50 protein-coding genes and 5 tRNA genes (2 of these 55 only partly in view) are annotated in these 57,671 nt (G+C 48.5%); 44 read left to right on the top strand and 11 right to left on the bottom strand.

Annotated elements, in window-relative coordinates; genetic code table 11:
- From fumA to HGT70_RS11820, 7 genes are all read left to right on the top strand, one after another.
- Positions 1–1,094, top strand: partial view of a class I fumarate hydratase FumA gene (fumA, locus tag HGT70_RS11850; RefSeq protein WP_214195959.1) — the 3' portion only. The gene continues 559 nt to the left of window position 1, outside the view; the window shows 1,094 of its 1,653 coding nt (coding positions 560–1,653); the start codon falls outside the window, past its left edge; its stop codon occupies positions 1,092–1,094.
- Positions 1,095–1,143: 49 nt separating this feature from the next.
- On the top strand, positions 1,144–1,524 hold the full coding sequence (locus HGT70_RS11845) for a VOC family protein (protein WP_214195958.1): 381 nt from the start codon (positions 1,144–1,146) through the stop codon (positions 1,522–1,524).
- Positions 1,525–1,651: 127 nt separating this feature from the next.
- Positions 1,652–2,563, top strand: coding sequence for a glycine--tRNA ligase subunit alpha (gene glyQ, locus HGT70_RS11840; protein ID WP_071432626.1), 912 nt, complete (start codon positions 1,652–1,654; stop codon positions 2,561–2,563).
- A gap of 9 nt (positions 2,564–2,572) precedes the next feature.
- Entirely contained in the window at positions 2,573–4,642 is a 2,070-nt protein-coding gene (glyS, locus tag HGT70_RS11835; protein ID WP_214195957.1) for a glycine--tRNA ligase subunit beta, read from the top strand.
- 63 nt (positions 4,643–4,705) lie between these two features.
- The gene (gene fdhD, locus HGT70_RS11830; RefSeq protein ID WP_214195954.1) at positions 4,706–5,509 is read left to right on the top strand and encodes a formate dehydrogenase accessory sulfurtransferase FdhD; all 804 of its coding nucleotides are present in this window, start codon (positions 4,706–4,708) and stop codon (positions 5,507–5,509) included.
- 231 nt (positions 5,510–5,740) lie between these two features.
- Complete coding sequence (gene sodA, locus HGT70_RS11825) at positions 5,741–6,358, top strand: superoxide dismutase [Mn] (RefSeq protein ID WP_214195953.1); 618 nt, start codon at positions 5,741–5,743, stop codon at positions 6,356–6,358.
- Between the two features lie 148 nt (positions 6,359–6,506).
- Complete coding sequence (locus HGT70_RS11820) at positions 6,507–7,448, top strand: VirK/YbjX family protein (protein WP_214195952.1); 942 nt, start codon at positions 6,507–6,509, stop codon at positions 7,446–7,448.
- Between the two features lie 45 nt (positions 7,449–7,493).
- Here HGT70_RS11820 and HGT70_RS11815 read toward each other — a convergent pair whose 3' ends face one another.
- Together HGT70_RS11815 and HGT70_RS11810 are read right to left on the bottom strand one after the other, a co-directional pair.
- Positions 7,494–7,856, bottom strand: a complete 363-nt coding sequence (locus HGT70_RS11815; RefSeq protein WP_071432616.1) for a YibL family ribosome-associated protein — start codon at positions 7,854–7,856, stop codon at positions 7,494–7,496.
- Positions 7,857–7,945: 89 nt separating this feature from the next.
- On the bottom strand, positions 7,946–8,653 hold the full coding sequence (locus HGT70_RS11810; protein WP_071432614.1) for a DUF3053 domain-containing protein: 708 nt from the start codon (positions 8,651–8,653) through the stop codon (positions 7,946–7,948).
- Between the two features lie 329 nt (positions 8,654–8,982).
- Here HGT70_RS11810 and eptB point away from each other — a divergent pair, with 329 nt between their 5' ends.
- The 9 genes from eptB (at position 8,983) to HGT70_RS11765 (ending at position 20,756) form a co-directional block, all read left to right on the top strand.
- Entirely contained in the window at positions 8,983–10,692 is a 1,710-nt protein-coding gene (gene eptB, locus HGT70_RS11805; RefSeq protein WP_214195949.1) for a kdo(2)-lipid A phosphoethanolamine 7''-transferase, read from the top strand.
- Positions 10,693–10,779: 87 nt separating this feature from the next.
- A tRNA-Pro gene (locus HGT70_RS11800) sits at positions 10,780–10,856 on the top strand.
- Positions 10,857–11,354: 498 nt separating this feature from the next.
- Entirely contained in the window at positions 11,355–12,905 is a 1,551-nt protein-coding gene (gene dppA / locus HGT70_RS11795) for a dipeptide ABC transporter periplasmic-binding protein DppA (protein WP_241569690.1), read from the top strand.
- Between the two features lie 111 nt (positions 12,906–13,016).
- Positions 13,017–14,036 carry a dipeptide ABC transporter permease DppB gene (dppB, locus tag HGT70_RS11790; RefSeq protein WP_071432608.1) on the top strand — a complete coding sequence of 340 codons (1,020 nt, stop codon included), beginning with the start codon at positions 13,017–13,019 and terminating at the stop codon, positions 14,034–14,036.
- Between the two features lie 9 nt (positions 14,037–14,045).
- The gene (gene dppC, locus HGT70_RS11785) at positions 14,046–14,948 is read left to right on the top strand and encodes a dipeptide ABC transporter permease DppC (protein ID WP_214195947.1); all 903 of its coding nucleotides are present in this window, start codon (positions 14,046–14,048) and stop codon (positions 14,946–14,948) included.
- 11 nt (positions 14,949–14,959) lie between these two features.
- The gene (gene dppD / locus HGT70_RS11780) at positions 14,960–15,946 is read left to right on the top strand and encodes a dipeptide ABC transporter ATP-binding protein (RefSeq protein ID WP_214195946.1); all 987 of its coding nucleotides are present in this window, start codon (positions 14,960–14,962) and stop codon (positions 15,944–15,946) included.
- Positions 15,936–16,916, top strand: a complete 981-nt coding sequence (locus HGT70_RS11775; protein WP_214195945.1) for a peptide ABC transporter ATP-binding protein — start codon at positions 15,936–15,938, stop codon at positions 16,914–16,916. Before dppD ends, HGT70_RS11775 begins: the two co-directional genes overlap by 11 nt.
- Positions 16,917–17,090: 174 nt before the next feature.
- Positions 17,091–19,067 carry an EAL domain-containing protein gene (locus HGT70_RS11770; protein WP_214195944.1) on the top strand — a complete coding sequence of 659 codons (1,977 nt, stop codon included), beginning with the start codon at positions 17,091–17,093 and terminating at the stop codon, positions 19,065–19,067.
- Between the two features lie 216 nt (positions 19,068–19,283).
- Positions 19,284–20,756: a M16 family metallopeptidase gene (locus HGT70_RS11765; RefSeq protein ID WP_214195942.1), complete on the top strand. Its 1,473-nt coding sequence runs from the start codon at positions 19,284–19,286 to the stop codon at positions 20,754–20,756.
- Here HGT70_RS11765 and ppiC read toward each other — a convergent pair.
- On the bottom strand, positions 20,753–21,034 hold the full coding sequence (gene ppiC / locus HGT70_RS11760) for a peptidylprolyl isomerase PpiC (RefSeq protein ID WP_214195940.1): 282 nt from the start codon (positions 21,032–21,034) through the stop codon (positions 20,753–20,755). The two genes, HGT70_RS11765 and ppiC, sit on opposite strands and share 4 nt — an antisense overlap.
- Positions 21,035–21,115: 81 nt before the next feature.
- Between ppiC and rep the strand changes: the two genes are divergently transcribed.
- Positions 21,116–23,137, top strand: a complete 2,022-nt coding sequence (rep, locus tag HGT70_RS11755; RefSeq protein WP_214195938.1) for a DNA helicase Rep — start codon at positions 21,116–21,118, stop codon at positions 23,135–23,137.
- On the opposite strand, the gene gppA is transcribed toward rep, so the two are convergent.
- Both gppA and rhlB read right to left on the bottom strand, forming a co-directional pair.
- Positions 23,134–24,621, bottom strand: coding sequence for a guanosine-5'-triphosphate,3'-diphosphate diphosphatase (gene gppA, locus HGT70_RS11750; protein WP_214195937.1), 1,488 nt, complete (start codon positions 24,619–24,621; stop codon positions 23,134–23,136). The genes rep and gppA overlap by 4 nt on opposite strands.
- Positions 24,622–24,626: 5 nt before the next feature.
- Entirely contained in the window at positions 24,627–25,922 is a 1,296-nt protein-coding gene (gene rhlB / locus HGT70_RS11745) for an ATP-dependent RNA helicase RhlB (protein WP_071432591.1), read from the bottom strand.
- Between the two features lie 116 nt (positions 25,923–26,038).
- On the opposite strand from rhlB, the gene trxA reads away from it, so the two are divergent.
- The 16 genes from trxA to HGT70_RS11665 all read left to right on the top strand — a co-directional run bounded on the left by trxA (position 26,039) and on the right by HGT70_RS11665 (position 39,388).
- Entirely contained in the window at positions 26,039–26,371 is a 333-nt protein-coding gene (gene trxA, locus HGT70_RS11740; protein WP_071432589.1) for a thioredoxin TrxA, read from the top strand.
- A 323-nt stretch (positions 26,372–26,694) separates the two neighbouring features.
- Positions 26,695–27,954, top strand: a complete 1,260-nt coding sequence (gene rho, locus HGT70_RS11735; protein WP_071432587.1) for a transcription termination factor Rho — start codon at positions 26,695–26,697, stop codon at positions 27,952–27,954.
- A gap of 164 nt (positions 27,955–28,118) precedes the next feature.
- Entirely contained in the window at positions 28,119–29,210 is a 1,092-nt protein-coding gene (gene wecA / locus HGT70_RS11730; protein ID WP_214195936.1) for a UDP-N-acetylglucosamine--undecaprenyl-phosphate N-acetylglucosaminephosphotransferase, read from the top strand.
- A 3-nt stretch (positions 29,211–29,213) separates the two neighbouring features.
- Positions 29,214–30,170: a Wzz/FepE/Etk N-terminal domain-containing protein gene (locus tag HGT70_RS11725; RefSeq protein WP_214195935.1), complete on the top strand. Its 957-nt coding sequence runs from the start codon at positions 29,214–29,216 to the stop codon at positions 30,168–30,170.
- 6 nt (positions 30,171–30,176) lie between these two features.
- Entirely contained in the window at positions 30,177–31,313 is a 1,137-nt protein-coding gene (wecB, locus tag HGT70_RS11720; protein WP_071432583.1) for a non-hydrolyzing UDP-N-acetylglucosamine 2-epimerase, read from the top strand.
- Positions 31,303–32,577 carry a UDP-N-acetyl-D-mannosamine dehydrogenase gene (wecC, locus tag HGT70_RS11715; RefSeq protein WP_214195934.1) on the top strand — a complete coding sequence of 425 codons (1,275 nt, stop codon included), beginning with the start codon at positions 31,303–31,305 and terminating at the stop codon, positions 32,575–32,577. The genes wecB and wecC overlap by 11 nt, the downstream gene beginning before the upstream one ends.
- Positions 32,567–33,262 (top strand): dTDP-4-amino-4,6-dideoxy-D-galactose acyltransferase, encoded by a 696-nt coding sequence (gene rffC, locus HGT70_RS11710; protein ID WP_241569670.1) that lies wholly within the window; start codon positions 32,567–32,569, stop codon positions 33,260–33,262. Before wecC ends, rffC begins: the two co-directional genes overlap by 11 nt.
- A complete protein-coding gene (gene rffA, locus HGT70_RS11705; RefSeq protein WP_071432576.1) occupies positions 33,249–34,379 on the top strand; it encodes a dTDP-4-amino-4,6-dideoxygalactose transaminase in 1,131 nt (376 codons plus the stop codon). The genes rffC and rffA overlap by 14 nt, the downstream gene beginning before the upstream one ends.
- Positions 34,379–35,626 carry a lipid III flippase WzxE gene (gene wzxE, locus HGT70_RS11700; protein WP_071432575.1) on the top strand — a complete coding sequence of 416 codons (1,248 nt, stop codon included), beginning with the start codon at positions 34,379–34,381 and terminating at the stop codon, positions 35,624–35,626. The genes rffA and wzxE overlap by 1 nt, the downstream gene beginning before the upstream one ends.
- Positions 35,626–36,699: a TDP-N-acetylfucosamine:lipid II N-acetylfucosaminyltransferase gene (wecF, locus tag HGT70_RS11695; RefSeq protein WP_214195932.1), complete on the top strand. Its 1,074-nt coding sequence runs from the start codon at positions 35,626–35,628 to the stop codon at positions 36,697–36,699. Before wzxE ends, wecF begins: the two co-directional genes overlap by 1 nt.
- Positions 36,696–38,075, top strand: a complete 1,380-nt coding sequence (wzyE, locus tag HGT70_RS11690) for an ECA oligosaccharide polymerase (protein ID WP_214195930.1) — start codon at positions 36,696–36,698, stop codon at positions 38,073–38,075. Before wecF ends, wzyE begins: the two co-directional genes overlap by 4 nt.
- A complete protein-coding gene (gene wecG / locus HGT70_RS11685; RefSeq protein WP_321207504.1) occupies positions 38,068–38,811 on the top strand; it encodes a lipopolysaccharide N-acetylmannosaminouronosyltransferase in 744 nt (247 codons plus the stop codon). Before wzyE ends, wecG begins: the two co-directional genes overlap by 8 nt.
- A 131-nt stretch (positions 38,812–38,942) precedes the next feature.
- Positions 38,943–39,019: transfer RNA gene (locus HGT70_RS11680), tRNA-Arg, on the top strand.
- Between the two features lie 83 nt (positions 39,020–39,102).
- A tRNA-His gene (locus HGT70_RS11675) sits at positions 39,103–39,178 on the top strand.
- 15 nt (positions 39,179–39,193) lie between these two features.
- Positions 39,194–39,280: transfer RNA gene (locus tag HGT70_RS11670), tRNA-Leu, on the top strand.
- A 31-nt stretch (positions 39,281–39,311) separates the two neighbouring features.
- Positions 39,312–39,388 (top strand) — tRNA-Pro (locus tag HGT70_RS11665).
- 74 nt (positions 39,389–39,462) lie between these two features.
- Here the strand turns inward: HGT70_RS11665 and HGT70_RS11660 are convergent.
- The 5 genes from HGT70_RS11660 to hemC form a co-directional block, all read right to left on the bottom strand.
- A complete protein-coding gene (locus tag HGT70_RS11660; protein WP_214195929.1) occupies positions 39,463–40,281 on the bottom strand; it encodes a PhzF family phenazine biosynthesis protein in 819 nt (272 codons plus the stop codon).
- 113 nt (positions 40,282–40,394) lie between these two features.
- Complete coding sequence (hemY, locus tag HGT70_RS11655) at positions 40,395–41,591, bottom strand: protoheme IX biogenesis protein HemY (RefSeq protein WP_071432567.1); 1,197 nt, start codon at positions 41,589–41,591, stop codon at positions 40,395–40,397.
- 1 nt (position 41,592) lies between these two features.
- Positions 41,593–42,747 carry a uroporphyrinogen-III C-methyltransferase gene (gene hemX, locus HGT70_RS11650; RefSeq protein ID WP_214195927.1) on the bottom strand — a complete coding sequence of 385 codons (1,155 nt, stop codon included), beginning with the start codon at positions 42,745–42,747 and terminating at the stop codon, positions 41,593–41,595.
- Between the two features lie 25 nt (positions 42,748–42,772).
- A complete protein-coding gene (gene hemD / locus HGT70_RS11645) occupies positions 42,773–43,510 on the bottom strand; it encodes a uroporphyrinogen-III synthase (protein WP_214195926.1) in 738 nt (245 codons plus the stop codon).
- 4 nt (positions 43,511–43,514) lie between these two features.
- Positions 43,515–44,447 (bottom strand): hydroxymethylbilane synthase, encoded by a 933-nt coding sequence (gene hemC, locus HGT70_RS11640; RefSeq protein WP_214195925.1) that lies wholly within the window; start codon positions 44,445–44,447, stop codon positions 43,515–43,517.
- A gap of 261 nt (positions 44,448–44,708) precedes the next feature.
- Between hemC and HGT70_RS11635 the strand changes: the two genes are divergently transcribed.
- On the top strand, positions 44,709–47,267 hold the full coding sequence (locus HGT70_RS11635) for a class I adenylate cyclase (protein ID WP_157725396.1): 2,559 nt from the start codon (positions 44,709–44,711) through the stop codon (positions 47,265–47,267).
- A gap of 2 nt (positions 47,268–47,269) precedes the next feature.
- Here HGT70_RS11635 and cyaY read toward each other — a convergent pair whose 3' ends face one another.
- A complete protein-coding gene (cyaY, locus tag HGT70_RS11630) occupies positions 47,270–47,587 on the bottom strand; it encodes an iron donor protein CyaY (protein WP_071432559.1) in 318 nt (105 codons plus the stop codon).
- Between the two features lie 160 nt (positions 47,588–47,747).
- Here cyaY and lptM point away from each other — a divergent pair, with 160 nt between their 5' ends.
- The 10 genes from lptM to recQ form a co-directional block, all read left to right on the top strand.
- The gene (lptM, locus tag HGT70_RS11625; protein WP_157725395.1) at positions 47,748–47,924 is read left to right on the top strand and encodes an LPS translocon maturation chaperone LptM; all 177 of its coding nucleotides are present in this window, start codon (positions 47,748–47,750) and stop codon (positions 47,922–47,924) included.
- Positions 47,925–47,951: 27 nt separating this feature from the next.
- Positions 47,952–48,776: a diaminopimelate epimerase gene (gene dapF, locus HGT70_RS11620; RefSeq protein WP_214195924.1), complete on the top strand. Its 825-nt coding sequence runs from the start codon at positions 47,952–47,954 to the stop codon at positions 48,774–48,776.
- Positions 48,773–49,483 carry a DUF484 domain-containing protein gene (locus tag HGT70_RS11615; protein ID WP_071432555.1) on the top strand — a complete coding sequence of 237 codons (711 nt, stop codon included), beginning with the start codon at positions 48,773–48,775 and terminating at the stop codon, positions 49,481–49,483. Before dapF ends, HGT70_RS11615 begins: the two co-directional genes overlap by 4 nt.
- Positions 49,480–50,391 (top strand): tyrosine recombinase XerC, encoded by a 912-nt coding sequence (gene xerC, locus HGT70_RS11610; RefSeq protein WP_214195922.1) that lies wholly within the window; start codon positions 49,480–49,482, stop codon positions 50,389–50,391. Before HGT70_RS11615 ends, xerC begins: the two co-directional genes overlap by 4 nt.
- Complete coding sequence (gene yigB, locus HGT70_RS11605) at positions 50,391–51,107, top strand: 5-amino-6-(5-phospho-D-ribitylamino)uracil phosphatase YigB (RefSeq protein WP_214195921.1); 717 nt, start codon at positions 50,391–50,393, stop codon at positions 51,105–51,107. The genes xerC and yigB overlap by 1 nt, the downstream gene beginning before the upstream one ends.
- 49 nt (positions 51,108–51,156) lie before the next feature.
- Positions 51,157–53,319 carry a DNA helicase II gene (gene uvrD / locus HGT70_RS11600; protein WP_214195920.1) on the top strand — a complete coding sequence of 721 codons (2,163 nt, stop codon included), beginning with the start codon at positions 51,157–51,159 and terminating at the stop codon, positions 53,317–53,319.
- Positions 53,320–53,636: 317 nt separating this feature from the next.
- Complete coding sequence (gene corA / locus HGT70_RS11595; RefSeq protein WP_071432547.1) at positions 53,637–54,590, top strand: magnesium/cobalt transporter CorA; 954 nt, start codon at positions 53,637–53,639, stop codon at positions 54,588–54,590.
- A 311-nt stretch (positions 54,591–54,901) separates the two neighbouring features.
- Complete coding sequence (locus HGT70_RS11590) at positions 54,902–55,138, top strand: DUF1471 domain-containing protein (RefSeq protein ID WP_071432545.1); 237 nt, start codon at positions 54,902–54,904, stop codon at positions 55,136–55,138.
- Between the two features lie 243 nt (positions 55,139–55,381).
- Positions 55,382–56,263 carry a phospholipase A gene (pldA, locus tag HGT70_RS11585; RefSeq protein ID WP_214195919.1) on the top strand — a complete coding sequence of 294 codons (882 nt, stop codon included), beginning with the start codon at positions 55,382–55,384 and terminating at the stop codon, positions 56,261–56,263.
- Between the two features lie 16 nt (positions 56,264–56,279).
- A protein-coding gene (recQ, locus tag HGT70_RS11580; protein ID WP_214195917.1) for an ATP-dependent DNA helicase RecQ crosses the window boundary here: on the top strand, positions 56,280–57,671 show its 5' portion. Its footprint extends 432 nt past the window's final position; the window shows 1,392 of its 1,824 coding nt (coding positions 1–1,392); the start codon lies at positions 56,280–56,282; the stop codon falls past the right edge of the window.

The raw sequence follows: 57,671 nt of genomic DNA, 5'->3' as shown, positions 1-57,671 counted from the left end.
GCGGTTCCGCGAATAAAACTTACTTATTCCAAGAAACCAAGGCGTTGTTGTCGCCAGGTAAACTCAAGGACTATTTGGTAGAGAAGATGCGTAGTCTAGGCACCTCTGCCTGCCCTCCGTACCATATCGCGTTTGTGATTGGTGGAACCTCTGCGGAAGCCACGCTAAAAACCGTTAAACTCGCCTCGGCTCATTATTACGATAACTTACCGGCGACAGGTAACGAGCATGGGCAAGCATTTCGTGACCATCAACTCGAACAAGAATTATTAGAGGCGGCCCAGAACCTAGGGATAGGCGCGCAATTTGGCGGTAAATATTTTGCCCATGATATCCGTGTTATTCGCCTACCACGACATGGTGCCTCCTGCCCTATCGGAATGGGCGTTTCATGCTCTGCTGACCGTAATATCAAGGCAAAGATTAACCGCAAAGGAATTTGGATCGAAAAACTGGAAGCTAACCCCGGACGATTCATCCCAGAAGCACTGCGTCGACAAGGCGAAGGCGATGTGGTGAGTATCGACCTGAATCGCCCGATGAGCGAGATCTTGGCACAGCTTGCGCAGTACCCGGTCTCTACGCGGCTCTCGCTTTCAGGCACAATTATTGTTGCGCGTGATATCGCACATGCGAAATTAAAAGAGTTACTCGACAGCGGGGAACCCCTCCCGCAATACGTGAAAGATCATCCCATTTACTACGCAGGGCCGGCAAAGACTCCTGAAGGCTATGCTTCCGGATCCTTGGGACCAACTACCGCAGGACGGATGGATTCCTATGTCGATCAGCTACAAGCGAACGGCGGCAGCATGATCATGCTGGCGAAAGGCAATCGTAGCCAGCAAGTCACCGATGCGTGTCATAAACATGGTGGCTTCTATTTAGGGAGTATCGGGGGACCTGCTGCGGTGCTCGCTCAACAAAGTATTACCAAATTAGACTGCGTAGCCTATCCTGAACTGGGTATGGAAGCTATTTGGAAAATCGAGGTCACTGATTTCCCGGCGTTCATTTTGGTCGATGATAAAGGCAACGATTTCTTCCAAAATATTCAGAACAACAAATGCCAGGGCTGTGCGATTAAAGGCTAAAACCACCAGGCGTGCTTTGCGCGCCTTATTGCTCACGAGAGAGGTCACCATGTTTAGTCACGTTATGGTCGGTTCCGACGATATTGCAGTATCAAAAAAGTTCTACGATGCATTGTTTACGGTTATTGGTGCAGATGCACAGGGTGAGGATGACAAGGGTCGTCTGTACTACATCAAAGGGCAACAAATGTTTCTCGTCACGCCACCGATAAACGGCGAAGCGGCTACCGGTGCTAATGGCGGAACTATCGGCTGGGCGTTACCGAGTGAAGATGCGGTAAATCAATGGCATAGCGTTGGTTCTCATGCAGGGGGAAGCGCGATAGAATCGCCTCCAGGATTACGCACCGTGGGACAGCGAGAACTGTATCTTGCCTACTTACGCGATCCCTTCGGCAATAAGCTCTGTGGATTGTATAGCCCAGCTTAAAACTCGCTGTAGGTTACTGGATTGTTGAGTTTCGACCGCATTTGCTAAGGATTTACGGCTGCATATCTTACAGCCAGAGGGTATACTAGCCTCCACTTTTTTTAGCGTATCGCGTGCGGAACTCACAATGCAAAAGTTTGATACCAAAACCTTTCAAGGACTGATCCTGACACTACAGGATTACTGGGCGAATCAGGGCTGTACTATTATCCAGCCTTTGGATATGGAAGTTGGCGCTGGCACCTCTCATCCAATGACTTGTCTGCGCGCGTTAGGGCCAGAACCTATGGCGTCGGCCTATGTCCAGCCCTCCCGTCGTCCGACCGATGGCCGCTACGGCGAAAACCCTAACCGACTACAGCACTATTACCAGTTCCAAGTGGTGATCAAACCCTCGCCCGATAATATCCAAGAACTCTACCTTGGCTCATTAAAAGCGTTAGGCCTCGACCCTACTATCCATGATATCCGCTTCGTAGAAGATAACTGGGAAAACCCAACGCTTGGCGCTTGGGGTCTAGGTTGGGAAATCTGGCTAAATGGTATGGAAGTCACGCAGTTTACCTACTTCCAACAAGTGGGTGGCCTAGAGTGTAAGCCGGTGACAGGCGAAATTACCTACGGATTAGAACGCTTGGCGATGTATATCCAAGGGGTCGATAGCGTTTATGATCTCGTGTGGAGCGATGGCCCGCTGGGTAAAACGACTTACGGCGACGTTTTCCATCAAAACGAGGTGGAGCAATCGACCTATAACTTCGAACATGCGGATGTTGATTTCCTCTTTAGCTGTTTTGAACAGCATGAAAAAGAGGCGCAACACCTGCTGGCTCTCGATACACCGTTGCCGCTTCCTGCCTATGAGCGGATCCTCAAAGCGGCACATTGCTTTAACCTGTTAGATGCTCGTAAGGCGATTTCGGTAACCGAACGCCAACGCTATATCCTGCGTATCCGGACCCTAACGAAAGCAGTGGCCGAAGCGTACTACGCTTCACGTGAAGCCCTTGGCTTCCCAATGTGTAATAAAAATAAATAAGGGGTAGGGATGAGCGACAATACTTTTCTGGTAGAAATCGGTACTGAAGAACTACCACCTAAAGCCCTGCGCCAACTGGCTCAGGCATTTGCCGATCAGCTCACGCAAGAAATCGATACGGCTGGGCTTTCTCACCAACAGGTTGAATGGTATGCGACCCCGCGTCGCCTTGCGGTTAAGGTACTGAACCTTGGCGCCAAGCAAGCGGATCGTGTCGTCGAAAAACGCGGCCCTGCCTTAAGTGCGGCGTTTGATAGCGAAGGGAATGTGACGAAAGCGGCGCAAGGCTGGGCGCGCGGTAATGGGATTACGGTTGAGCAAGCTGACCGTTTAGTCACAGATAAAGGCGAGTGGCTGGTATACCGGGCGCAAGTCGCAGGCGAATCAGCGGCTGCGTTGTTACCAGAAATGGTCGCAAAAGTCTTAGCTAAGCTACCGGTTCCTAAGCTCATGCGGTGGGGGGCCAGCAGTGAACAGTTCGTTCGCCCAGTGCATACCGTAACCTTACTGTTAGGTGCCGACGTGTTACCTGCCACTATTTTGGGGATCGCCTCAGGACGGACTCTGCGTGGACATCGTTTCATGGGGGAAAGTACCTTCGAGATTGCGCACGCCGACCAGTATCCTACTATCCTCGCCGAGCGTGGTAAGGTGATAGCCGATTACGCTACGCGTAAAGCGCTGATCGAATCAGGTGCTAAGGCTGCCGCCTTACAAGTAGGGGGCATTGCGGATCTGAGTGATAGCCTACTCGAAGAGGTCACCTCACTGGTGGAGTGGCCAATCGTCCTTACCGCGCAGTTCGAACAGAAGTTCTTAGCCGTGCCGAAAGAGGCGTTAGTCCACACAATGAAAGGCGACCAGAAATATTTTCCGGTCTATTCTGCACAGGGCGAACTCCTGTCACACTTTATCTTTGTGACGAATATCGAGTCGAGCGATCCGTATCAAATCATTTCTGGTAATGAAAAGGTCGTACGCCCGCGTTTAGCCGATGCCGAGTTTTTCTTTAATGCCGACCGTAAAGTCCGCCTAGACGACCAACTGCCTCGTTTAGAAACGGTCCTCTTTCAAAAGCAATTAGGAACGTTACGCGATAAGACTGATCGTATTCAAGCGCTCGCGGGCTGGATTGCCGGTCAAATCGGGGCCGATGTCACGCATGCCACGCGCGCGGGGTTACTATCAAAATGCGATTTAATGACCAACATGGTGTGCGAGTTCACGGATACACAAGGCATCATGGGGATGCACTATGCGCGCCACGACGGTGAAGCGGAAGATGTCGCGGTAGCATTGAATGAACAGTACCAGCCTCGCTTTGCGGGTGACGCACTACCGTCAAGTCTAGTCGCTTGTGCATTGGCGATTGCCGATAAAATGGATACGTTGGCAGGCATATTCGGTATTGGTCAGCACCCGAAAGGCGATAAAGACCCCTTCGCATTGCGCCGCGCCGCACTGGGCGTGTTACGCATTATCGTCGAGAAGGATTTACCGCTGGATCTTCAGTCTCTGACAGAAGAGACAGTGAAATTATATGGCGATAAACTCACTAATAGCGCGGTGACCGAAGAGGTTATCGACTTTATGTTAGGACGGTTTAGAAGCTGGTACCTCGAAGAGGGGCATAGCGTTGATACCATCCAAGCCGTTTTGGCCCGTCGACCGACTCGCCCCGCAGACTTTGATGCCCGTATGAAAGCGGTTTCCCATTTCCGTACTCTACCTGAGGCGGAAAGTCTTTCGGCTGCTAATAAGCGCGTCTCGAATATCTTAGCGAAATCAGACGTAGCGCTCGATACTGCCGTGCAAGCCTCTCTGCTTAAAGAGAATGCGGAGATTAAATTAGCCACTTATGTAAGCGCACTGAATAGCAAACTACAGCCTTATTTCGAACAAGGACGCTACCAAGAGGCGCTTATCGAACTCGCACAACTACGCGAAGCGATAGATAACTTTTTCGAACAAGTGATGGTTAACGCGGAAGATCAGGCTATACGTGTAAATCGCCTAACGCTACTCGCGAAATTACGGGAACTCTTTCTACAAGTTGCCGATATCTCGCTGCTTCAATAGCGAGTATCGATAGGATGACCGAGCCCGAAGAAATTCTTCGGGCTTTTTTTTGAGGGCTGAAAGATGACAATGAAAACGTTTTCTGTTGCTGAATGGTCACCGACTGGAATTAAGAGGCAGGACGATATTCTCGCTGAAGAGGTTGCGGTCGCCCTGGTTTATAACGGCATTTCTCATGTCGTGATGATGTGTACTCCCGATGCGTTAGAAGCCTTTGCGATAGGGTTTTCATTATCCGAAGGGATCATTGACCGTCCGGAACAAATCTACGGTATCTCTCTCACCGCGCACCGATTGGGTATAGAAGTGCATATAGAGCTGGCCAGTAGCTGCTTTATGGCACTTAAACAGCATCGTAGAACGTTAGCTGGACGTACAGGATGTGGTCTTTGTGGCACCGAGCAGCTCGACATGCTTAGCCAACCGAAACACCATTTACCCTATACACAAACCCTCGCGTTATCATCCCTCGATATCGCCCTCAAACAGCTAAAAGATCTGCAGCCAATTGGCCGACAAACGGCGTGTACACACGTAGCGGGATGGCTAGATACTGCCGGCAAGGTGCAGGCAGGCTATGAAGATATTGGGCGACACGTCGCGCTAGATAAACTACTCGGAGCTAGAGCCACCGCTGACTGGGGATCTGAAGGGGGGGTACTGATCTCTAGCCGAGCGAGTTATGAGATGGTGCAGAAAGCGATTAGTTGCGGTGTTGAAATTCTCTGTGCGGCCTCGGCAGCAACCCAGAGGGCGGTTGATATCGCTCAGGAGTATGGGCTAACCCTGGTAGGCTTTAGCCGGGGAACGCGTGCGATTATCTATACCCATCCTCAGAGGATAGTCAGTGAGGTTAAGTACAAATAAGTCTACCCATAGTCATTATTAATAATAATCAGCGCTAGTCCCTAAATGCAGTGAACATCGGCTATTGTCGTATAACATGAGTGCATACCAATAAAGTAGTATAAACCTTGTAAACTGTAGGGCATTGTTTCTTCTTTTCCAGATCAATTATTTAACTATAATGGATGGACAGTCTGAGCAGTTTCTATCTAATGACACTGTATGATAAACACTTAATTGGAGAGGTTGAACATGAGTTATTCACTGCCATCCCTGCCGTATGCTTATGATGCGTTAGAACCACATTTCGATAAAGAAACGATGGAAATTCATCATACTAAACATCACCAGACTTATGTAAATAATGCTAACGCTGCCCTCGAAGGCACGCCGTTTGCCGATCTGCCGGTAGAAGAGCTGATCACGCAATTAGATAAAGTCCCTGCTGATAAGAAAGTCGTATTACGTAACAACGCAGGCGGCCACGCAAACCATAGCTTCTTCTGGAAAGGCCTGAAAACCGGCACGACTCTGCAAGGTGACTTAAAAGCGGTAATCGAAAAAGATTTCGGTAGCGTGGAGAAGTTCCAAGAAGAGTTCGAAAAAGCGGCGGCAACGCGCTTCGGCTCAGGCTGGGCGTGGCTGGTTAAAAAGGGCGATAAGCTTGCCGTCGTTTCAACGGCTAACCAAGATAGTCCATTAATGGGTGAAGCAATCTCTGGCGCATCAGGGACTCCTATCGTGGGCCTCGATGTCTGGGAACACGCTTACTACCTGAAATATCAAAACAAACGTCCTGATTACATCAAGGCGTTCTGGAACGTTGTAAACTGGGACGAAGCTGCTGCGCGTTTTGCTAACGTAAAATAAGCCACGTATCTCGTTCAACCTCATAGCCTCCTAGCGTAGGCTATGAGGTTTTTTATTTTTTAGTCTTTATCGCATTTTATTTAGTACAAGTTTAGTCAATTAGACATAAAATCGACTCAACACTCATTATTTAGCCTTAGAGAGACCTATGTCTACTTCGATCTCTTCGAACAAGCCCCTTACTCACAAGCAACTTATGGTCGATTTGCTTCTGCGTAAATACAAGCCACATCGGGCTTGGAAGCGTGGACGCTTTTATAATAAATTTATTTTTCGCAGCGTCTGTTCGCCGTTAGTGAGTTACCGCTATCTGACCTCGTTGACACGATTAACTGACTTTCCTCGAGTCATCGAAACCCATGGCATTATTCCTGCCAAGATCCATCGACCTTATCTAATCGGTGGCTTGAGTGCCTCACAACGCGCCGAAAAAATCATTTCTCATTACCAGCGTATTGAACAGCTCGGACAGAGCGAACTTACGGCTTTTTTAGCGGGACAACGTCGCGATAAACCACTCTTAAGCTGGTTGGGAAAGAACGATGAACCTATTGAGATTTATTGCGTACCCGCGATTTTTGACCGCGAGGGTGAATTGACCTTACTCTTTCGCTTTCGTACTGAGGATATTACGAGTCTTAGTTTCTCTTTGGCCGATTACCAGCATCAGCCTAGTGTTATCATCGCAGGGCTACAAGGCCCAGGCCGTCACCTCGACCAAAATATCATTCGTGATGCAACGAAAGCTTGTGAGGGACTCTTTCCTAAGCGGCTGTTACTCGAAGCGATTATGTTGATTGCCAGAGCCTGTCATCTCACACAAATTTGCGCAGTCGGCGATAACTCTCATATCTTCGTCAAAGAGCTTCGTTATCGCTTTAGTAAGCGCGAGCAGATTCATGCACGTTATAATGAATTTTGGACGACGTTGGGTGGGGAAGAGCAGTCGAATAAGCTGTTTTTGCTACCGTTGAATCAGCCTCGAAAAAGTATCGAAGACATCGCCAGTAAGAAACGCGCGGAATATCGCAGACGCTATCAGTTATTAGACGACTTACAACAACAAATTGATGTGAAAGCCGCAGAGTAACCGAGTAGGAGAAGCCGAGAACGGGTTCTCCTATCAGCACAAAAATTAGAACTGCTCGCGGGCAAAGCCTGTTACCGTCTCTAGGCCCATTTCACGGCCTAGCGCAGTCATTGGGTGAACGACAATAATACCGCGAACACGTTTCTTCAATGCTCCCATATCAGCCTGCTCTTTTTTCGTAATTGCGCGCTGAAAACCAAGCTTCTGCAGTTTTTGTGCTTCTTTGCTCAGACCGGCAGTGTGCTCTTCACGCAAACGCTGAAGTTCTTCCTCGATAGTCTGTTTTTCTTTCATCATCTCGCCAAGTTTTTCCACATTACCGCTTTCTAATACGGGTTGCGATTTATGGTTGATACTGTCGAGTTGATCGCTGAGACGTTTAATTTCAGCCTTGATAGGGTCTTTCATGATGGGCTCCTTTCTACTTTGAGACAGGATACACGAAAAAAGTGCTGGGGACAGCGTAGGTGGAGTAGATTCCACCTACGACAGGGCGATTATTGCTGAATTAATCCTTTAGCTTGGGTCAGAGCATTCACGTGGCTACTGATATTACCCACTAACGTGTTGTATTGATTGACTTGGTCTTGAGTTGGGAACTGGACCGCATTGTTATTGAAGCTTAGGCGTGAATCTTGAGCCTGTAAGAAGTCTGCTGTATCTAACACGGCTTGCGTTAATGCCTGTAATTCAGGTAAAAGCGGCTGCAGGTTATCAGCAGGTGTCGTTACAGTCTTCTTGTAAGCGTCTTCATAGACTTTTTGTAGATCTTCTGGGAGCTTCAACGAGGTTTTGCTGCTGTCCGCTAAATTACGTGCATTTTGCACTTGCTGAGACACGACGTTTAGAGCACCGCCCGCTTGGCGCAGTCCATCGCGTTGCGTTAAATAATCTTGCGGAGTATGAATAGCGGACAGCTGGTCAGTAACAGGACGGATACCATCATTTAAAGCTCGAGTAAGCTGCTGTGAAAAGCCATACAGAATTGCATAGTCGCCGACGTAGTTTCCGAACAATTTTTTCTGGTTCTCACTAAGAGCAGGCAGCTGAGTGCCGCTACGCATCACGGTGTTTTGTAGGAAATCGCCAAACGCTTTACGTTGATCCGCATCTTTATCGCCACAGGCAGTGAGTTGGCACATCACCATCAGTAACGCAATTAACCCACCTGCTTTTTTTATCATCTGTGAAAGTCCTGATGTCATTGATTACAACTCCTGTATTAAATCGGTTTGCAGCCTCTGAGGTATCTCAAGTGCATGGTGAGTAGAATAGAGCAAACAGTCGTCAACGCCAACGGGGCAATACGAAAATTACATGAAAAATTAGTCATCGTGCACCCTATCGGTTCATACTCTCCTCACGTTAGGCGAAGTAAAGCGAGTCACTGAATATACATTTATTCATTTAGCCTGAGGGTTTTGAGTTTTTTTCTTATTTTTTTGTGCTTTTTTATTTTTTTTCGAACTGATCTTTATTCTTGGACTCTCAGTTTGCGTCTTATCAGTGATAGTTTTTTTACAAGTTGGGTGTAATGATTAAAGTTCGTAGTTTGAGCCAAACGCAAGTCTCCGTCCTTCTCGCTGCTTATGTGGGATGGTTTTTAAATAGTGCTATCTTTTATCGCCACATCAAACTCGTGGTTCAACAACCGACGCTACTCGCAGGCTGTTCTATCGCCGCGGAAATACTCGCCACCTTCTTTGCAACGTTTTTCGTCCTGCGTTTAACGTCTTTAGGCGGAAAATGGTGTGCTAAAATCTTCTCCTCTGTACTCGTGTTGGTCTCAGTCGCTAGCGCTTACTACATGTTCATGTACAACATCATCATTGGTTACGGGATTATCGCCTCGGTACTCACAACCACTGATACAGACCTAACCAGTGAGGTGGTGGGAATATGGTTTTATCTCTGGCTCCTATTGCTTGGGTTACCTCCGCTTATCATAATCTGGTTGAACGATGGCAACGCAGGGCTCTTGATACAATCTCGACGGGTCAAATCCGCATTACGCGGCTGGGGGGGCGTTCTCTTGGCGGTGGTACTGGCGTGGTTGCCAATCCGTACGCTGGATAAAGCTTATAAAGCCCAAGAGCATCAAACCAATCGCGACATGCCAAGCTATGGCGGCGTGGTTGCTCATAGTTACTTACCGTCTAATTGGGTCTCATCACTCGGTATTTTTGCCTGGTCACGCTTAAATGAAGACGTTTTTTCAGAAGAGTTGCTCGATCCTGCAGAACGTTTCCACTATACGGCACCGGAAAGCCTAGATGACACGTACGTCGTATTCGTGATTGGTGAAACGACCCGTTGGGACCATATGGGCATCTTCGGTTATCGTCGAGACACGACGCCTAACCTGGCGAAAGAGAGTAATCTTGCAGCCTTCAGGGGCGAGTCGTGCGATACGGCGACGAAGTTGTCACTACGTTGCATGTTTGTTCGTGAAGGCGGGGCGGCTAATGATCCTGGGCGTACGCTGAAAGAAGAAAACGTTTTTTCCGTATTGCGTGAGCTAGGCTTTACGTCGGAACTCTATGCCATGCAGGGAGAGGTATGGTTTTACAGTAAGACCGATGCGAACAATATTGAGTTTCGTGAACAGATCGGTTCTGAGCCGGAGAATAGGGGTAAGACCGTCGACGATATGCTGCTGGTACCGAAAGTGGCACAATCGGTCAGCCAGTTTCCGAAAGGAAAGCACCTCATCATTCTACATACCAAAGGCTCACACTATCTTTACTCCCAACGCTATCCAAGGAGTTTTGCCTACTATACGCCAGAGTGTATTGGCGGCAACGACTTCTGTTCTAAGGAACAATTGATCAACGCTTATGATAACTCTGTCCGCTATGTTGATCATACCTTAGACGCTATCTATGACCAGCTGCGCGATAAGAAAGCGATTGTGTTTTATGTCGCCGATCATGGCGAATCGATTAGCGATAATATGCATTTTCATGGCACGCCGAGAGAAATGGCTCCGCCAGAACAGTTTAGAGTGCCGATGATTGTATGGGCGTCTAACCCGTTCTTAGCCGATAGCGAAAATCGACAGCGCTTTACTCTGCTGCAACAGCAGGCAAAAGCAGGCGTACAACATAAGCATACTGAAATATTCGATTCGCTCATGGGATGCTTAGGCTACCGTTCGCAAGATGGTGGGATCAATGCTAAGAATAATTGGTGCGATCGGACGACTGCCGAGGCGGCGATTAAGGCTGCAACGTCGCAGCACTGATCATTGCTCTGTTTTTAGGCATTCACACAGGTAGCGAGTAAATATCGGTTGACGCTAGGCGGGGAGCGCAGTAATATGCGCCCCCATCGGCGAGTAGCGCAGCTTGGTAGCGCAACTGGTTTGGGACCAGTGGGTCGGAGGTTCGAATCCTCTCTCGCCGACCAAATTTAAGAAACCTGAACATTTGTTCAGGTTTTTTTTTGCCTGTTGTTTTCCCTCATAGCGCATGCCGGGTATCTGATAAAAACCTTTCGTGCCAGATTCTCCACTTTTTATAGAGCCTTTTTTTATAAAAGCTTTCAACTAAACCTCCGCGCTTTTGTAGTGCAATCATCTAGTGTTCACCCGATATCTGGTGGACGGACATTCGGTAGGTTGATGGTAAAAGGGCAACATCCCATCACAATTCTGTTACCGCCCTCCGTATTCTCGCAAGATTTATTGACTTCCTCCCCACTCTTTGACCACATTGGCATTATCCAGCCGGAGATTAGGCTGTAAGCATCTCTATTTCTGAGCGCACACAATAATAATTCTAACTTACCGCCAGCATCGTCGGCGGATTAATGCACACAACACTCGTCATTTCTGGAGATACAATGGTTAATAACAGGTTCCGGCTACGTCAGTTATCGTCTTTAGCGTTTCTTACCGGTGCTCTAATGCTGAGCGGGGGAGTGAGCGCTAAAACGCTCGTCTATTGCTCCGAAGCCTCTCCCGAAGGCTTTAATCCACAATTATTTACCAGCGGCACGACCTACGATGCCAGCTCAGTACCTATCTACAACCGTCTAGTTGAATTCAAAGTCGGTACGACGGAGCTACAACCTGGCCTTGCAGAACGTTGGGAGGTGAGTCCTGATGGTAAGACGTATACCTTTCATCTCCGTCCAGGGGTTAAGTGGCAAACTACCAAAGATTTTACCCCTAGCCGAACACTCAATGCCGACGATGTCGTGTTCTCCTTTGAGCGCCAGTTAGATAAAAATAATCCTTACCATAACGTGTCGGGAGGTAGCTACGAATACTTTGAAGGTATGGATATGCCTAAGCTGCTTCAAAGTATCGAAAAGGTCGATGATCTCACCGTAAAAATCACACTGACTCGTCCGGAAGCCCCGTTCCTCGCGGATTTGGGCATGGACTTTGCCTCTATTCTCTCGAAAGAGTATGCGGATGCAATGCTTAAAGCGGGTACGCCGCAGAAAGTCGATCTCAGTCCTGTCGGGACAGGCCCCTTTATTTTGCAGCAATACCAAAAAGACTCGCGTATTTTATACAAAGCGAACCCTGATTATTGGGGACCTCACGCTAAAATCGATCGCTTAGTCTTTTCAATCACGCCTGATGCCTCCGTTCGTTATGCAAAATTACAAAAGGGTGAATGCCAAGTGATGGCCTTCCCTAACCCTGCAGATCTTGCGGGAATGCGGCAAAACAAAGCCATTACGCTATTACAGCAACCCGGTCTTAATGTTGGTTACCTATCATTTAATACCGAGAAAAAGCCGCTAGATAATGTTCAAGTCCGACAGGCGCTTAATTACGCTGTAAATAAAGAGGCAATTATCAAAGCGGTCTACCAAGGGGCGGGGCAGGCAGCTAAGAATTTAATTCCACCCACGATGTGGGGCTACGACTCAGCAATTAAAGATTATGGCTATGATCCTGACAAAGCGAAGTCTCTTCTTAAAGCTGCCGGGCTAGCAAATGGCTTCACCATCGATTTATGGGCCATGCCTGTACAGCGCCCCTATAACCCCAATGCAAGACGTATGGCTGAAATGATTCAAGCCGACTGGGCCAAAATTGGCGTTAAAGCTAACATCGTCACTTACGAATGGGGTGAATATCTTAAACGTGCTAAAGCGGGTGAGCATCAAACCGTCATGATGGGCTGGACCGGTGATAATGGGGACCCAGATAATTTCTTTGCAACGTTGTTTAGCTGTACGGCGGCGAAGGATGGTTCGAACTACTCCCGTTGGTGCTACAAGCCTTTTGAAGATCAAATTCAGCCAGCCCGCGCAGAAAGTGATCATCAAAAACGTATCGCTTACTATCAGCAGGCTCAAGTGATTATGCATGAGCAAGCACCAGCCCTCATCATTGCCCACTCTACGGTGTACGAACCGATAAGTAACAAGGTTATTGGTTACCTTGTCGACCCACTGGGTAAACATCATTTCGAAAATGTTGACATAAAAGACTAGTCCCTGCGCACCTGGCTATTGACTGCCAGGTGCCAGCTATTAGCGGCTTTTCGCCGTTAGCATGATGAGCGATGACCCAGCGTTACGACTGGGAAAATAATGAGATTTTTTATGCTGCAATTTATACTTCGACGCTTAGGGTTGGTGATCCCCACCTTTATCGGTATTACGCTGTTAACCTTTGCTTTCGTTCATCTTATCCCCGGTGACCCCATCATGATTATGGCGGGTGAGCGGGGGATCTCGCCGGAACGCCATGCGGCGCTAATGCATCAATTTGGTTTAGACCAACCTATCTGGGAACAGTACTTCACCTATATCCAAGGGGTTCTACACGGCGATTTAGGTATCTCACTAAGTAGTCGTACGCCTGTCTGGAATGAGTTTATTCCGCGTTTTCAAGCAACACTAGAGCTGGGTATTTGTGCAATGGTGTTCGCGGTCATTGTCGGTATTCCTGTTGGGGTATTGGCCGCGGTTAAACGAGGGTCAGTCTTCGACCATACTGCCGTGAGTATCTCCTTAGCCGGTTATTCCATGCCGATTTTCTGGTGGGGAATAATGTTAATTATGTTCGTTTCCGTAAAGCTCAATCTTTTACCCGTTGCTGGGCGGATCAGTGATGTTGTCTTTTTAGATGAGAGTAAACCGCTAACCGGGTTTATGTTAATTGACACCTTATTATGGGGTGAACCAGGGGATTTTAAGGATGCAGTCCAGCATATTATCTTACCCGCCATCGTCTTAGGGACCATCCCTCTCGCGGTCATCGTACGCATGACCCGTAGTGCCATGCTGGAAGTCTTAGGTGAGGACTACATCCGTACCGCTCGAGCCAAAGGGTTGACGCCAGTACGGGTCATTCTCGTGCATGCCTTACGAAATGCCATGTTGCCCGTGGTGACTATTATCGGCCTGCAAGTGGGCTCCCTATTGGCCGGAGCAATCCTTACCGAGACGATATTTTCGTGGCCGGGATTGGGGCGTTGGCTTATCGAAGCGTTACAACGCCGTGATTATCCTGTCGTACAAGGCGGTGTCTTACTCATCGCGATTTTAATTATCATGGTGAATTTCATCGTTGATATTTTATACGGGGTGATCAACCCACGTATTAGACATCAGAAATAGGAGGCAGGTATGTCTATTCCAGATACGCATAGTGAGACAATCGCCATGAAGCCTGTAACGCCGTTTCAAGAGTTTATCGTCTATTTCTGTCAAAATAGAGGGGCTTTAGTCGGGGCGATTTTCATTTTCGTCATGTTACTTGTGGCTATTTTTGCCAATATTCTTGCCCCTCATGGCTCCGCCGAACAGTTTCGAGACGCGCTGTTACATCCACCGGTATGGCAAGAGGGGGGAAGTTGGCGGTTTATTTTAGGCACCGATGATGTAGGGCGCGATATTCTTAGTCGACTGATGTACGGTGCGCGTCTTTCCTTATTAGTGGGCTGCCTAGTCGTTTTACTGTCGCTAATCTTTGGTGTGGTTTTTGGGCTGGTAGCGGGCTACTTCGGCGGAATAATTGATGCGGCGATTATGCGTATCGTCGATATCATGTTAGCGCTGCCTAGCCTATTACTGGCTTTAGTACTGGTAGCGATCTTTGGCCCCTCTATTTGGAATGCTTCTATAGCGTTAACCTTTGTCGCGCTACCACACTACATAAGACTAACGCGTGCAGCGGTCCTCGTGGAGACGCAGCGAGATTACGTGATTGCTTCGAATGTTGCTGGAGCCAGCGCCTATCGTCAGATGTTCATTAATATCCTCCCCAACTGTTTAGCGCCATTGATTGTTCAAGCGTCGTTAGGCTTCTCTAATGCCATTCTGGATATGGCCGCGCTGGGGTTTCTTGGTATGGGAGCACAACCGCCGACCCCTGAGTGGGGGACGATGCTATCGGATGTCTTACAGTATGCCGCGAGTGCATGGTGGGTAGTCACTTTCCCGGGCGTGGTGATCCTGCTGACTGTTCTTGCTTTCAACCTAGTCGGCGATGGCTTACGTGATGCGCTCGATCCTAAACTCAAACAATAGAAGGCATCGAAATGACATTATTAAACGTAAATAATCTTTCGGTGCAGTTTGGGGATCCCGCCGCACCGTTTAAAGCCGTGGATCGCATCAGTTACCGTGTCGATGCTGGACAGGTGATTGGTATCGTTGGCGAGTCAGGTTCTGGTAAGTCAGTGAGCTCTCTGGCCATCATGGGGTTGATTGACTTCCCTGGCAGAGTCCTCGCAGAGGGTCTCCATTTTGGGGCCAAGGATCTACAGCAAATATCAGCAAAGCAGCGACGTAAAATCGTTGGTGCAGATATTGCCATGATTTTTCAGGACCCAATGACGAGCCTAAACCCTTGCTTCACCATAGGTTTTCAGATTATGGAAGCGATTAAGGTACATCAAGGAGGGAGTCGACGAGGCAGACGACAACAGGCGATTTCTCTATTGGAACGAGTCGGTATTCCTGATCCGCAATCGCGACTCAATGTCTACCCACATCAGCTCTCTGGTGGAATGAGCCAACGTATCATGATTGCAATGGCGATCGCCTGTAAACCGAAACTATTAATAGCGGATGAACCTACTACTGCTTTAGATGTAACGATACAAGCGCAGATTATCGAGTTACTCCTCGAGTTACAGCAGCAAGAAGACATGGCGCTGATCCTCATTACTCATGATTTAGCGTTAGTGGCACAATCGGCTCAGCAAATTATCGTCATGTACGCGGGGCAAGTCGTCGAAATTGGTAGGGCGGAAGACATCTTCACGACTCCCCGGCACCCCTATACCCAGGCGCTACTCAATGCACTACCCGAATTTTCTACTGATAAAGCGAAACTAGACTCTTTACCCGGAGTGGTCCCAGGTAAGTACGACCGCCCCCTGGGCTGTTTACTCAGCCCGCGCTGCCCTTATGTATCGGATATTTGTCGTCGACAAGAGCCAGAAATTCGTGAATACGAAGGTCGCCAAGTGAAATGTCATTATCCATTGAATACATCGGGGAGGCCGAGTTATGACGCATAACGGCGAACAACCATGGCTTATTGAGGCAAAAGCATTAACAAAATATTATCCGGTTAAAACAGGCCTCTGGGGAAAATCGGCTTTAGTGAAAGCCTTGGACGGAATCTCATTCACGCTGGCGAGAGGAAAAACGCTGGCAGTAGTGGGGGAGTCTGGTTGTGGTAAGTCGACGCTGGGTCGATTACTAACAATGATTGAAGTGCCTACCGCGGGTGAGCTGTATTGGAATGGCCGCGATCTACTACAAGCTGACCGTCAGGCACAAATATTACGCCGGAAAAAAATCCAGATCATTTTCCAAAACCCTTATGCATCGCTGAATCCAAGAAAAAAGATCAGCCAGATTCTCGAAGAACCACTGATCATTAATACTGATTTGTCTAAGGCGGAACGACGTGAAAAAGTATTAGCGATAATGAGTAAAGTCGGCCTTAAAACCGAACATTATGAACGATATCCACATATGTTTTCAGGAGGACAGCGGCAGAGAATAGCGATAGCACGCGGCTTAATGTTAAATCCGGAGGTCTTGATTGCAGATGAACCGGTTTCTGCTTTAGACGTGTCAGTGAGAGCGCAGGTGCTCAACCTTATGATGGAACTCCAGCAAGAGTTAGGGCTATCGTATATTTTTATCTCTCACGATCTTTCCGTGGTGGAACATATCGCGGACGAAGTTATGGTGATGTATCTTGGACGGTGTGTAGAAAAAGGTCCGAAGAAATCGATATTTAAGCAACCTTTGCACCCTTATACGCAGGCTTTACTCTCGGCCACTCCTCGATTAAACAGCCAGGACAAGCAAGTGCGGATAAAATTAACGGGGGAGTTGCCGAGCCCCCTAAATCCCCCTACGGGTTGTGCCTTTGCCGCTCGCTGTCGCTTCAAAATGGCGAAATGTGAACAGCAACAGCCATTATTAAAAGATTATGATAATCAAAGTGTTGCCTGTTTTTATGTCGAGGGATAATAAGGGTATCGTTAAGGATTGATCCGTAAGCAAGGAAGCTATCTGCCATTTTCAAAATTTAAAATAATTAATCAAAAATACTAGATTAATGGATAATTCCTGACACTTAGGGTAAAAGGCTGGGATATACTTAATTTTGAACAATTTCTGTAATTCGAGAAGGATGGCTATCCATTGCGCGTGCACCGCTCACTGACAATTAAACAAATGGCAACAGTTTCCTCTGTGGTCATCGTGGTTGTCTGTATCTTTACTGTTATTCAGCTCTTTCATTTTGTTGGCCAACGTCGCATTGAATACGCGCAACAAATGGAAAATATTGCACATACAATTCGTCAGCCTCTGTCCGATGCGGTATTACGTGGAAACATTGAAGACGCTCAGCGCTTATTGAATTCGCTAAAGCCTGCCGGGGTTTTAGGTAAAGCGGAAATCACTCTTCCTGATGGTTTTCAAGCATTGCAGGTCGATTTTACTGATTATGATACGGTTCCTGCGCTGATCGCCCACCTCTTTAACTTACCAGTAATCATTTCGTTGCCCCTCTACTCACCGGAACATGTCGGCATGCCCAAGCCGCTCGCAACCTTGATGTTGGAAGCCGATTCGACACGCGTCTATCAGTTTATTCGTTCAACGATAGGGACTATGGTTGTCACCTATTTGTTACTGGCCCTAGTACTTTCGATATCGATCAGTTGGTTCATCAACCGGCTTGTTGTATATCCATTACGCCATGTCGCGCGTTCGCTTCAAAGCCTACCGTATTGCGGGTCCGAAGTAGAAGTACCTTTACCTGCAGGGCATAGAGGCGATGAAATCGGCGTGTTAGTGCGCGGAATTAATCATCGACAGCGTATGAGTGGTACCCTCTATGAGCAGCTTGAGCAAGCGACAACGCGTGACCCCCTGACAAAATTGCCGACTCAAGCACTGGTGCTGGAAATTATCGAGCAGCATATGGCGATACAACCTAGCGAAGTTGCAGTAATGGTGGTGAAAGTCGCCCCGCTCGATAGCCTTCTTGGGTCAGAGACTCAGCGTGAAGTGAAACAGCTATTTGCTAAGAAAATAGGTGAATTGGTCAGTGAGGATATTCTTGTTGGACAGTTAGCCGATAACCAATTCGTTTTAATTTTCAAGTATTCACCGGCACCTCTCTCTTTAATGAGGCTGGCGGAAACCTATATAGCCGCCTTAACGGCTCCTTTCACTGTTGATAACCTGTATTTACAGGCACAGGCGCATATCGGCATCGCCTATGCGACACCGGATAAGATGAGTGCGGCGTCGCTCCTTGAGTTTGGGGTAGCTGCGATGCAGAGTGCAGTGGCGAAGGGGATTAACCAAGCTCTGTTTTTCGATCAAGAAATGACGGAAAAATCGCATCGGCGACTCCGACAAATAAAAGAGATCTTAAAAGGTATTCAAGAGAAGCAATACGCACTTTTTCTGCAACCTCAGGTCGATATGAAGACTGGACACATTACGGGAGCGGAGGCACTGCTGCGCGTTTGTCGCGATGATGGGCGTTACTCTTTACCCGAAGACTTTATTACGACCGCCGAAGAAATTGGTGTCATGCCAGAAATCGGCCGCTGGGTATTTCAAGAGGCTTGTCGTATTCTCGCGAGTTGGCAAGCGAAAGGCATCAAGCTGCCATTAAGCGTCAATCTCTCAGCTGCCCAATTACGCGATAGCTCGACGGTAGAGTTCCTTAAGCAACTCCTGATAGACTACAACATTCAACCGGGAACCTTAGTACTCGAAATTACAGAAACCGCGCAAATTACCAATACCGCCTGGGTGATGAAAGTGCTACGCCCCATCGAACAAGCGGGTGTCTCCATGGTTCTAGATGATTTTGGGATGGGATACTCAAACTTACATTACCTGCATCAGTTCCGTTCTCTCCCTGTACGAAGAATCAAACTCGACCGGAGTTTTGTTTCTGACCTGCCTGTGGATGATAAGATGGTACGCGTAATCGCCGCTATTTCAGATATCATTCATCTCGACGTTGTAGCCGAAGGCGTAGAAACAGAAGTACAGCGTGATTGGTTGCTTGAGCGCGGCATACGTATAGCACAAGGATACCTCTATTCTCCGGCACTACCCGAAGCAGAATTTACTCAGCGGTGGTTATCTTAGTAGGACGAGGGGCGAATAGATGCTTTTTTCTCCGCTTTTACTCTTTTTTCGTTAAAAGATGTTTATAGCGAAGCGAGAGGCTTGCCCTTGTGGCTGAGAGTTGGATAATGGCGATAGGCTAAGACTGCTCTTTTTACTCGCCGGTGAATATTTGGCGTTTCCTGCGGTCTAAGTAGCTACACAGTCCTATTCTCACTATTAATCCTAGAGGTCCTCATGCCGGGCATTAAATCGCTGCTCTGGGTTGGCGGAGTGCTATTTTCAGCGTTTAGCTTCTCCGTTAACGCAGAACCTTTACATCCTGATCCGGCTTGGCAACAAGGTCAGTTGAGTAACGGTTTTAGTTGGCAAGTGCTGACTACTCCCCAGCGTCCTTCAGACCGTGTTGAATTACGGTTGGTCGTTAATTCAGGCTCTTTAAGTGAAACGCCTTCACAGCGTGGATTCAGTCATCTCATTGCTCGCTTAGCGATGGTGCACAACGCCGCGTTAACGCCTGATCAGCAACGTACGCTTTGGCATGCCGATATGTCAAAATCAGGTGTATTACCGCCGGTTATTACGTCGTACAATTATACGCAGTACAACTTAAGCTTACCTATCAACCGGCCGGACTTAATCAAGTCGGCACTAGAGTGGCTAGCGGCGACCGCTGGTGATATGCAAGTTACGTCCACTACGGTCTCGACAGCACTCAAGGCTTCTGACCCGACGGCGACCTGGCCTGATAATACGCAAGATTCTTTATGGCGTTACCGTCTACAAAATTCTGCATTACTTAACCATGATCCCAGTGAACAGCCAAGTGCGTTAACTAATACACAGCCACTGCTCCAGTACTACCACCAATGGTATACGCCGGATGCGATGACCCTCTATATCGTTGGCAATGTCGAAAATAGGGCGATCATTGAACAGATTTCTAAAACCTTTGGTGTACTAAAAGGAAAAAGAAAGGTACCAACGCCGGTTCCTGTGCTTTCCCCTCTCTCTTCTCAACCCATCAGTGTCGTGGACAATGGCCTACGAACCCCGCGCTTGGTGATGAATTGGGATGCTATGTGGTTGCCTGTTCAAGACTCACAAAGCCTAGAGCATTACTGGCTTTCTGACCTCACCCGTGAAGCGCTATATTGGCACTTACAAAGTGGTATCGAGCTAAAGCAGGCAGAGATTGAACCGGTCGATTTACAATGTCAGATCCTCTTTGCGCGTGCGCAATGTGGGCTAAAAATCGATGCACAAGGGGATAACTTATCGAAGCAATTAGCAGCGGTAGGGCATGAAATGGTTAAGCTACGTGATCAGGGCCTGACACAAGCTGAATTCGACCAATTACTCGCGAAGAAAACCACCGAACTTAATGGGCTCTTTGCGACCTATGCCCGCACGCCGACTGATATGTTGATGATGCAACGCTTACGGTCTCAGCAAAACTCGATGGTTGATATCGCCCCTGAGCAATATCAGAAGTTACGCCAAGAATTTCTCGCTAGCTTGACGCTTGAAGCGGTAAACCATGAATTGCATCAGCAACTCTCTCAACCCGCTAGCCTAGTTTTGTTACATCCAGAGACTGCTCAGGGGCCTACCGTTGAGCAGTTACAAGCGGAATATAACGATGTGATCGCCGATGGCGAGGAAAGTCCAAGTGAGGCGACGGGCACGTCTTTGGCTCAAGGGCATTAATTACGCCATAACACCTTGATGATATGGTAACCAAAAGCGGTTTTTATCGGTCCGTATGGCGTTAATAACGGGCAGGTAAAAGCTGCTTTATCAAAAGCAGGCACCATCTGTCCCCGTCGAAACTCGCCAAGATCGCCACCCTGTTTAGCGGAGGGGCAGGTTGAATGTTTCTTTGCGAGTGTCTGAAAGTGCGCACCTTGCTGTAACGCCGTCAGTAACGTTTCCGCTTGTGCCTTCTGTTTAACTAATATATGTAACGCGGCTGCAGTTTTAGCCATGATATTTTTTCCTAACCATCGTAAGTGTATACTTACCGCCCTATATACCACTTTCTTCACAGTTCATTGAGCGATTTTTTTATGCGTCTTAATCCCAGCCAGCAGCACGCGGTTGAAGCCGTGACCGGTCCTTGCTTAGTTTTAGCTGGTGCGGGTTCAGGTAAAACACGTGTTATTACTAACAAAATCGCTTGGTTAATTAGGCAGAGCGGCTATCAAGCACGGCATATTGCCGCGGTGACTTTTACCAACAAAGCGGCACGAGAAATGAAAGAGCGTGTCGCACAAACCCTTGGGCGCAAAGAAGCGCGCGGGTTACAAATATCTACGTTCCATACCCTAGGTCTGGAAATTATTAAACGTGAAGTTAAAGCACTAGGTATGAAAGCTAACTTTTCGTTATTCGATGATCAAGACCAACTCGCGTTATTGAAAGATCTCACTCAACCTTGGTTACAAGAAGATAAAGATCTCCTTCAGCAACTGACGTCAACGATTTCCAATTGGAAAAACGACTTAATCGATCCAATGCAGGCCGCAGCCATCGCTCGTTCGGAGCGTGACCAACTTTTTGCGAAGTGCTACCACTTATACGATCAGCATTTGCGCGCGTGTAATGTGCTGGATTTCGATGATCTCATTCTTAAGCCCACCTTATTGTTACGTGACAATGAGGAGGTACGTGATCGCTGGCAACAACGGATTCGTTACCTCTTAGTCGATGAATATCAAGATACCAATACCAGCCAGTATCAATTAGTGAAGTTGCTCGTTGGCGCCCGGGCACGCTTTACCGTAGTGGGCGATGATGATCAGTCTATTTATTCTTGGCGCGGTGCGCGGCCGCAGAACCTCGTGCTACTTAAAGAGGATTTTCCCCAGCTCGAAGTGATTAAACTTGAGCAAAATTATCGCTCCTCTCAGCGGATCTTACGGGCTGCAAATATTTTAATTGCCAATAATCCGCATGTCTTTGAGAAGAAGTTGTTTTCTCAGCTTGGTGAGGGTGAGACCTTAAAAGTGATCCATACCAATAATGAGGATCATGAGGCTGAACGCGTGGCCGGAGAGCTGATTGCGCACCATTTTATCAACAAAACACAGTATGGTGATTACGCCATTCTCTATCGAGGCAATCATCAATCACGGGTGTTCGAAAAGCTACTGATGCAGAACCGTATTCCTTACCGTATTTCCGGGGGGAATTCCTTCTTTTCTCGCCCCGAAATTAAAGATGTGTTGGCCTATCTTCGTGTAATGACTAACGTCGATGACGACAGCGCCTTCTTACGGATTGTGAATACTCCACGCCGTGAAATTGGGTCAGCGACTTTACAGAAGCTAGGAGAGTGGGCCAATCTCCGTAATAAGAGCCTATTTCGGGCGAGTTTCGATCTCGGCTTGGCGGAAACGCTATCAGGTCGCGGGCTAAAGAGCCTACAAGGCTTTACCGAGTGGTTCTCCTCAATCATCCAGCTCAGTGAGCGTGAACCCCTTACCGCAGTCAGGGATCTGATCCGTGGTATCGACTACGAGAGTTGGTTATATGAGAGCTCGGCGAGTACCAAGGCCGCGGAGATGCGGATGAAGAACGTCAATATGCTATTTCAGTGGATGACAGAAATGCTTTCTGGTTCAGAGTTAGACGAGCCAATGACGTTAACACAGGTCGTTACTCGCTTTACCCTACGCGATATGATGGAGCGGGGGGAAAGTGAGGAAGAGCTTGACCAGGTACAGCTAATGACGCTACATGCGTCGAAAGGCCTTGAATTCCCTTATGTCTACTTGGTTGGGATGGAGGAGGGTCTGCTACCGCATCAGAGTAGTATTGACGAAAACAACATCGATGAAGAGCGGCGATTAGCCTATGTTGGGATCACTCGAGCGCAAAAAGAGCTTACATTCACTTTATGTCGGGAACGTCGGCAATATGGCGAGATTAATCGCCCAGAACCGAGCCGTTTTCTACTTGAGTTACCCCAAGACGACCTTCACTACGAAGAGCAGAAAAAAGCGCTAAGCAGTGAAGAAAGAATGATTAAAAGCCAGAGTCGAGTCGCGGGTTTGCGCGATATGCTTAATCGCTCTAAAAACAATTAGAGACTAAGCGTAAAAGCCCAATGAACGTAACTTTGTAAATGCTCTTCCTGCTGTAAGAGTTCTAAGCGATAGGGATGGCTCTGTGCCCATTCCTTGTTGAGATGTAATATTAAATGGTTACCTTCTCCCGACAGGCGAAAGGTATTCACATCGACAGGGGAACGGGTACTGCAAAGTATAATCGCTAAACGGAAGAGCCGACAGAGCTGCTCTGCTTGCTGTAAGGGTAGCGCGCTCTGCTGGCTAAGGCTTGGTAGGTCAATATTACCCTTTTGGTTGGCAATAATCGCGGCGACCAGCTGCTTCTGAGCAGGAGTGAAGCCGGGTAGCTCTAGCTGCCTGATGAGATAGGCGCTATTTTCAGTCCCATGACGATAATTGATGGCTAATCCTAACTCATGTAACGCAGCAGCACTAAATAAAAGCTGCTGGCAGTATTCGCTAAGCGGCCAGTGACCCGTGACTTGTTGCAGTAATATCGAACAGGTTGCTTTGACTCTCTCTGCTTGCTCAACATCTATCGCGAAACGTTGCTGGGTAGTCTCCAGTGTCCGTTTACGGATATCTTTATCGACGGGTAGGGTGATCATCCCATAGATCAAGCCTTCTCGCAGAGCGCCTCCCGCTAAGCTCATCCGTGTGATAGAAAGCTCATGGAAAATAGCCAACAGGATCGACAAACCGCTTGGGAAGACGAGCGCACGTTCGAGAGTTAGGCCGTCTATCTCAAGCTCCTCCAACTTTCCGCATTGGATGGCGCGTTGTTTGAGTTGCTCAAGCTTAGCAAGCGTAATCTGCTCATCCATGCCCTGGGCAACCATGATCTCTTGTAAGGCTTGTACTGTTCCGGATGCTCCGACACAGATCTGCCACCCTTTAGCGATCAATGTTTGTTTGACTTTACTAATTTCCGCTCTCGCCGCCGCCTGCGCACGATCAAAATTTTCTTGCGTGAGGTAGCGGTCGGTAAAGTAGCGTTCCAGCCAAGTTACACAGCCCATGGATAGGCTAAATAGCGCCGTCGATTCAGTGCCGATACCGGTCACTAATTCGGTGCTACCTCCACCAATATCCACGACTAAGCGCTGGTCAGGCCCACTCGTAGTTTGCGCTACACCTTGGTAGATCAGCTGAGCTTCTTTTTCGCCGGAAATAACCTCGATCGGTAAACCCAATATAGCGCGCGCACGGATAAGAAAATCTTCCGCATTGCTGGCAATTCGCAACGTTGCAGTCGCCACCGCGCGAATTTGTGTCAGCGGGACGTGTTCAAGCTGCTCGGCGAATAAGGCTAGGCAATGTAGCCCGCGCTGCATTGCCTCTTCAGAGAGCCGATTGCTCGAATCTAACCCTGCCGCTAAACGGACTTTACGTTTTATCCTGGCCACCGTTTGGAGTGACCCTGAAATCTCGCGCACCACCAACAGGTGAAAACTGTTTGAACCCAAATCAATGGCAGCATGGAGTGATGATGCGCTTCGCATGGTGGTTAGCCTGTACGTTTGTTGCGGTTATTGTTACGTGGCTGGTTACCACGGCGATTACTGTTATTCCCACGACGCTGATTGTTTTGGGAACGCGGACGAGGAAAACGCTTAGGTGCCGGGAGATCGGTCAATAGGGCATCACTGTTGTATTTACTTACAGGGATATTGTGACCAATGTACTCCTCGATACCAGGAAGGTTTAAGGAAAACTCTTCACAGGCCAAGCTGATCGAATTTCCGCTCGCACCCGCGCGCCCCGTACGGCCAATGCGGTGCACATAGTCTTCTCGATCATCAGGGAGATCGTAGTTGAAAACGTGTGTCACTTCCGGGATATGTAAGCCGCGCGCCGCGACGTCAGTTGCCACGAGGATGTCGATATTACCTTGCGTGAAATCTTCAAGGATACGTAGACGTTTTTTCTGTGGAACATCGCCGGTTAATAGCCCGACACGGTGTCCATCGGCGACAAGGTGGCCCCAAATATCTTCGCAGCGATATTTTGTGTTAGCGAATATGACTGCCCGATCTGGCCACTCTTCTTCGATTAGCGTTTGCAATAAGCGCATTTTTTCTTCGTTAGAAGGATAAAATAGCTCTTCTTTAATACGATGGCCGGTTTTTTGTTCAGGCTCGACTTCTACATACTCAGCGTTATGCATATGCTCGAAAGCCAGTTCACGCACACGGTAAGACAGCGTGGCCGAGAACAGCATGCTCAAACGTTGCGTTGCCGGTGGCATTTTACGAATTAGCCAACGAATATCTTTGATAAACCCAAGATCAAACATACGATCGGCTTCATCAAGAACCAATACTTGTAATCCACCTAAATCGACGTGGTTTTGTTTGACGTAATCAATGATGCGGCCTGTCGTCCCGATAAGAATATCGACACCTTGGGCGAGCACTTTTAACTGTTTGTCGTAGCCATCGCCGCCATAGGCAAGGCCGATTTTTATACCAGTTTCCTGCGCTAATGGCTCTGCATCAGCATGAATTTGAACCGCTAATTCACGCGTCGGTGCCATGATCAAGGCGCGGGGTTGGTTGACTTGACGCGCTTCGGTAGCAGGTCGAGTTAAGAGATAATGAAACGTTGACGTTAGGAACGCCATCGTTTTTCCGGTACCGGTTTGCGCCTGACCTGCGATGTCATGCCCAGCAAGAGCATAAGGCAATGTTAACGCTTGGATAGGCGTACATTGCGTAAAGCCTTTGGTATCAAGGGCTTTAATCACCAGAGGGTGCAGGGCGAAGTCGGAAAACTTCTTTTCTGTTAAGTGTGTTTTGCTCATAGTGTGGTAGAATATCAGCTTATTGGCGCTTTACGAAAGCGTATAAATTGAAATAAAGTTAACTATATTGATTTTATAGAAGCCGATTCACCAGGCATAAATTTGTGGAGCCAACTATGAGCAGCGAAAAAATTGTTCACCTAACCGACAGTAGCTTTGATACTGATGTACTTAAAGCTGAAGGCGTTACCCTGGTCGATTTCTGGGCTGAGTGGTGTGGTCCTTGTAAAATGATTGCCCCAATCCTCGATGAAATCGCCGACGAATACGAAGGCAAACTGACTATCGCGAAACTCAATATCGACGATAATCCAGAGACTGCGCCTAAGTATGGTATTCGCGGTATCCCTACTTTACTGCTTTTCAAAGCAGGCGAAGTCATCGCGACCAAAGTAGGTGCATTATCTAAAGGCCAGCTGAAAGAGTTTTTAAACGCTAACCTCGGTTAATACTCTCTGAGATGCCAGTGATGGTTTATTTTTGTGCTATCACTGGACGTCTCTTGAGTGACATGCTAAGTTATTATTACTGCATTACGATCTTACCTGTAGTCAGAATCTAGATTCCTCATCAAACGTGTTGTCCATCATCGAGTTTTAACAGGTTTGGTAACATCAGTGGAATCTCCACTTTAATAAATAATGCAGCCTCATCGCTTTCTGCGAATGACCAAGGCTGATACTAAACGATATTATCGATAACAGGCGTGGGACAGTTCCGACCACTCATGACTAACATTCCAAGAAGTACCCCAAGTCAAGAATCCATCACTATGAATCTTACCGAATTAAAAAATACTCCAGTGTCTGAATTAATTTCACTGGGTGAAAATATGGGGTTAGAAAACCTCGCGCGCATGCGTAAACAAGACATTATTTTCGCCATACTGAAACAGCATGCGAAAAGTGGCGAAGACATCTTTGGTGATGGTGCGCTGGAAATATTGCAGGATGGATTTGGTTTCCTCCGTTCCGCAGACAGTTCCTACCTCGCCGGCCCCGATGATATCTACGTTTCTCCAAGTCAAATTCGACGTTTCAACCTTCGTACAGGCGACACCATCGCCGGCAAAATCCGTCCGCCTAAAGAAGGTGAACGTTATTTCGCGCTACTGAAAGTTAATGAAGTTAATTTCGACAAGCCTGAAAACGCCCGTAATAAAATCCTATTTGAAAACTTAACACCTCTGCACGCGAATAGTCGCTTACGCATGGAGCGGGGGAATGGTTCGACAGAAGACTTAACGGCTCGCGTATTAGATTTAGCGTCGCCGATTGGTCGTGGCCAACGTGGATTGATCGTGGCACCGCCTAAAGCGGGTAAAACGATGTTGCTGCAGAATATTGCGCAAAGTATCGCTTACAACCACCCAGACTGCGTCCTGATGGTTCTACTGATCGACGAACGTCCAGAAGAAGTCACCGAGATGCAACGTTTGGTTAAAGGCGAAGTTATTGCCTCGACTTTCGACGAACCGGCTTCTCGCCACGTCCAAGTCGCCGAGATGGTTATCGAAAAAGCTAAACGCTTGGTTGAGCATAAGAAAGACGTCATCATCCTATTGGACTCAATCACACGTCTGGCTCGTGCTTACAACACCGTTGTCCCTGCCTCAGGTAAAGTATTGACCGGTGGTGTTGATGCAAATGCTCTACACCGTCCGAAGCGCTTCTTCGGTGCTGCACGTAACGTAGAAGAAGGTGGTAGCCTCACTATCATCGCGACTGCTTTGGTCGATACCGGATCTAAGATGGATGAAGTCATCTACGAAGAGTTCAAAGGTACCGGCAACATGGAACTTCACCTCTCACGTAAAATTGCTGAAAAGCGTGTATTCCCTGCTATTGATTACAATCGCTCAGGAACACGTAAAGAAGAGTTACTCACGTCTTCGGAAGAATTACAGAAAATGTGGATTTTACGTAAGATTATTCACCCGATGGGTGAAATCGATGCGATGGAATTCCTTATCAATAAGTTAGCGATGACAAAAACGAACGACGAATTTTTTGATATGATGAAACGTTCGTAATTCTGAGAAGCTAAACAAAGCGTTTAGCGCAGATTTATTGTAAAGTTAAGAAACGTCACGTGTTTACGTGGCGTTTTTTTTTTAATGCATATAGCATTAACGTCCTGAAATGGATTTACTCCGCACGTGTTACGATAGAGAGCTTGAATGTGAATGTGCTCAATATGAGTGTTGAATTAGGACTGACGTTTCTCTTTTCATTGATTTTCCTTTTTTTGGCGCGCAAGGTTGCTAAAAAAGTGGGTCTAGTGGACAAGCCTAATTTCAGAAAGCGGCATCAAGGAGCGGTACCTCTAGTCGGAGGCATCTCCGTCTTTGCTGGCGTGTGCTTTGCGTTTCTTATTACCAATTACTATCAACCTCATGACATGCTATTCCTCGCGTGCGCAGGGGTATTGGTGTTCGTCGGTATGATCGATGATAAATTCGATATCAGCGTTAAAATCAGGGCATCGGTACAAGCGGCCATCGCTATCATCATGATGGTGGTTGCTAATCTCTATCTTCATTCATTAGGTTTCATACTGGGCCCTATTGAACTACGTGTCGGGCCTTTCGGTTATGTCATCACCCTGTTTGCCGTATGGGCGGCGATCAACGCCTTTAATATGGTCGATGGTATCGATGGGCTGCTCGGTGGGCTTTCTTGCGTCACGTTCGGTGCACTCGGACTGATCCTCTATAATCAAGGTCAACCAAGTCTCGCATTTTGGTGTTTTGCCCTGATTGCCGCCATCCTCCCTTACATACTATTAAATCTGGGTATTTTGGGCCGTCGCTATAAAGTGTTTATGGGCGATGCCGGCAGCACAATGATCGGCTTTACCATCATTTGGATACTGCTGGATGCTAGTCAGGGAGAGCAACATCCGCTACGGCCGGTCACCGCATTATGGCTGATCGCTATCCCATTAATGGATATGGTAGCCATCATGTACCGTCGTCTGCGTAAAGGTCAAAGTCCTTTCACTGCAGACCGTCAGCATATCCATCACTTGATTATGCGAGCGGGTTTTACCTCGCGCCAGGCCTTTGTTCTGATCACGTTAGCTGCTGCTCTATTGGCGGCGATTGGTGTGATGGGCGAATTTTTCGATTTCATTCCAGAATGGTTCATGATGCTGCTCTTTCTCGTGGCATTTTTTGTTTACGGGTATTGCTTAAAGCATGCTTGGCGCGTCTCGCGCCGTATTCGGCGTAATAAGCGGGCATGGCAACTACGCTGTAAAGCGCGTGATGGACAAATAAAGGATTAACTCATGCATTCTTCTGCTATCGATAACGAACTTGATGTGAAAAACTGTCTTCAACGCCTCTGGCACGGAAAGCGCTGGTTAGGATTGGGGCTGTTCTTAGGTCTGGTATTAGCGTGGGCGTATACGTTGGTAGCCCCCCAAAAATGGGTGACTGTGGCGCAAGTCACACGGCCGGATTTGACAAAGATAGCCGACTATTACCAAGAGTTATCAAAACTGAGTCAACTCAGCACATATTCTGAGCCCGCGGCTGATGGCGATACACTTAACATAGATACTGTTATAGACGCTGTGTACCAACAGTTCTTACAACAGCTTGCCTCGGTGGATAATCGTCGTCGGTTCTGGCTGCAGCAAGCGAGTAAGGATGGAGGGAAAACGCTCACTCCGCTATTACTCGATCGTGAAATTACCAGTATGCAGTTTACTGCGGGAGATAAACTGCATGGCACGGTGGATACCATAACGCTAACTGCAGATAGCGCCGCGAAGGGGAGCCAGCTTCTCACTCGATATTTGACCTTCACGGGTCAACAAGTCGCCAGCCAAGTTCAGCAGGATCTGTTAGCCACGTGGCAAGCACAAGTGGCAAAAGTAGAACAACAAATTACCTTTGAAAAAGCGGCTAACCAAGCAGCGTACGACCAACAAGTTCATCAGCTCAGAAGCGAAGCGGCACAATCGGCAGATAGCCAGACTAAGGCTGCTATCGCTATTTTGGAGCAGACCGGCCCCGTTGCGTCAGAGGGCCTGTTACATGACCAAGCCCGCTTAGCGGTACTCCTCGCCGGGCCTAAACCGATCAAGTCCTTCACCAGCTGGTCATATTTACAATCACCAGAACCCCCTATTAGCCGACAAAGCCCTCGTTTATCGCTACTGCTAGTGATGTGGGGATTAGTGGGAATTATTATCGGTGCAGGTATCGCCCTGACTCGGCATACAAAGAAAAAGGAATAGCACAGCGTGAAGGTATTAACAGTCTTTGGTACTCGACCTGAAGCAATAAAAATGGCGCCGCTCGTCCAAGCGTTACAAAATACCCCAGAAATCGAGTCTCGACTCTGTGTTACCGCGCAACACCGTGAAATGCTAGATCAAGTATTACAGGTCTTTCAACTGCGCCCAGATTACGACTTAAACATTATGCAGCCGGGGCAATCGCTCAGCGATATTACGAGTCGGATCCTGAAAGGAATGGCAGATCTTTTTCAGCATTACCAACCCGATTTAGTTCTAGTCCATGGCGATACGACGACGACACTAGCGGTCAGTTTAGCGGCTTATTATCACCAAATAAAAGTTGGTCATATTGAAGCAGGGTTACGAACCGGTAATCTCTTCTCGCCGTGGCCTGAAGAAGGTAACCGTAAGGTCGCGACCCATCTCGCCTACTGGCATTTTGCGCCAACGGACCATGCGAAACGGAATTTATTGACTGAGAATATCAGTGAACAATCGATAACTGTCACCGGCAATACCGTCATTGATGCACTGTTATGGGTACGGGATAAAATTATCGACGATACGCATTTAGAGCAAAGCCTTGCAGCGGAATTTCCTTACTTAACTCAAGACCGCCGAATGATCTTGGTCACCGGTCATCGACGTGAAAGCTTTGGCGGCGGCTTTGAACGCATTTGCCAAGCCTTAGTCGCCTTAGCGAAACGCTATCCGCTCGTTGATATTGTTTATCCTGTGCACATGAATCCCAATGTACGCGAACCGGTAGAACGCTTATTACAAGGTGTGGATAATATTCATCTAATCCAACCCAAAGAGTATCTACCTTTCGTGTGGCTGATGAATCGCGCTTATCTGGTCCTCACCGACTCAGGTGGCATTCAAGAAGAAGCGCCATCCCTAGGGAAACCGGTATTAGTGATGCGTGATACAACAGAGCGTCCGGAGGCGGTCGAGGCAGGTAGCGTTCGGTTAGTGGGGACAGATAGCGCGACGATTATTGAACAGGCGTCACGACTGCTGGACGATGAACAGGCGTGGCACGCGATGAGCCAAGTGAAAAATCCCTACGGTACCGGGCAAAGTTGCCAGAAAATTGTCGAATTTATTAAACACTCATGGGTTGAGCATGCACACTAAAACTGTCTCTATTTTTGGCCTTGGCTATATAGGTTTACCCACTGCTGCGATCCTTGCAGAAACGGGATGCCATGTGATAGGCGTTGATATCAATCCCATTGCAGTAGACACCATCAATCGCGGTGATATTCATATCGTCGAGCCTGAACTGGCTGCGGTAGTCGCACGTAATGTAGCAGAAGGGCGCTTACGGGCGACGTTAACCCCGGAACCCGCGGATGCTTTTCTTATTACCGTACCGACGCCTTTTGAGGCCGATCATCAGCCGGATCTGAGCTATGTTAAAAACGCGACTTTGGCGATCGCACCACAATTAAAAGCGGGTGATCTCGTTATTTTAGAATCGACCTCTCCAGTCGGGGCGACCGAACAGGTCGCGGCGTGGATTGCAGAGCTACGGCCTGAGCTTCAGGTTCCCGGTCATAGTGAGCATCCTAATATCGCAATCGCCTACTGCCCAGAACGTGTGTTACCTGGCAAAGTGATGGCCGAGTTGGTCAGTAACGATCGCGTTGTAGGGGGGATCACTCCGCAGTGTTCGGCGAAAGCCTCTGAACTCTATCAACTCTTTTTACAAGGTCAGTGTGTAACAACGAATGCACGTACGGCGGAGATGTGTAAGCTCACCGAAAATAGTTTCCGCGATGTCAATATCGCCTTTGCGAACGAGCTTTCTCTCATTTGCCACTCGCTTAATATCGATGTGTGGGAGTTGATTCGTTTGGCCAACCATCACCCGCGAGTGAATATTCTGCAACCGGGTCCGGGCGTGGGGGGGCACTGTATCGCGGTCGATCCTTGGTTTATCGTCTCTCAGTCGCCGGAATTAGCGAGGCTGATTCGTACGGCGCGCGAAGTCAACGATAGTAAGCCATTCTGGGTACTCGATCAGGTTAAAAAGGCGCTGGCCGATTGCCTGATGGCGAACGGAAAGAAAGCGGCGGATATTCGTATCGCTTGCTTCGGTCTCGCGTTTAAACCCGATATCGACGATCTCCGTGAAAGCCCCGCTATGCAGGTTGCCGGATTGATCAGCGACTGGCATCAGGGTGAAACATTACTGGTTGAACCACATATTCGCCAGTTACCCCCGAAATTTATTAATAAAGCCTCTTTGGTGAGTACCGAGCAGGCGCTTGAGCAGGCAGATATCCTCGTGCTGCTCACCGACCACCAGGCCTTTAAAGACTTAGACTACGCTCAATTCACTACCGATTTCGTGATCGATACCCGCGGGGCTTGGGGCAAAAAGAGTGGGAGTTAAGGAGCTCGCGTGGGAGAGTGCCTTCTTTGCACAACGAATTGGTAAGGTCGACCTCTCTCAGCTCGATACCCTTACGTCGGCGGAAGCTAACGCCTGGGATCTGGTTCAAGCCAAAGTCGCGAGCGCGGATTATCACAGCCTCGATGCACTGAGCCGCCAAGATTTCGCGTTGGTTGAAGGGGAAGCCGAATTAGTCATCGCCCTCGGTGAGACGATGCGGCAACCTGGGATCCGTGTTGCGCGATCTTCTCATATTGAGGCACTACGCCAATTGGCAGGCCCTTTATTTACCGAGAGTCGGTTTCGCGCACCATGGTTTGATCAAGATCTGACTCAACAGTTTTATGCTCAGTGGATCGACAATGCTGTACAAGGCATCTTCGACCATCAATGCCTGATTAGCGTCGATCAGCAAGGGGCGATTGCGGGCTTCGTTAGCCTACGAGAAGTCGATGAGGGCGCGCGGATTGGGCTACTCGGCGTGGCGAATACCCATCGAGGCGCCGGTGTTGGTCGTCAATTATTATTGGCTGCGGCAGATTGGGCGCGTAGCAAAGGGCTTACCGAACTGCATATCACGACCCAACTGAGCAACCTCGCCGCGATGCGTCTCTATTTACGTCACGGCGCTCGCCTAACATCTACGAGCTATTGGCTCTATAGGAAAAGAGATGATTCCGTTTAATGCACCGCCGATAACAGGAAGTGAAGCTGACTACATGCGTTCCGCAATGGAGAGCGGTAAGTTATGCGGAGATGGTGGTTTCACCCGTCGTGTTCAACAGTGGTTTGAGCAACGTTGTCAGGTGCCAAAGGTATTATTGACCCCCTCTTGCACAGCTTCCCTTGAGATGGCGGCTTTATTAATCGATATCCAGCCAGGCGATGAAGTGATCATGCCTAGCTATACCTTTGTTTCTACCGCGAATGCTTTTGTCCTGCGTGGTGCAAAAATTATTTTCGTGGATATTCGTCCCGATACGATGAATATTGATGAAACGCTGATTGAAGCCGCGATCACCAGCAAGACACGCGCCATTGTCCCGGTGCACTACGCTGGGGTAGCGTGCGACATGGATCAGATCATGGCGCTAGCGGATAAATATCAACTCTACGTAATCGAAGATGCCGCTCAAGGGGTGATGAGTACATGGAAAGGGCGAGCGTTAGGAGCGATTGGGCATATTGGTTGCTTTAGTTTTCATGAGACGAAAAACTATACGGCGGGTGGCGAAGGTGGAGCGACGTTGATCAATGACCCTAAATTGATCGAACGTGCGGAAATTATTCGCGAAAAAGGCACCAACCGTAGCCAATTTTTCCGCGGACAAGTCGATAAATATACGTGGCGGGACTTGGGATCGAGTTACCTCATGTCCGATCTACAAGCTGCCTATCTGTGGGGGCAACTGGAACACGCTGACGTGATCAATCAGCGGCGTTTAGAGTTATGGCAGCGCTACTACGAGGCATTACAGCCGTTGGCTGAACAGGGGCGGATTACCTTACCGACGTTACCAGAGTCCTGTCAGCATAATGCACATATGTTTTATCTCAAATTACGAGACCAAGCGGATCGCGATCGTCTGATTGCCTGGCTCAAAGAAGCAGAGATCCTGAGCGTCTTTCACTATATCCCACTACATAGCTCGCCAGCAGGCCTGCAATTCGGTGAATTTAATGGCGAAGACCGTTACACGACGCTAGAAAGTGAACGATTACTACGGATACCGATGTATTTCAATTTGACTAATAACCAGCAAAAAATTGTCATCGGGTCGCTACTGAGCTTCTTTTCCTAATGTCGTTTGCTCGAGCCTCACTATGGACCGCGAGTTCTACGCTAATTAAGATCCTCGGTGGTCTCGTTATCGTCAAGTTACTCGCCGTGACTTATGGCCCTGAGGGGATTGGGTTAGCCAGTAATTATCGGCAATTGATCACCGTGCTCAGCGTCATGGCAGGGGCGGGGATCTTTAATGGCGTAACACGCTATGTTGCGCAGTATCAAGACGACTCGCAGCAGTTGCGACAGCTTTCGGCTACCTCGTCCTCCCTAGTCCTAGGGACGGGGCTGCTTATTGCCTTCCTACTCCTAGTCTGTGCCGAGCCGATCAGCCAAGGATTATTTGGTGATCGACGCTTTGCCAACGTCATACGCTGTCTCGCTTTTCTACAGTGCGGTATCGGTTGGGCGAACCTCTTACAAGCAAAACTAAAAGGGATTAAGGATGCACGGAGTAATGCCTTAACGATTATCGTTGGCAGCCTATTAGCGATCCCCGGTTATCTAGCTTGTTGGGCGGTAGGTGGTTATGCAGGAGCGTTGATTGGTTTGGCCGTCGTACCGTCCATTGCATTACTGCCTGCTCTCTTTTTCTACCACCGACGAGCTGACAACTTATTAGGGCCGTTACTTCCGGGATGGGATAAGGCGATGGCCGCTCGTTTACTGAAGTATACTGTGATGACGGGAATTACCGCTGTAACGCTACCTGTCGCTTGGGTAGTGATGCGTCATCAGTTGGCGAGCCATAGCGACTGGCAAGCGGTCGGGTTATGGCAAGGGGTAGCGAGTGTTTCCGATGCCTATCTACAATTTATTACAGCGACCTTCAGTGTATGGCTGCTACCTGCCTTAAGCCGATTGCAAGAGAAAAGGGCTATTGCCGCAGAGATCAAGCGAACGCTATTGCGTGTGATTCCGGTAGTGATGGTGTTGAGTTTTGCGGTGTGGCTAGTGCGCGATCTCGTGATCATCACACTCTTTTCGTCGAAGTTTATGCCCATGCGCGATCTTTTTGCCTGGCAACTTCCGGGGGATGTTTGTAAAGTCGCCGCTTATGTCTTCGGTTATCTGGTTATCGCACGTGGCAGTTTACGCGCCTACCTCTTGACCGAGTTAACACAATTTATTCTCTTATTAGTGACCAGCCATTGGTTAATTGCCGAACATGGCGTATTGGGAGCGGTACAAGCTTACTGTGTCACCTATGGCTGTTACCTGTTTTTAGTTATTGCAGCATTCTTTTATTGGTATCGAAAATAATGGCGATCATTCATGTACTGGGATCGGATATTCCTCACCATAACACAACGTTATTAACGTTTTTTGATCGGGTATTGGCGACTGAATTACCCAGTTCACAAAGAAGACAATTTATTGTAGTGAGTCAAGATACCGCTATCGTTGAGCAATTTCCAAATCTCAGCATCGAGTGTTTTGCAACTAAGCAACACTTGGCTCAGCGGATAATGGGCATCGCTAAAGACCGGCAAACGGTATTCTTCTGTCACGGTCAATTTAATGCATATCTATGGCTGGCTTTACTCACTGGTAGGGTCAAGAAACATCAGTTTCATTGGCATATCTGGGGCGCAGACCTCTATGAAGCGTCACAGGCGCTGAAATTTAAAATGTTCTACGCCTTACGGCGTCGTGCACAAGGCCGGATTGCTGGCGTCTACGCGACGCTTGGTGACCTGAGTGTTTATCATCAAAGATATCCCAAGGTCCCGAGCCATAAACTGTATTTTCCCACCAAGATGTCTGCTACAGAGCTACCTAAGACGGCGACCGTACAGCCTCTAACGATTTTGTTGGGCAACTCTGGCGATCCGACTAATAAGCATTGCCAAGCGTTAACGCAAATTGCGCAACAGTTTGGTCAACAGGTGAAAATTATTATCCCAATGGGCTATCCGCAAAATAACCAGCAGTATATTGCTAGTGTACAGACACAGGCGGCACAGCTATTTGAGGCAGACCAGGTTGAGATCTTAACCGAAAAATTAGATTTCGAGGCCTATTTGAAGGTCGTCGCACAGTGTAACTTGGGTTATTTTATTTTTGCGCGCCAACAAGGTATCGGTACGCTTAGCGTATTGATCGATAATAATATTCCCTTCGTTATCAGCCGAAAAAACCCCTTCTGGCGAGATCTCGCCGAGCAACAATTACCGGTTTTATTCGATGAAGACTCCCTTGATCACGATGTGATCCAACATGCTCGTCAACAACTCATCGACCACGACAAAACCGGCATTGAGTTTTTCTCTCCCGCCTACCTAAGGGGTTGGCGCGAAGTATTACAGAATTTGGAAGGCAGGGAGGCAAAATGACGGGTGGTCAGTTTATGGGTTTGGCCTTAGTGTATGGACTTTCTCTGTGCTTCATCTTAACGGTAATGGTGAAAGAATTTCGGCGTGAGCGCTTCAATTTCCATTTATTTTTCTCTTTACTCTTCGTACTGACATTTTATTTTGGGTTCCCCCTGACCTCCATATTGGTGTTTGGTTTTCAGGAGGCTGTCGTTGATCCGCTCTATCTGCTACAAGCCTTATTGTCAGCAACGGGTTTTTATGCGATCTACTATGTTACTTATAAAGTTCGATTAACCCGCAAGCCGCCGGCACCCATAACCGGTTTTTTCTCCATGACTCGTCTGGAGACGCTTATTTTCTCCGGGCTGCTCGTGTTAGTGGCATTAGTGAGTTTGGGGATCTTTTTTGCGCATAATGGATTACTATTATTTAAGTTGACGTCTTATAGCCAAATATTTTCTAGTCAGGTAGCGGGCGTCGCGTTGAAGCGCTTCTTCTACTTTTTTATCCCCGGCATGTTAGTCATTTATTTTTTAAATCCGACTTGGCGGCGATGGTTTTTTTTCCTCTTTACCACGGTGGCCTTCGGGCTTATCACTTATATGGTGGTAGGGGGAACACGTGCCAATATTATTATTGCCTTCGCGCTCTTCTTGTTTATTGGCATCAGTCGTCGATGGATCACGCTTTCGATGTTACTTGGTGCCGGTGCCATGTCAATCGTGGGGATGTTTTGGTTAGCGTTACGTCGCTATAACTTAAATGTGGCTGGCCCGGAGGCATGGTACACCTTTCTCTATCTGACTCGTGACACCTTCTCGCCATGGGAAAATCTGGGGCTTATCTTCAGCCATTATTCACAGCTCGATTTTCAGGGGCCGGCGCCCTTATGGCGTGATTTCTATGTTTTTATCCCTAGTTGGCTATGGCCGGATCGCCCCTCAGCAATATTGAATAGCGCTAATTATTTCACGTGGGAAATTCTAGATAATCACTCGGGATTAGCGATTTCCCCAACCCTGATCGGTTCTTTATTAGTGATGGGGGGCGTGTGGGCATTGGTGCCTGGTGCACTCTTAGTGGGTCTGATTATTAAAGGTTTTGATAGCCTCTATTATCGAGCGCAGCAAGAATCCAATCGCTATACCGCCGCGCTAATTAATAGTTTTTGTTTTGGTGCTGTCTTTAATATGATCGTTCTCGCGCGTGAAGGACTCGATGCATTCGGCTCCAGAGTTGTTTTTTTCGCGATTATTTTTATCCTGTGTCTGGCTATCACTAAGCTTCTATTTCGGTTTCTTCAGCGAGCAGGACTCGTGAAAACGCGGTCTCAGACAACTCTTTTATCGTCAATGAATCATCTCTACTCAGAACATAAGGATATCCGTGAGTAATCATCAGATAACGCGCCCTTGTTTTACCATTCGGCAGATCCCTGTGTATGGGTTTGCATCGATGGAGGCTTTCATCGATTTTTTATTGCCGAATCATCATGTTCATACTGGGCGTCTTATCGCATTGAATGCTGAGAAGGTATTAACCTCTGAGCAGAATGAACAGTTACAGCAGATTTTAATGAGTGGGGGGATTAATTACCCCGATGGGATTAGCGTCGTTCGTTCAATTCGTAAGAAGTACCCCGATAGCCAAGTGGTACGTATCGCCGGAGCTGATCTATGGCAGTCCTTGATGCAGCGAGCGGGGGACTTAGCCATACCCGTCTACTTGGTCGGGAGTCAGTCTCAGGTTCTGGAGCAAACGTCAGAAAAGCTGCAACGACAGTGGCACGTGCCGATAGTGGGTCAACAAGATGGCTATTTTACCGAGTCAGACGTTGAAAGCGTGATACAGCATATCAAGGCTAGTCGGGCGAAAGTGGTTACCGTTGCGATGGGATCCCCGCGACAAGAGCTGTTCATCCAGCGCTGTTACGAGTCTTACCCTGACGCACTCTACATGGGGGTAGGCGGTACCTACGATGTCTTTATCGGTAAGGTAAAGCGCGCGCCACTGGTCTGGCAAAAATTAGGGCTAGAGTGGCTGTATAGATTGATAAAGCAACCTTCGCGGTTAAAGCGTCAATTAAAACTCTTGAAGTACCAAGGTTACCACTGGCGTGGCGAACTTTAAGCCAAAAAGTACCGCGAGTGCTGAAACTTCACACAAACTGCACAAAGCGTAAGCAAACAGAAATTATATTTAAAAAACCACTAGACAGCTTGGCGACTCTACCGTAATATCCGCTTCCGCAACGGCGCTAAGCGCCCGTAGCTCAGCTGGATAGAGCGCTGCCCTCCGGAGGCAGAGGTCTCAGGTTCGAATCCTGTCGGGCGCACCAGTATTATCGGTGTCGAGCTGCGGTGGTGTTTTACCGCGTTAGGCTGATGTGTTAACATCAGTGGTAGTAAGAAGTTAGGGGTGGTGGCTATAGCTCAGTTGGTAGAGCCCTGGATTGTGATTCCAGTTGTCGTGGGTTCGAGTCCCATTAGCCACCCCAATTTTTATCTGATGAGCGACGGTGGCGGAATTGGTAGACGCGCTAGCTTCAGGTGTTAGTGTCCTAACGGACGTGGGGGTTCAAGTCCCCCCCCTCGCACCAGATAAAAAAGTAAAGTAGTACCGCAGTATTTCGGCGAGTAGCGCAGCTTGGTAGCGCAACTGGTTTGGGACCAGTGGGTCGGAGGTTCGAATCCTCTCTCGCCGACCAAATTTAAAGAAACCCCGCGAAAGCGGGGTTTTTTGTTTTTGGTGTTATCGACGTTCTCCTCCTTGGGATTAGCGTTACAGCAAAGTCACATCACCCGTAATAATAGTGCTTGATCGGCCCCCGACAAAAATTCTCCCTTCGAACTGTCTAATCTCCACGTCGCCCTCGGCGCCGACGTAAGCCCCTTGCTGCGCGCGGTATTGGTGAGGCAGTTTACCCGCACCGATCAGCCACTGTGCGAGAACGGCCTGTAGACTCCCTGTCACCGGGTCTTCCACCGCGTCACCACCGATAAAAGCACGTACGACCAGTCCCTGAGAGTGCTCTTTAATGCTACACACCCCTAGCTTAAGGTCTGGCATGGCAGAATAGTCGATATTAATCTCCATTAGACGTTCGACGGAGTCGACCACTATGCAGTGCCAAGCGGGGCCATTGCATAACAGTGAGGTAGCGATTATCTCTGCTGAACGAAGTCCAGTTGCGGCGAGACAGCGACGAAATTCGTCATCTGTGAAAGTGCGCTGCTCAATGATAGGCGGCGCCTCGAAAAAAAGCTGATCATCGACTTGTCTAATTTCGACGATACCTATCGCCGATTGTTGATAGGTGACGGCCTGCCTGCGTCCATTTAACCAGCTATGGCACGCCCCTAGCGTTGGATGCCCAGCGAAAGGCAATTCTTTAGTGGGAGTAAAGATCCTAACGTGGTAATCGGCACGCGCATCGCTGGGCGGACTGATGAAAACCGTTTCGCTAAGTTGGGTCCAGCGGGCGAAAGCTTGCATTGTCGCGTCTGAATAGTCATGAGCATCGCAATATACAACCGCTAATGGATTCCCTTTTAGAGGATGAGTAGAAAAAACGTTAACTTGCTCGAAGCGTGCGGTCATTACAATGATACCGATAGAGGAATTCGAGTCTTGATAACATCATAGATTACGCACTGCGGCAAGACAGGGGGCAAAGAAGGCGGCTGCAGGCAGCCGCCTAGGGAAGGGGAGGATTATTGATCCGGGTATTTCTTCAGAGTGAGGTGTAAGCCTTCGCGACGCATTTTTGCGGCCTCTTCGGGACGACGCATTTTGTCGTAAACATCGGCGAGCCAAGCATAGTCGAAGCTATCCGGTCGCTGAGCTAGCGCTGAATTAAACGCTTGCGCAGCCTGTTGCCACTCTCCCCGTCGCATCAGCAGTTGCCCCAAGGTACTCTCTAGCAGAGGGTTGGATCCTTGCTGTTTGATGAGCTGTCGTACCAGCTTCTCAGAGTCCTCGCTGTTTGCCGTTTTAAGCTTGGGTAATACGAGCACTAAACTTTCGTTATAGCCCCGTTTCAACCCATCCATCACAATGACCTGTGCCATCTCATGGTCGTTACATTCAATAAGATGGTTCGCCATCGCCGACTGAAGGCGTGGGTCATGGCGGGTTTTACGTGATTGGTGTCCCCACCACTGTTTTAACCCCTCACTGCCGCCCGATGCCATAGCTTGTTCCATCAGCCCAAGCCACGCGGTATGAGAGAGACCTGCGGCGTCCTCTTTGGTCACAAGCTGCTCTTTTTCAAGAGAGGGTAAAATATCCAGCAGTGCAGACCAGGCACCTGTGCGTAAGTAGGCGGTCTGAGCAAGGCGCAAGACCTCTGGATGGCGCGGAGCGACATCGAGCAAACGGTCGATAGTGTGACGTGCGGCGTGGTTTTCCTCACGCGCGAGTAAAATACGCGCCCGCGTAATCTCGACGGGAATTTGATTATCAGTGCAGAGCTCGGCGGCGCGCTCTAAATGTTGATTTGCGCGGATCTCATCGCCACGTTGTTGCGCGGCCTCGGCGGCGAGCAGATAGTTGGCCACTGGCGTATCAGAATGATCGGCATGGTTAGCCATCAACTTTTCAACCTGCCGATAATCGCCCTCAGCCAGTTTAATGAGTGCATTATTAGTATGCTTCTGTGCAAGGCGATGTTTACGCCCCGCAAACCAGCGGCGGGTACGGGAACCCGTCCGACATAGGCGGCGTATTACCCATTCAATCAGAAGAATAACGATTAACGCGACGAAGAGAATAATAGCCAAACCGGTCACGGAGGTTTCAATATTCCACTGCGAGGTTTGGATCAGAACATAGCCTTGTTTTCCTGCTAAGACAGGCCCTAGGACAATCCCCGCAATTAATAAAATAAAGAGTGCTAAGACTTTTATCACCTTAACCTCCTTGCGGCGACGTGGTCGCAGGCGATGGTGTAGGCTGCGCATCGTGATCACTTGGGCTACTCATTAAGCCGCGCACACGATCTTGCATTAACTTATCGATTAACCCTTGGCTCGCAAGGTTATCGGGGAGATCCATCGCAATTGTGGTTTGTGTTAATTGATCGATCTGCGTTAAGAAAGCTTTAGTTGTCGGGTCATCGGTGTTGTACCAGGCCCGTACCCATGTCGATACTGCCTCAAGAGACTGTTTATAAATATCTTCTTGGTGACGAGGAATGGCTTGCGAGGCGATCAAGAGCCGAGAACGAATATTTTCACGCAAGTAGATGTCTTGATTCGGTGCCAATAAAGGCTGTGCGCTATTATCACGACGACGAACGGTAATGAAGTTATCCATAAAGTCGTGCCAGCTTGCCACCAAGTTATGACGCCATTGCGCGAGGGAGCCTGAAACATCATGGCTGTCTTTATCCATCGGCGCATTATTATCGCTGTCGTCTGCTAAGCGCAGATCGTCGACGTTATTCGCTAATTGGCTGAGTTGCAAAATAATACCGTCGTAATCAACCTGATTGAGGTTAGCGAGGGTTGAGATATCTTGATTCAGCGCGCGGCGGACGGTGATCACACTCGGGTCGTCCATCTGCGCTAAGCTGCGATCCGCGCTTTTCAGTAGCGCAAGAGAGGTGGTGACATCTTGATCACTCCATAACTTTCTGCCCGCTAATTTTACCAGGTAGTCGGCCTGTGAGACTAACCAGACACCAGTATCGTTACCGGTGAGCGAATTTACTTTATCGCGCAGACCTTGAAGATCTTTTTCCGTTTCCTGCAGCTGTGATTGCGAGGCCTTTAGCGCCTGTTCAGTCTGTGAAAGCTGCTGAGATAACTGCTGTTGGTTATTTCCGCTCTGCTGTTGGACATCGGTAAGTTGGCGACCTAAGGCTTGTGTTGAGCTGGCTTGTGAATGGTTAACATGATTAATATACCAAGCGCTTCCTAACCCAGAGGCGAGAGCAATAACGATGGCTAAGAGTGCGAGTTTTTTACCATTATCCGCTGTAGTAGCCGGTGTCGGGGAAGGTGTTAAAGATTTATTTTCGTTTACTTCATCCGACATGGCGGAGGGGGCTTTTTGTTCCGTCATAGAGGCTTATCCCATTAGTTTAAATTCAGCGTAACGCACGTAATAACGCATCGTTATCCGCACCATCAGCAACAATAATATCTCGCCAACCGAAGTCGGTGGCGATTGTCGCCAAACGTTCACTGACGACGATAAGTCGGCAGTGGAGTAACCATTCGTTCCGGTCGACAGCAGGAACGAGTTCATAGAGTAGGTTTAACATCTCACCACTTGTCACAATTATGGTTGAGATCCCTTTTTGTCGCCAGTGAAAAGCCTGCTCAGGCCCGTGATAATTTAGGGCGACGCGTTGATAACACTCAAAATAGCGTACCTTGGCTCCTCGGGACTGTAACGTATCTCCGAGCAGTTCCCGGCCCCCATTCCCACGCAATATTAGGCAGGTTTTTCCGGATATGTGTTCCAAGCAAGGGAGGTCTATCAAATTCTCACTCAGGGTTATCTCAGGAAATTCAACGGGTTGTTGACAATAGTGATGCAGTGCAAGCGCACTACTTTTGCCGATCGCTAAGTAATTAATATGACGCGGCCAACTGCGTGGCTGCGCGAGCATAAAAGGGCCTAGGTAGGTGAGGGCACGGCCCGATATGGTAATCACGATATCGTCATCGTTCAGTGTCGCGAGACATGATGTGCATTCGGATAGCTGGCGACCGGGTAAAAATTCGATAAGCGGTAGATGCCAAGCTTGGCGTCCAGTCAATCGTAGCCGCTCAACGAGCTGGTTGCCTTCGGGTGCAGGTCGAGTCACCAGAATGCTCATCGTATTATTGTCCTTGGTAGACTTTGCGTAAAATCTCTCCGGCCCCGCGAGCCAGAAGCTCCTCAGCCAGAGAAATCCCTAACGCTTCGGCTTGTACTGCCATACCATGGCGTTCACTCGCAATAATTAGGTCGCCTTCTGGCGAGCCGACTAGGCCACGTAGCCACAGTTTATCTTCGTTGAGTAGCGCATAGCTTGCGATAGGTACTTGGCATCCGCCCTCTAAGCGTGTATTCATTGCGCGTTCCGCTTGTACACAAATTGCGGTCGCTGGATGGTTTAGTGGTGCGAGCAGTTGATGTAATGCGGCATCATCATTACGGCATTCAATGCCGACGGCACCTTGGCCAACGGCAGGCAAGGAGACTTCTGCCGGGAGTGACATGCGGATCCGGGAGGTTAGCCCCAAGCGAATAAGACCCGCTGAGGCGAGAATAATCGCATCGTACTCGCCAGCATCGAGTTTGGATAAACGCGTACCGACGTTACCACGTAGTGAGCGAATAACGAGATCCGGCCGTAAAGCACTTAACTGACACTGGCGCCGTAGGCTAGAGGTCCCGACTATTGCCCCTGGCGGCAGTGCATCCAGATCCTCGTAATGATTGGAGACAAACGCATCTAACGGGTTTTCACGTGGGCAGATAGCCGCCAATCCTAATCCCTGCGGAAATGCCATTGGCACGTCTTTCATGGAGTGAACGGCTAAATCGGCGCGGCCCTCCAACATTGCCAATTCGAGTTCCTTAACAAACAATCCTTTTCCTCCCACCTTCGACAATGGGCTATCTAGCAATATATCGCCCTTGGTCACCATGGTGACCAACTCGACGCGCAAACCGGGGTGATGAGCGATTAATTGTTGCTGCACATATTCTGCCTGCCAGAGGGCAAGCGGGCTTTGTCGGGTGGCAATTCTGATTGTTTTGTCAGTCATACTCGAAACCATACTTTTATGTTTAGCTATTATCCTAACATCTAAACGCAGGATGTGGCAGTTTGTACCCGCTAAATCCCGACTGTTCATTTTTTAATCCAAGCACATGGATTGTTCAATGGTAAACCGGTTGACATGGTAAAGTGTGAGCGTCAACACGCTTTACCGGATGGGATGGCAGTGTTAGATTGACCGACCGCGGTATGTAGTGCGAATTAAAACCGCTTTTATCTTTTCTTGTATCAGTCCGGGTGCGATGCCTTGTATCTTTATATAGAGACACTTAAACAGCGAGTAGATGCGATTAATCAGTTACGGACTGATCGTGCCACGGCAGCGATGGGCGCGGCTTTTCGTCATATCTATAACTTGCTGCCGGTTTTGCTCCATTATCATCACCCGGATATGCCAGGCTACCTCTCAAACAATACGCCGTATGGGATTAGCGCGTTCACCCCAGACGAAACGCAGCTGGCATTACTCAATACCTTCTTCTCCAGTGAAAGTCATAATGCAGTGTCGCCGCCAGAGAACCCCCCTATTTTAGGGTTGTACTCGATGGGGAGTACCTCGTCTGTCGGGCAAAGCAGTGATTCGGATCTCGATATCTGGGTCTGTCATCAATCTTGGCTAGACAATGCAGAGCGACAAGCGCTTCACAATAAATGTCACCAATTGCAGCAGTGGTGTAAGAAGCAGGGGGTTGAGATCAGCTTCTTTCTGATCGACGAAAATCGTTTTCGTATGAACGAAAGTGGTGCGTTGGGGAAAGAGGATTGTGGTAGCACACAACATATTCTGCTGCTGGATGAATTTTATCGCAGTGCAGTACGCTTAGCGGGTAAGCGTATCTTATGGAATTTAGTGCCTAGCGAACAGGAAGAACACTACGATGAGTATGTAACCGACCTGTACGCTAAGGGCGCGTTGATGCCTAACGAGTGGCTTGATCTCGGCGGGTTAGGCACGCTATCGGCAGAAGAGTATTTCGGGGCGAGTTTATGGCAACTCTATAAAAGTATCGACTCGCCCTATAAGGCAGTATTAAAGACTCTATTATTAGAAGCTTATAGCTGGGAGTACCCGAATACGCGGCTATTGGCGACGGAAATAAAACAGTGTTTGCACGAAGGCGAAATTATTCATTTCGGGCTGGATCCTTATTGCATGATGCTGGAGCGGGTCACCGCATATTTAGAGGCCATTAACGATAGCACTCGGCTTGACTTAGTCCGTCGCTGTTTTTATTTGAAGGTGTCAGAAAAATTAACCGCGGCAAGTAGCGTTGAACCTTCGCAGTGGCGCCGCGAGATCCTCGCACAGCTGGTTGAACGTTGGGGGTGGGATGAAGATCGCCTGACCCAACTGGACTCCCGCGCTCACTGGAAAATAGAACAAGTCCGTATCGCCCATAATGAATTACTGGATGCGATGATGCAGAGCTACCGTAATCTCATCCGCTTCGCACGCCGTAATAACCTGAGTGTCAGCGCAAGTCCGCAAGATATCGGTGTTTTAACCCGTAAACTCTACGCGGCATTTGAGGCGCTTCCGGGTAAAGTGGCCCTTCTTAATCCGCAGATCTCACCCGATCTCTCTGAGGATCATCTTACTTTTATCTATGTGGCCGAGGGACGAGCGAATCGGCGGGGCTGGTATCTGTATAACCAAGCTCCTGAAATGAATGCGATTATTAGCCATCAACCCTTAGAGTATAACCGTTACCTAAATAAACTCGTGGCTTGGGCATGGTTCAACGGGCTACTGACTGAAAAAACGCATTTACACATTAAAGGGACGAGCCTATGCGACCTGCCTCGTCTACAAGAGTTAGTTCACGATATTGCGGTGCACTTTCCTATTCGCTTGGCAGCGCCTACCCCTAAAGCGTTATACAGCCCTTGCGAGATTCGTCACCTTGCTCTGATGGTGAATCTGGAATCTGATCCGACCCAAGCGTTACGTGACCAGGTGGTTCATTTCGATTTTCGTAAAATGGATATCTTTAGTTTTGGGCAGCAGCAACAGTGTCTTATCGGCAGTGTAGATCTCCTCTATCGTAACTCGTGGAACGAGGTGAGGACCCTGCATTTCGAGGGGGAATCAGCGATGATCGAGGCCCTTAAAACGATCCTCGGTAAGATGCATCAAGAGGCTCTGCCACCCGACGCGGTTGAGGTCTTCTGTTACAGCCCCTATTTACGTGCATTGATTCGGACCCGTGTTTTACAGCTTATATCAGAGTGTATTGACTTACGTCTCTCCAGTAATCGTCAAGAAACCGGACGCTTTAAGGCATTAAAATTAGCCAGCGATACGTGGGGACTATTTTTCGAGCGAATGGGTGTATCGGTACAAAAACTCAAAAACGCCGTGGAGTTTTATGGCGCAATCTCCAGTAATAAATTACAGGGCTTATCGATTCAGATGGACTCTAAACAGGCAAAACTGCCTACGGTGGTCAAAAACTATGCCAGTGAAGGGATCATTCAATTCTTCTTCGAGGACCACCCGCCAGCGGAGAGCTTTAGTATTTATGTCTTGGACGAACACAATCATGCAGAGGTCTATCAACACTGTGAGGGGAGTAAAGAGGAGTTAATGCGCGATGTTTGCCGTTTCTATTCTTCTTCCCATGACCGGCTGACTTTCGGGACAACATCGATTAATTTCAATTTACCGCAGTTTTACCAAGTGGTAGCGCAGCAGGGGCGATCACAAATCATTAATTTTCATTCACCGAGTCAAGATGAAGTTACGGAGAGGGTTTCTCCGCAACTCGGTCAAAATATCCTACCGCGTTCGCCGTATCGTCCCTGATATTAGAACCTGACCGTCTCACCGGCTTGCACACTACAGGCTTTGGCAAGGAGCGCCCAAAACTCGTTACCGGTGCGATCACACACCCACTTATCGCCCTGCAGGGAGAAGTGGTAGCCGCCAGCTTTAGTTGCTAGCCAGACTTGATGTAGCGGCTCTTGTCGGTTGACGATAATTTTGCTGCCATTCTCGAAACTGAGGGTCATGACATTGCCATGGGTCTCATAATCAATATCAGCTTCGCCATCGTGCTCGTCTAAGCGTTCTTCGATCGTTAATAATAAACGGTCTGCTTGTTGATGAAATTCGCTGTCGTTCATACTTGCTCCTATTTTTGATTAGTATAACGATTGCTTAACGATGGATCATCTGAGATTTATCGCTTAGGCAAGGTCATCCCTCGATAACACGATTTTCAGTTGCTTTTCCCGGTTCAACTGCGATGATACGTAGAATAGAAAGTTAAGTGAGTAAATGATAATGAAGAACGTTGTAGCGAAATGCACGCTGGTTATTGCCGTTATCGCCTTAGCAGGCTGCGGACTAAAAGGGCCTCTTTATTTCCCTAAAGATAGTAGTGGTAAACAACAAGGTCAAAATACCGGTTACGACCAGGGTATTTTCAAAAAATCGAATAAAAAATCCGACAACTTATAGTCAGCCGATACGGCATTGGGGTGAAGCATGCAGTTCTCTAAAATGCATGGTCTAGGTAACGATTTCATGGTAGTGGATGCCGTTACTCAGAATGTGTTTTTTTCGCCAGAACTAATTCGACGCTTAGCCGATCGTCATTTAGGGATTGGTTTCGATCAGTTATTGGTGGTTGAGCCACCGTACGACCCAGATCTTGATTTTCATTACCGCATTTACAATGCTGATGGAAGTGAGGTCGCGCAGTGCGGTAACGGAGCACGCTGTTTCGCGCGTTTTGTTCGCCTAAAGGGACTGACGAACAAAAATAGCATTCGTGTCAGCACGCAAGCGGGACAGATGGTCCTGACGGTCAATCGCGATGAGGAAGTGGAAGTCAATATGGGAGAGCCCAATTTTGAGCCCGCTAACGTTCCATTCAGAGCGAATAAAGCCGAAAGTCTCTACCTACTGCGTGTCGAAGAGAAAACCGTCATGTTTGGCGCGGTATCGATGGGTAACCCGCATTGTGTTATCCATGTTGAGTCGACGGCAACGGCGCAAGTCGAAGTCTTAGGACCGATTCTGGAAAGCCATGAGCGTTTCCCTGAGCGTGTTAATGTCGGCTTTATGGAAGTGATCAGTCGTGATCATATTCGTTTAAGAGTGTACGAGCGCGGCGCGGGTGAAACTCAAGCCTGTGGGAGTGGTGCGTGTGCGGCAGTAGCCAGCGGAATTCAGCAAGGGCTACTCAATGAGAATGTTCGGGTTGATCTGCCAGGAGGGAGCTTGCATATTAGTTGGCAGGGATCGGGTACGCCTCTTTTCATGACCGGGCCCGCCACTCACGTTTATGATGGATTTATTCATTTATGACCACGCATCCAGAGCAGACACCGTTACCGCTTCCACCTATCGACGACGACAGCGTTAGCGAGTACTTACGCGAACATCCAGATTTTTTCATTCGTAATGCCCGTCAGGTTGAACAAATGGTGATCCCTCATCCGGTAAAGGGGAGCGTATCACTGGTCGAGTGGCAATTAACGCGCCAGCGACAGCAAATCATTAATTTAGAACAAGAAATAACCCTGTTGATGGAGCAAGCGCAAGCTAATCAGCACCTTTTCGGGCAGCTCCTTTATTTACAATCTCATCTCGCAACAGCGAAAGACTTAGCCGAGTTACAGGGGCGTTTACACTACTGGGCCAAAAGCTTAGGGCTGGCGGGCGCGAGTTTCCGCTTATTTACCGATAGCTGGCAGCTTGCGGCACCCAGTGGCTTTCATCATCTCGGGTTAGAACGCCATACTTTTACTCCGTTTCAATTACAGCGACTCGGCCAGGACACGCATTATCTTGGTCGTCTACAAGGTCCAGAACTCTTACTACTCTTACCCGAAGCGAAGGCAATCGGATCCGTGGCCCTCTCATTGCTTATCGATGAAGGTCAGGAGGTCGGCGTACTGATATTTAGTAGCCGTAACAAAGACCATTACCATCCCGGTATGGGGACTGAGTTACTCGATTGTATTGCTGGATTTCTACCTAGTTTGCTGACTCGCTGGATGAGTCGGTCATGAGTCCTCTCGGTGAGGCTCTATTTCAGCGCTGTGACGAATACTTACGTTTCTTACGCGTAGAACGGCAATTGAGCCCACTGACCGTCGCAAACTATCAACGGCAGCTACAAGTGATCTGCGACTTCTTCGCGGCAGCATCGCTGGCAACCTGGTCGCAAATTACCCCTGTCTTGATCCGTGCGATGGCCGCAAAATCACGGCGCGAAGGATTGAAAGCATCCAGCCTCGCCTTACGCCTCTCTGCATTGCGCAGTTTCCTCGATTGGCAAGTCTCCCAGGGTTTTTTAGTCGCGAATCCGGCGAAGGGGATCGCGACGCCGCGTGCGGGAAGACCGCTGCCCAAAAATATTGACGTAGATTCTGTTAACCAGCTCTTATCTATCGACCTAAACGATCCGTTATCTGTTCGTGATCGGACCATGCTTGAAGTGATGTATGGTGGGGGGCTACGTCTCTCTGAATTGGTTAATCTAGATTGCCAGCACCTTGAGTTAGAATCGGGTGAGGTATGGGTAACGGGCAAAGGGAGTAAGGAACGTCGATTACCCATTGGGCGTACCGCGCTGGAGTGGTTGGGGCGTTGGCTGGAGATGCGCGAGCTGTTTTTACCCGAAGATAATGCCGTCTTCGTTTCTCAGCAGGGTAAACGGATTTCGACGCGTAACGTACAGAAGCGTTTTGCCCAATGGGGCGTCCTGCAAGGGGTGAATACGCATATTCATCCGCATAAGCTGCGACACTCCTTCGCCACGCACATGCTAGAATCTAGTGGAGATCTGCGTGCGGTTCAGGAACTTTTGGGCCATGCGAACCTTTCGACGACGCAAATCTATACCCACTTAGACTTTCAGCATCTTGCTTCGGTCTATGATGCCGCTCACCCCCGTGCTAAACGAGGTAAAACCTAATGCGATTTTATCGACCGATCCACCGCCCACAGGCGATCACCTTCGACCTAGATGATACGCTGTACGATAATCGGCAAGTGATCCTTACCACCGTTGAGAAAACGCATCAGGCACTGCAGGCGTGGCATCCGTGTCTTGCATCAATAACGACCGGCGATTACGATCAAGCACGGCGGGAAGTCGAGCTACAAACGCCCGCTATTACCCATGATATGACTGCGTGGCGCCACGCCGCGCTTAAGAAAGTGATGCTACAGGCAGGGTTAAGTACGCAAGAGGCAGAGTCTGGGGCGGCGGCAGTCATGGCGGTATTCCACCAGTGGCGCAGTGCGGCACATATCTCACCCCTTACGCATCAAGTACTTGCTGAGCTCGCAACCAAAGTCCCATTAGTCGCCATTACCAATGGTAATGCCGACGTCGAACAGTTAGGGATCGCCGATTATTTTACGTTGGTGCTGCGTGCGGGGCCAGATGGCCGAGCAAAACCAGCAGGGGACCTCTACCAGATCGCTGCGCGTGGTTTAAGCCTATCCCCTAACCACATCTTGCACGTTGGCGACGATCTGATTACTGACGTACAAGGCGCATTAATAGCCGGATATCAAGCTTGCTGGATTAATGATCGCCAACAAAATATCGCCACGACTCGCCTCGCACGGTTACTTCCACATCTTGAAATTTCGCGGTTGGATTCACTGACCAGCTTGCTATAATAGCTGTAGATATATACAGCCTCTTTCTCTTACTTATGCAACGGTGCTTATGGACGTTTCTGAACTGCTCGACGGCTTAAATGATAAACAGCGCGAGGCGGTAGCCGCTCCGCGGAGTAACTTATTGGTTCTAGCTGGCGCAGGCAGTGGTAAAACGCGAGTCTTAGTGCACCGTATTGCATGGCTATTAACCGTTGAGCGTTGCTCCCCTTATTCAATCATGGCTGTGACGTTTACCAATAAGGCGGCAGCCGAAATGCGCCACCGTATTGAAGAAGTCGTTGGAACCAGTCAAGGAGGGATGTGGATCGGCACCTTCCACGGACTCGCACATCGGCTTCTACGCGCGCATCCTCTTGACGCGGGTCTGCCAGCCGATTTCCAAATTCTCGATAGCGAAGATCAGCTACGTCTGCTTAAGCGGTTAATTAAGGCCCTAAACTTAGACGATAAACAGTGGCCTGCGCGTCAGGCCATGTGGTACATCAATGGTAAGAAGGATGAAGGCCTACGCCCGAAACATATCGATAGCTACGGGAATCCTGTCGAGAAAACTTGGCTATCCATTTACCAAGCCTATCAGGAAGCCTGTGACCGTGCCGGGTTAGTCGATTTTGCAGAATTATTATTGCGCGCTCACGAACTCTGGCTTAACAAGCCACATCTCCTCAATCACTATCGTGAGCGTTTCACCAATCTGTTAATCGACGAATTCCAAGATACCAACAATATTCAATATGCTTGGATCCGCATGCTGGCCGGCGATAGTAGCAAAGTGATGATCGTGGGGGATGATGACCAATCGATCTATGGATGGCGCGGTGCACAAGTCGAAAATATTCAACGTTTTCTCAGCGATTTTCCTGGAGCGCAGACGATCCGGCTCGAGCAGAACTACCGCTCAACGCGCAATATCTTGCAAGCAGCTAACATCCTTATCGCTAATAACTCAGGGCGATTGGGTAAAGAGTTATGGACGGAAGACGATCCCGGCGATCCAATTTCACTGTATTGCGCTTTTAACGAACTGGATGAGGCACGCTTTGTCGTCAATCGTATCCGTCAATGGCATGAGCAGGGCGGAGCGCTAGCCGATAGCGCCATTCTTTACCGTAGCAATGCCCAGTCTCGGGTTTTGGAAGAAGCTTTACTACAAAGTACTTTGCCTTACCGTATCTACGGTGGCATGCGCTTCTTCGAACGCCAAGAAATCAAAGATGCTCTAGCCTACCTACGGCTGATGGCGAATCGTAACGACGATGCGGCGTTCGAACGCGTAGTGAATACGCCGACAAGAGGGATTGGCGATCGTACGCTGGATGTTGTACGTCGATTTGCCCGCGATAGACAGATGACGCTCTGGCAAAGTGCGCGTGAATTATTGCAAGAAAAAGTACTCGCGGGACGAGCCGCCTCTGCGCTACAACGTTTCATTGAGCTTATTGACTCGCTGGTCTATGAAACGGGAGAAATGCCCCTTCATGTACAAACTGACAGGGTCATCAAGGACTCTGGTCTGTGGATTATGTATGAACAGGAAAAAGGCGAGAAGGGTCAAGCTCGTATTGAGAACCTTGAGGAACTCGTCACGGCGACACGACAATTTAGCTACCAAGATGAAAATGAAGACTTAATGCCACTTCAAGCTTTCCTCTCCCATGCGGCGCTCGAAGCGGGGGAAGGGCAAGCCGATAAGTGGCAAGATGCGGTACAGTTGATGACGTTACACTCTGCTAAAGGCTTAGAATTTAGCCAAGTCTTTATTGTGGGCATGGAAGAGGGGATGTTCCCGAGCCAAATGTCGATCGAAGAGAGTGGGCGTTTGGAAGAGGAGCGCCGTCTTGCTTACGTCGGCGTGACGCGGGCGATGAAAAAATTGACCCTAACTTTCGCAGAAAGCCGACGTCTATATGGTAAGGAGGTCAGCCATCGGCCCTCCCGCTTTATCGGCGAGCTTCCTGAGGAATGTGTGGAAGAGGTCAGGTCACGCGCGAATATCACTCGGCCTGTTGATACAAAACGCATGGGCGCGCCGGTTATTGCAAATGATAGCGGCTGGACACTCGGGCAGCGCGTGCAGCATGCCAAATTTGGTGAAGGAACGATTATTAATTTAGAGGGCAGCGGCGAGCATTGTCGCCTGCAAATTGCCTTCCAAGGACAGGGCGTGAAATGGCTTGTTGCAGCCTATGCACGTTTAGAAACAGTTTAATGGTTAGGGTTCTTGACGATATTTTCGTCTCAGCGTAACATGCGCCCACTATAATTCTTAGAGGACAAAGACCTTGGACACACCCAGTCGATGCTGGATCAACTTCCTACGTACTAGGAAAAACTGCTAAGGTTACCTCTCTTTGACCGGTGAACTTAGCTGTTTACCGGTGATTATTTCCCGTCATCATGATCGTCAGCGCTGATATTTTCACAATCTGTGAGCCCCGTGTTCGAGTTCAGCTAACCTACGCCCAGTAATGGACGAGTATTAGCTTTGTCTTGTCCCTGCCGATAAGCAAGGGGAGTCATACTGCTATGTTAAGTGCTTTCAAACTCGAAGAAAATCGTTTGAGCCGGATGGAACCTGAAGAGAGCAATATCGCGCTTTCGAATGCCGTTTGGGTCGACTTGATTGAGCCAGACGAAGATGAACGTGATCTGGTACAGCAAACATTAGGCCAAGGCTTAGCCACTCGGCCAGAACTTGAAGATATCGAAGCCTCCGCGCGTTTTTTTGAAGACGAAGATGGTTTACATATTCACTCCTTCTTCTTCTATGAAGATGCGGATGACCATGCAGGGAATGCGACCGTCGCGTTTACCATCCGTGATGGACGTCTTTTTACACTCCGTGAACGTGAGCTTCCTGCTTTCCGCCTCTATCGTATGCGCGCGCGCAGCCAAACACTTATTGATGGGAACGTGTTTGAAGTTTTACTCGATCTATTTGAAACGAAAATCGAGCAGCTTGCTGACGAGATAGAGAATATCTATAGCGCATTAGAAAAGCTGAGTCGCGTGATCATGGAAGGCCAACAGGGAGAAGAGTACGATGACGCGCTCTCGCGTCTGGCCGAACTGGAAGATATTGGTTGGAAAGTTCGCCTCTGTTTAATGGATACGCAACGCGCCTTAAACTTTTTGATCCGTAAAGCGCGTCTGCCTGCTAACCAATTGGAACAAGCTCGTGAAGTCTTACGGGATATCGATTCACTGCTACCGCATAACGAATCCTTATTCCAAAAGGTTAACTTCCTGATGCAAGCGGCAATGGGTTTCATTAGTATCGAACAAAACCGTATTATTAAAATCTTCTCAGTCGTATCGGTCGTATTCTTACCGCCAACGCTGGTGGCATCGAGTTATGGTATGAACTTTGAGTTTATGCCGGAGCTGAAATGGTCGTTTGGCTATCCTGGCGCAATTCTATTAATGATACTGGCCGGCTTAGCGCCTTATCTGTACTTCAAACGGAAAAACTGGCTTTAACTCTTATTACGGCGCAGAAGCGCCGTTTTTTATTGCGCTATCTCAAGTTGGCGGGTAGACACTGCCCTCGTTTACTTAAGCATTTATCACCATTGATATTGTTTCTTACCCTCTACTCCCTGAGTTGTTACCCAACAGATTGATATAAAAGGGGAAGATTAAGTGTGCTCTGAATTTTTTGTGATTCAACTCTAGGTTTGTAAAAAAATATCTTAGCAATTGATAAGTTTTAATTCAGTTTTTTACAAAACGAAACGCTTAATTACGGCCAAACATGTACTTTTATGGCTCACACCAGGAGAGCCATAATTATGAAAAAAATAACCATCGCGATGCTTGCTGTACTTGCCTTACCGGCCGTAACCTCTGCTAAAAGTATCTCTGTAACCGATGTTTCGTTACAAGGCGCCGAAAATAAAATTATGCAGATCGCGGATAATCATGGAGCTGAGTATAAAATTACTGGGGCGAGTTCCGGTAATTTTGTAAGGATGACTGCTATATTACATAACGTTCAAGATGTTGCAGGGCTCGGCCGTAAAAATTAACGTCGGTTATTGGAGGGAGATCATGACTTCCCTCTATTTATCGATATTCTGCTCGTTGTTCTCACTCATTCCTTCCCCGTCCTCGACTAAAAATAGTCAACGCGTTCATAGTGTTACTGTTGCTACTATTTATCATCATATTCTGCTGTCATAAAAAGCGATTTCAGGTCAAAATTATACCCTTAAGAAAGTCTTTTTAGGTTTCTAGCCAAATTTTATTCATTACAGGTGATAGGGATAACTATGCAACGAAAGTATTTGGTGCTGGCAGCAGCGCTAGCGTTACCTTTGGGGGCTAACGCGCAAAGTAGTGGGTATGACGTCGGGGTACAAAACAACTCGCCAGTCGATGGCAGCATTATCTCAAATTTACTACAAAAACATGATAGTGCTTTTATTTTGTATCCTTACGAAAGTAACTACGTGCTGTACACCTATACCAGTAATATGAATAAAGGCGCTATTGAAAGCTACAACTGGGGTCATAACGCACGTAAGGACGAGCTTAAGTTCCAATTGAGCCTCGCCTTTCCAATCTGGCGCGGTATCCTCGGCGATAACTCGGTCTTAGCCGCATCATATACCCAACGATCGTGGTGGCAAATATCCAACAGCAAAGAATCGTCTCCATTTCGTGAGACGAACTACGAGCCACAACTTTTTGTCGGCTGGGCAACGGACTATTCGCTGGGCAACTGGACGCTGCGTGACGTAGAGACAGGCTTTAACCACGAATCGAATGGACGGAGCGATCCGACCTCGCGGAGCTGGAACAGAGCCTACCTGCGTTTGATGGCGAAAAATGATAATATTACCGCTGAAATCAAACCGTGGGTTCGTCTTGATACGGGCGGTGGCGATGACGATAACCCTGATATCATCAAATATATGGGCCATTATCGTGCTAAATTAGGCTACAAATGGGGCGAAAGTGTCTTCAGCGTCGAAGGCCAATATAACTGGAACTCAGGATACGGTGGTGCGCAGCTTGGATGGAGCTATCCAATCACGCCTAATGTTAGGTTCTACACCCAAGTCTATAGTGGTTATGGCGAATCGTTGATTGACTATAATCACCGCCAAACCCGAGTCGGTATTGGTCTAACCCTTAACGATGTTCTCTGATTAAAACAGGTAGCGTGTGGCAACATTGGTAGAAGCGGACCGGGAGGTAAGTGCCATCCAGGTCCTGCAGGAAACGTTCGGTTACCAGCAGTTCCGGCCCGGTCAAGACAGTATTATACACTCGGCAATTGCTGGACAAGACTGCCTTGTCGTCATGCCTACTGGCGGCGGCAAGTCCCTGTGCTATCAAATACCCGCGTTGGTCCAGCCGGGACTGACGCTGGTCGTCTCTCCGCTTATCTCGTTGATGAAAGACCAGGTCGATCAACTGCGTGCTAATGGCGTCAGTGCAGCAAGTCTGAATTCTAGCCAACCTAGGGAACTACAGCAGCAGATTTTCCAAGCCTGCCAGCAAGGTGATATCAAGCTACTGTATGTGGCACCAGAGCGCTTGATGATGGAGAGCTTTCTCGACACACTCAGCGGCTGGCAACCCGTGATGATAGCAGTAGATGAAGCCCACTGTATTTCCCAATGGGGGCATGATTTTCGTCCGGAATATGGGGCGATAGGACGTCTTCGCGAACGCTTCCCACAGCTACCGATTATGGCCTTAACGGCAACGGCGGATAGCACGACGCGGCAAGATATCCTGCAGCGTCTCCAGCTACATAATCCTTTTATTCAGATCAGTAGTTTCGATCGTCCTAACATCCGCTATACGCTTGTCGATAAATATAAGCCGACCGAACAGTTGCTCACTTATTTACGGGAGCAGCGTGGAAAATGCGGCATTATTTACTGTAACAGCCGAGCTAAAGTCGAAGATATTACCGCTCGCTTGCTCAGTCGTGGGTGGAGCGCTGGCGCCTATCATGCGGGGCTAGACGCCGATGAGCGAGCCCGTGTACAAGAGGCTTTCCAGCGCGACGATCTACAAATCGTTGTGGCAACGGTGGCCTTTGGGATGGGGATTAACAAACCTAATGTTCGCTTTGTTTTCCACCTCGACATCCCCCGTAATATTGAATCCTATTATCAGGAAACCGGGAGAGCGGGCCGGGATGGTTTACCCGCAGAAGCGATGATGCTCTATGACCCTGCTGATATGGGATGGTTACGACGTTGTTTGGAAGAGAAAAACCCGGGCCTCAGCCAAGATATTGAACGACATAAGCTTAATGCGATGGGGGCTTTCGCTGAAGCACAAACCTGTCGGCGTCTAGTGCTACTTAACTACTTTGGGGAAAGTCGACAAGCGCCATGCGGTAACTGCGATATCTGTTTAGATCCGCCTCGCCGCTACGATGGCCTGGTGGATGCGCAAAAGGCGTTGTCGACGATTTACCGGGTAGGGCAGCGATTTGGTATGGGCTATATCGTCGAAGTGTTACGCGGCGCGGCGAATCAGCGGATCAAGGATCTGGGTCACGACAAACTGCCGGTGTATGCGATTGGCCGTGATCAT

Source organism: Rosenbergiella collisarenosi (assembly GCF_018494085.1).
Taxonomy (GTDB): Bacteria; Pseudomonadota; Gammaproteobacteria; order Enterobacterales; family Enterobacteriaceae; genus Rosenbergiella; species Rosenbergiella collisarenosi.
The sequence above is the reverse complement of the archived record's forward strand: the minus strand, read 5'-3'. Positions and strand labels throughout refer to the sequence as shown.

Bases quoted from the DNA above. Each gene is read 5' to 3' on its own strand.
- HGT70_RS11845 (WP_214195958.1), top strand. From the start codon at position 1,144: ATGTTTAGTCACGTTATGGTCGGTTCCGACGATATTGCAGTATCAAAA.
- glyQ (WP_071432626.1), top strand. From the start codon at position 1,652: ATGCAAAAGTTTGATACCAAAACCTTTCAAGGACTGATCCTGACACTA.
- glyS (WP_214195957.1), top strand. From the start codon at position 2,573: ATGAGCGACAATACTTTTCTGGTAGAAATCGGTACTGAAGAACTACCA.
- fdhD (WP_214195954.1), top strand. From the start codon at position 4,706: ATGACAATGAAAACGTTTTCTGTTGCTGAATGGTCACCGACTGGAATT.
- sodA (WP_214195953.1), top strand. From the start codon at position 5,741: ATGAGTTATTCACTGCCATCCCTGCCGTATGCTTATGATGCGTTAGAA.
- HGT70_RS11820 (WP_214195952.1), top strand. From the start codon at position 6,507: ATGTCTACTTCGATCTCTTCGAACAAGCCCCTTACTCACAAGCAACTT.
- HGT70_RS11815 (WP_071432616.1), bottom strand. From the start codon at position 7,856: ATGAAAGACCCTATCAAGGCTGAAATTAAACGTCTCAGCGATCAACTC.
- HGT70_RS11810 (WP_071432614.1), bottom strand. From the start codon at position 8,653: ATGACATCAGGACTTTCACAGATGATAAAAAAAGCAGGTGGGTTAATT.
- eptB (WP_214195949.1), top strand. From the start codon at position 8,983: ATGATTAAAGTTCGTAGTTTGAGCCAAACGCAAGTCTCCGTCCTTCTC.
- dppA (WP_241569690.1), top strand. From the start codon at position 11,355: ATGCTGAGCGGGGGAGTGAGCGCTAAAACGCTCGTCTATTGCTCCGAA.
- dppB (WP_071432608.1), top strand. From the start codon at position 13,017: ATGCTGCAATTTATACTTCGACGCTTAGGGTTGGTGATCCCCACCTTT.
- dppC (WP_214195947.1), top strand. From the start codon at position 14,046: ATGTCTATTCCAGATACGCATAGTGAGACAATCGCCATGAAGCCTGTA.
- dppD (WP_214195946.1), top strand. From the start codon at position 14,960: ATGACATTATTAAACGTAAATAATCTTTCGGTGCAGTTTGGGGATCCC.
- HGT70_RS11775 (WP_214195945.1), top strand. From the start codon at position 15,936: ATGACGCATAACGGCGAACAACCATGGCTTATTGAGGCAAAAGCATTA.
- HGT70_RS11765 (WP_214195942.1), top strand. From the start codon at position 19,284: ATGCCGGGCATTAAATCGCTGCTCTGGGTTGGCGGAGTGCTATTTTCA.
- ppiC (WP_214195940.1), bottom strand. From the start codon at position 21,034: ATGGCTAAAACTGCAGCCGCGTTACATATATTAGTTAAACAGAAGGCA.
- rep (WP_214195938.1), top strand. From the start codon at position 21,116: ATGCGTCTTAATCCCAGCCAGCAGCACGCGGTTGAAGCCGTGACCGGT.
- gppA (WP_214195937.1), bottom strand. From the start codon at position 24,621: ATGCGAAGCGCATCATCACTCCATGCTGCCATTGATTTGGGTTCAAAC.
- rhlB (WP_071432591.1), bottom strand. From the start codon at position 25,922: ATGAGCAAAACACACTTAACAGAAAAGAAGTTTTCCGACTTCGCCCTG.
- trxA (WP_071432589.1), top strand. From the start codon at position 26,039: ATGAGCAGCGAAAAAATTGTTCACCTAACCGACAGTAGCTTTGATACT.
- rho (WP_071432587.1), top strand. From the start codon at position 26,695: ATGAATCTTACCGAATTAAAAAATACTCCAGTGTCTGAATTAATTTCA.
- wecA (WP_214195936.1), top strand. From the start codon at position 28,119: ATGAGTGTTGAATTAGGACTGACGTTTCTCTTTTCATTGATTTTCCTT.
- HGT70_RS11725 (WP_214195935.1), top strand. From the start codon at position 29,214: ATGCATTCTTCTGCTATCGATAACGAACTTGATGTGAAAAACTGTCTT.
- wecC (WP_214195934.1), top strand. From the start codon at position 31,303: ATGCACACTAAAACTGTCTCTATTTTTGGCCTTGGCTATATAGGTTTA.
- rffA (WP_071432576.1), top strand. From the start codon at position 33,249: ATGATTCCGTTTAATGCACCGCCGATAACAGGAAGTGAAGCTGACTAC.
- wzxE (WP_071432575.1), top strand. From the start codon at position 34,379: ATGTCGTTTGCTCGAGCCTCACTATGGACCGCGAGTTCTACGCTAATT.
- wecF (WP_214195932.1), top strand. From the start codon at position 35,626: ATGGCGATCATTCATGTACTGGGATCGGATATTCCTCACCATAACACA.
- wzyE (WP_214195930.1), top strand. From the start codon at position 36,696: ATGACGGGTGGTCAGTTTATGGGTTTGGCCTTAGTGTATGGACTTTCT.
- HGT70_RS11660 (WP_214195929.1), bottom strand. From the start codon at position 40,281: ATGACCGCACGCTTCGAGCAAGTTAACGTTTTTTCTACTCATCCTCTA.
- hemX (WP_214195927.1), bottom strand. From the start codon at position 42,747: ATGACGGAACAAAAAGCCCCCTCCGCCATGTCGGATGAAGTAAACGAA.
- hemD (WP_214195926.1), bottom strand. From the start codon at position 43,510: ATGAGCATTCTGGTGACTCGACCTGCACCCGAAGGCAACCAGCTCGTT.
- hemC (WP_214195925.1), bottom strand. From the start codon at position 44,447: ATGACTGACAAAACAATCAGAATTGCCACCCGACAAAGCCCGCTTGCC.
- cyaY (WP_071432559.1), bottom strand. From the start codon at position 47,587: ATGAACGACAGCGAATTTCATCAACAAGCAGACCGTTTATTATTAACG.
- lptM (WP_157725395.1), top strand. From the start codon at position 47,748: ATGAAGAACGTTGTAGCGAAATGCACGCTGGTTATTGCCGTTATCGCC.
- dapF (WP_214195924.1), top strand. From the start codon at position 47,952: ATGCAGTTCTCTAAAATGCATGGTCTAGGTAACGATTTCATGGTAGTG.
- HGT70_RS11615 (WP_071432555.1), top strand. From the start codon at position 48,773: ATGACCACGCATCCAGAGCAGACACCGTTACCGCTTCCACCTATCGAC.
- xerC (WP_214195922.1), top strand. From the start codon at position 49,480: ATGAGTCCTCTCGGTGAGGCTCTATTTCAGCGCTGTGACGAATACTTA.
- yigB (WP_214195921.1), top strand. From the start codon at position 50,391: ATGCGATTTTATCGACCGATCCACCGCCCACAGGCGATCACCTTCGAC.
- uvrD (WP_214195920.1), top strand. From the start codon at position 51,157: ATGGACGTTTCTGAACTGCTCGACGGCTTAAATGATAAACAGCGCGAG.
- corA (WP_071432547.1), top strand. From the start codon at position 53,637: ATGTTAAGTGCTTTCAAACTCGAAGAAAATCGTTTGAGCCGGATGGAA.
- HGT70_RS11590 (WP_071432545.1), top strand. From the start codon at position 54,902: ATGAAAAAAATAACCATCGCGATGCTTGCTGTACTTGCCTTACCGGCC.
- pldA (WP_214195919.1), top strand. From the start codon at position 55,382: ATGCAACGAAAGTATTTGGTGCTGGCAGCAGCGCTAGCGTTACCTTTG.